General features: G+C 59.0%; 42 protein-coding genes. 31 read left to right on the top strand and 11 right to left on the bottom strand.

Going from position 1 to position 42,723, the window contains the following annotated elements:
- The 3 genes from B3C1_RS17360 to mutH form a co-directional block, all read right to left on the bottom strand.
- A partial coding sequence (locus B3C1_RS17360; protein WP_035482652.1) for an NAD(P)/FAD-dependent oxidoreductase occupies positions 1–647 on the bottom strand: 647 nt, incomplete at its 3' end.
- Between the two features lie 60 nt (positions 648–707).
- Entirely contained in the window at positions 708–908 is a 201-nt protein-coding gene (locus tag B3C1_RS17355; protein ID WP_008486422.1) for a hypothetical protein, read from the bottom strand.
- Positions 909–952: 44 nt separating this feature from the next.
- Positions 953–1,642: a DNA mismatch repair endonuclease MutH gene (gene mutH, locus B3C1_RS17350; RefSeq protein WP_008486421.1), complete on the bottom strand. Its 690-nt coding sequence runs from the start codon at positions 1,640–1,642 to the stop codon at positions 953–955.
- A 639-nt stretch (positions 1,643–2,281) separates the two neighbouring features.
- Here mutH and rppH point away from each other — a divergent pair.
- From rppH to dapE, 9 genes are all read left to right on the top strand, one after another.
- Positions 2,282–2,782, top strand: a complete 501-nt coding sequence (rppH, locus tag B3C1_RS17345) for an RNA pyrophosphohydrolase (RefSeq protein ID WP_008486419.1) — start codon at positions 2,282–2,284, stop codon at positions 2,780–2,782.
- A gap of 129 nt (positions 2,783–2,911) precedes the next feature.
- Entirely contained in the window at positions 2,912–5,161 is a 2,250-nt protein-coding gene (gene ptsP, locus B3C1_RS17340) for a phosphoenolpyruvate--protein phosphotransferase (protein WP_008486418.1), read from the top strand.
- 38 nt (positions 5,162–5,199) lie between these two features.
- On the top strand, positions 5,200–5,997 hold the full coding sequence (locus tag B3C1_RS17335; protein ID WP_035482650.1) for a sulfite exporter TauE/SafE family protein: 798 nt from the start codon (positions 5,200–5,202) through the stop codon (positions 5,995–5,997).
- 8 nt (positions 5,998–6,005) lie between these two features.
- Positions 6,006–6,800 (top strand): prolipoprotein diacylglyceryl transferase, encoded by a 795-nt coding sequence (gene lgt, locus B3C1_RS17330; protein ID WP_008486416.1) that lies wholly within the window; start codon positions 6,006–6,008, stop codon positions 6,798–6,800.
- Entirely contained in the window at positions 6,797–7,591 is a 795-nt protein-coding gene (thyA, locus tag B3C1_RS17325) for a thymidylate synthase (protein ID WP_008486414.1), read from the top strand. The genes lgt and thyA overlap by 4 nt, the downstream gene beginning before the upstream one ends.
- Positions 7,592–7,734: 143 nt before the next feature.
- A complete protein-coding gene (gene nhaA / locus B3C1_RS17320) occupies positions 7,735–8,913 on the top strand; it encodes a Na+/H+ antiporter NhaA (protein ID WP_008486412.1) in 1,179 nt (392 codons plus the stop codon).
- Positions 8,910–9,293 (top strand): hypothetical protein, encoded by a 384-nt coding sequence (locus B3C1_RS17315; RefSeq protein ID WP_008486411.1) that lies wholly within the window; start codon positions 8,910–8,912, stop codon positions 9,291–9,293. Before nhaA ends, B3C1_RS17315 begins: the two co-directional genes overlap by 4 nt.
- Position 9,294: 1 nt before the next feature.
- Positions 9,295–10,194, top strand: coding sequence for a transcriptional activator NhaR (gene nhaR / locus B3C1_RS17310; protein ID WP_008486410.1), 900 nt, complete (start codon positions 9,295–9,297; stop codon positions 10,192–10,194).
- Between the two features lie 54 nt (positions 10,195–10,248).
- Positions 10,249–11,391, top strand: coding sequence for a succinyl-diaminopimelate desuccinylase (gene dapE, locus B3C1_RS17305; protein WP_008486409.1), 1,143 nt, complete (start codon positions 10,249–10,251; stop codon positions 11,389–11,391).
- A 40-nt stretch (positions 11,392–11,431) separates the two neighbouring features.
- Here the strand turns inward: dapE and olsF are convergent, their stop codons facing one another.
- The 3 genes from olsF to B3C1_RS17290 all read right to left on the bottom strand — a co-directional run bounded on the left by olsF (position 11,432) and on the right by B3C1_RS17290 (position 15,524).
- A complete protein-coding gene (olsF, locus tag B3C1_RS17300; RefSeq protein WP_008486408.1) occupies positions 11,432–13,138 on the bottom strand; it encodes a bifunctional ornithine lipid synthase OlsF in 1,707 nt (568 codons plus the stop codon).
- An 88-nt stretch (positions 13,139–13,226) separates the two neighbouring features.
- On the bottom strand, positions 13,227–14,012 hold the full coding sequence (locus B3C1_RS17295; RefSeq protein ID WP_008486407.1) for a UDP-2,3-diacylglucosamine diphosphatase: 786 nt from the start codon (positions 14,010–14,012) through the stop codon (positions 13,227–13,229).
- A gap of 114 nt (positions 14,013–14,126) precedes the next feature.
- Positions 14,127–15,524, bottom strand: a complete 1,398-nt coding sequence (locus tag B3C1_RS17290) for a M20/M25/M40 family metallo-hydrolase (protein WP_008486406.1) — start codon at positions 15,522–15,524, stop codon at positions 14,127–14,129.
- Between the two features lie 132 nt (positions 15,525–15,656).
- Between B3C1_RS17290 and B3C1_RS17285 the strand changes: the two genes are divergently transcribed.
- Positions 15,657–15,956: an ArsR/SmtB family transcription factor gene (locus B3C1_RS17285; protein ID WP_008486405.1), complete on the top strand. Its 300-nt coding sequence runs from the start codon at positions 15,657–15,659 to the stop codon at positions 15,954–15,956.
- Positions 15,957–16,016: 60 nt separating this feature from the next.
- Here B3C1_RS17285 and rpsT read toward each other — a convergent pair whose 3' ends face one another.
- Positions 16,017–16,277 carry a 30S ribosomal protein S20 gene (gene rpsT / locus B3C1_RS17280; RefSeq protein ID WP_008486403.1) on the bottom strand — a complete coding sequence of 87 codons (261 nt, stop codon included), beginning with the start codon at positions 16,275–16,277 and terminating at the stop codon, positions 16,017–16,019.
- A 200-nt stretch (positions 16,278–16,477) separates the two neighbouring features.
- On the opposite strand from rpsT, the gene murJ reads away from it, so the two are divergent.
- The 12 genes from murJ (at position 16,478) to B3C1_RS17220 (ending at position 30,117) form a co-directional block, all read left to right on the top strand.
- Positions 16,478–18,055, top strand: a complete 1,578-nt coding sequence (murJ, locus tag B3C1_RS17275; protein WP_008486401.1) for a murein biosynthesis integral membrane protein MurJ — start codon at positions 16,478–16,480, stop codon at positions 18,053–18,055.
- A 70-nt stretch (positions 18,056–18,125) separates the two neighbouring features.
- Positions 18,126–19,070, top strand: a complete 945-nt coding sequence (gene ribF, locus B3C1_RS17270; RefSeq protein WP_051012951.1) for a bifunctional riboflavin kinase/FAD synthetase — start codon at positions 18,126–18,128, stop codon at positions 19,068–19,070.
- Between the two features lie 8 nt (positions 19,071–19,078).
- Positions 19,079–21,925 (top strand): isoleucine--tRNA ligase, encoded by a 2,847-nt coding sequence (gene ileS / locus B3C1_RS17265; RefSeq protein ID WP_008486399.1) that lies wholly within the window; start codon positions 19,079–19,081, stop codon positions 21,923–21,925.
- Positions 21,922–22,401 carry a signal peptidase II gene (gene lspA, locus B3C1_RS17260; RefSeq protein ID WP_008486398.1) on the top strand — a complete coding sequence of 160 codons (480 nt, stop codon included), beginning with the start codon at positions 21,922–21,924 and terminating at the stop codon, positions 22,399–22,401. The genes ileS and lspA overlap by 4 nt, the downstream gene beginning before the upstream one ends.
- Complete coding sequence (gene fkpB, locus B3C1_RS17255; protein WP_008486397.1) at positions 22,398–22,832, top strand: FKBP-type peptidyl-prolyl cis-trans isomerase; 435 nt, start codon at positions 22,398–22,400, stop codon at positions 22,830–22,832. Before lspA ends, fkpB begins: the two co-directional genes overlap by 4 nt.
- Complete coding sequence (gene ispH, locus B3C1_RS17250; protein WP_008486396.1) at positions 22,832–23,761, top strand: 4-hydroxy-3-methylbut-2-enyl diphosphate reductase; 930 nt, start codon at positions 22,832–22,834, stop codon at positions 23,759–23,761. The genes fkpB and ispH overlap by 1 nt, the downstream gene beginning before the upstream one ends.
- A 129-nt stretch (positions 23,762–23,890) precedes the next feature.
- A complete protein-coding gene (gene pilV, locus B3C1_RS17245) occupies positions 23,891–24,430 on the top strand; it encodes a type IV pilus modification protein PilV (RefSeq protein ID WP_035482633.1) in 540 nt (179 codons plus the stop codon).
- A complete protein-coding gene (locus B3C1_RS17240) occupies positions 24,430–25,425 on the top strand; it encodes a PilW family protein (protein ID WP_008486393.1) in 996 nt (331 codons plus the stop codon). Before pilV ends, B3C1_RS17240 begins: the two co-directional genes overlap by 1 nt.
- 11 nt (positions 25,426–25,436) lie before the next feature.
- Positions 25,437–25,901 (top strand): PilX N-terminal domain-containing pilus assembly protein, encoded by a 465-nt coding sequence (locus B3C1_RS17235; RefSeq protein WP_008486392.1) that lies wholly within the window; start codon positions 25,437–25,439, stop codon positions 25,899–25,901.
- Between the two features lie 4 nt (positions 25,902–25,905).
- A complete protein-coding gene (locus B3C1_RS17230; protein WP_008486391.1) occupies positions 25,906–29,427 on the top strand; it encodes a pilus assembly protein in 3,522 nt (1,173 codons plus the stop codon).
- Positions 29,424–29,837 carry a type IV pilin protein gene (locus B3C1_RS17225; RefSeq protein WP_008486390.1) on the top strand — a complete coding sequence of 138 codons (414 nt, stop codon included), beginning with the start codon at positions 29,424–29,426 and terminating at the stop codon, positions 29,835–29,837. The genes B3C1_RS17230 and B3C1_RS17225 overlap by 4 nt, the downstream gene beginning before the upstream one ends.
- Entirely contained in the window at positions 29,824–30,117 is a 294-nt protein-coding gene (locus B3C1_RS17220) for a TapY2 family type IVa secretion system protein (RefSeq protein WP_156804615.1), read from the top strand. Before B3C1_RS17225 ends, B3C1_RS17220 begins: the two co-directional genes overlap by 14 nt.
- Here the strand turns inward: B3C1_RS17220 and B3C1_RS17215 are convergent.
- Together B3C1_RS17215 and B3C1_RS17210 are read right to left on the bottom strand one after the other, a co-directional pair.
- Entirely contained in the window at positions 30,114–30,647 is a 534-nt protein-coding gene (locus B3C1_RS17215) for a GspH/FimT family pseudopilin (protein ID WP_008486388.1), read from the bottom strand. The two genes, B3C1_RS17220 and B3C1_RS17215, sit on opposite strands and share 4 nt — an antisense overlap.
- A gap of 59 nt (positions 30,648–30,706) precedes the next feature.
- Positions 30,707–31,081: a type IV pilin protein gene (locus B3C1_RS17210; protein ID WP_008486386.1), complete on the bottom strand. Its 375-nt coding sequence runs from the start codon at positions 31,079–31,081 to the stop codon at positions 30,707–30,709.
- 67 nt (positions 31,082–31,148) lie between these two features.
- Between B3C1_RS17210 and B3C1_RS19545 the strand changes: the two genes are divergently transcribed.
- From B3C1_RS19545 to glnB, 5 genes are all read left to right on the top strand, one after another.
- Positions 31,149–31,724 carry a GspH/FimT family pseudopilin gene (locus B3C1_RS19545; protein ID WP_156804614.1) on the top strand — a complete coding sequence of 192 codons (576 nt, stop codon included), beginning with the start codon at positions 31,149–31,151 and terminating at the stop codon, positions 31,722–31,724.
- Complete coding sequence (locus B3C1_RS19540) at positions 31,718–32,356, top strand: PilW family protein (RefSeq protein ID WP_008486384.1); 639 nt, start codon at positions 31,718–31,720, stop codon at positions 32,354–32,356. Before B3C1_RS19545 ends, B3C1_RS19540 begins: the two co-directional genes overlap by 7 nt.
- A complete protein-coding gene (locus B3C1_RS17195; protein ID WP_156804613.1) occupies positions 32,343–33,467 on the top strand; it encodes a pilus assembly PilX family protein in 1,125 nt (374 codons plus the stop codon). The genes B3C1_RS19540 and B3C1_RS17195 overlap by 14 nt, the downstream gene beginning before the upstream one ends.
- Positions 33,467–35,473, top strand: a complete 2,007-nt coding sequence (locus tag B3C1_RS17190) for a type IV pilus modification PilV family protein (protein ID WP_008486382.1) — start codon at positions 33,467–33,469, stop codon at positions 35,471–35,473. The genes B3C1_RS17195 and B3C1_RS17190 overlap by 1 nt, the downstream gene beginning before the upstream one ends.
- Positions 35,474–35,547: 74 nt before the next feature.
- The gene (gene glnB / locus B3C1_RS17185) at positions 35,548–35,886 is read left to right on the top strand and encodes a nitrogen regulatory protein P-II (protein ID WP_008486381.1); all 339 of its coding nucleotides are present in this window, start codon (positions 35,548–35,550) and stop codon (positions 35,884–35,886) included.
- Between the two features lie 41 nt (positions 35,887–35,927).
- On the opposite strand, the gene B3C1_RS17180 is transcribed toward glnB, so the two are convergent.
- Complete coding sequence (locus B3C1_RS17180) at positions 35,928–36,689, bottom strand: outer membrane protein assembly factor BamD (RefSeq protein ID WP_008486380.1); 762 nt, start codon at positions 36,687–36,689, stop codon at positions 35,928–35,930.
- 125 nt (positions 36,690–36,814) lie between these two features.
- On the opposite strand from B3C1_RS17180, the gene rluD reads away from it, so the two are divergent.
- From rluD to clpB, 3 genes are read left to right on the top strand one after another with little or no spacing between them, the layout of a single operon-like run.
- The gene (gene rluD, locus B3C1_RS17175; protein WP_008486379.1) at positions 36,815–37,780 is read left to right on the top strand and encodes a 23S rRNA pseudouridine(1911/1915/1917) synthase RluD; all 966 of its coding nucleotides are present in this window, start codon (positions 36,815–36,817) and stop codon (positions 37,778–37,780) included.
- Positions 37,770–38,486: a peptidoglycan editing factor PgeF gene (gene pgeF, locus B3C1_RS17170; RefSeq protein ID WP_008486377.1), complete on the top strand. Its 717-nt coding sequence runs from the start codon at positions 37,770–37,772 to the stop codon at positions 38,484–38,486. The genes rluD and pgeF overlap by 11 nt, the downstream gene beginning before the upstream one ends.
- Before the next feature lie 59 nt (positions 38,487–38,545).
- The gene (gene clpB / locus B3C1_RS17165; RefSeq protein ID WP_008486376.1) at positions 38,546–41,119 is read left to right on the top strand and encodes an ATP-dependent chaperone ClpB; all 2,574 of its coding nucleotides are present in this window, start codon (positions 38,546–38,548) and stop codon (positions 41,117–41,119) included.
- A gap of 28 nt (positions 41,120–41,147) precedes the next feature.
- Here clpB and B3C1_RS19535 read toward each other — a convergent pair whose 3' ends face one another.
- Positions 41,148–41,588, bottom strand: coding sequence for a DUF4124 domain-containing protein (locus B3C1_RS19535; RefSeq protein WP_008486375.1), 441 nt, complete (start codon positions 41,586–41,588; stop codon positions 41,148–41,150).
- Between the two features lie 94 nt (positions 41,589–41,682).
- On the opposite strand from B3C1_RS19535, the gene pssA reads away from it, so the two are divergent.
- Entirely contained in the window at positions 41,683–42,477 is a 795-nt protein-coding gene (gene pssA / locus B3C1_RS17155; protein WP_008486374.1) for a CDP-diacylglycerol--serine O-phosphatidyltransferase, read from the top strand.
- Positions 42,478–42,723 lie beyond the last annotated feature (246 nt).

The raw sequence follows: 42,723 nt of genomic DNA, 5'->3' as shown, positions 1-42,723 counted from the left end.
GAGCCCGGGGCCAGCCACTGGATGCTGTCGCTTTCCACGAAGGCGGCCTTGATGGGAGTGGCCAGAGGTTGTGAAAACACCAGCCCCACCGCCCAGCAAGGCTCCATACGCACCTTACGGGTCAGCATCGCCAGCCTGGGGCTGGCGCTGACCAGAGGCGCTGCCTGGGGGGCTGGTACTGTCACCAGCAGGCCGTCAAAAGGGCCATGGGCCTTGCCGTCCTGATCTTCAAGCCACCATTGTTCGTCCCTGTGGTGGCAGCTGCAGATGCTCACTTCAAAGCGTACATCCAGGCTGGATGCCAGATAGCGGGTGATGGCGCTCATATGGGGTTGGCCCACATAGCGCTGCACCACGTCCTGGGCATGGATGGGGCCTCTGCTGGAAATATGGTAGGGGGCAACCGGCCATTCAGCCGCTATGCCTTGGGCTGTCCAGTTACCCAGTTCGTCAATGAACCGGGGATGGCGGGCCGTAAAATACTGAGCACCGAGGTCGAAACTCCCCCACTGGCTGCGTCGACTTCCCATTCGACCGCCTGTGCCTTTGCTCTTTTCGAAAATAGTGGGGGCGTGTCCCTGTCCCTGCAAGATCCGGGCAGCGGTGATACCACTTAACCCGGCGCCGATGATGGCGATATGGCTCATATCAACCTCTTGACTGCCTGGGTGCTTGTTAAATCAGCATAACTCCCTTTGCGGGGGCTGTCAGGGCATCAGGCTTAAGAGGGTACTTAAACACAGTACTGGCGCACAGATCCGCAGCGCCAGTACCGGATTGAACAGCAAGCAGATCAGGGCTGACGCCAGGAAGCCATGGGCCAGCCAGCTATCGGAGTGATGGACAGGCCACCAGGCGAGGGCCACTAACGACAACAGGCCCAGGCGCACACCAGTAGGTAAAAGCATGAGAGGACTCCTTGTTAGTGATAATTATTATCACTTGTGGGTTCTCATGCCAAGTTAAAGGCGTCGGCTAATAGTTGCCGGGTAAAGAGGCTTCGAAGGTAAAACCCTTTGGGTTGAACTGAGACCTGGTTGCCGTCCTGGTCCAAGGCCAATACCTTGACGGCGCCGTGGGCGGCCTTGGGTCTTAATTGCAGGAACTGGCCCTTGTAGGCAGTGATCTCATGAAAACGCCCCAAGGCCAGGAGTTCGACCAGCTCTTCCCAGTCCTGGCGCAGGGCCTGTTCCTGTTCGAGGCTGGGACGCCACAAGAAAGGCGTGGCCACCACCCGTTCGGCGGGCGGCAGGCCGCGTTCGGCCAGTATGGGGATCCACAGCACGCAGCTGAGCTTATGGCGTACATGGCTGTTGTGCCATTGCACCCCTTGCCAGCCCTCCAGGGGAGCCACGGCCACAAAGGTGCTTTCCAGAGGCTTGCCGTGGCGGTCTACCGGCAGGGTTTTCAGCTCGACACCCAGGGAAGGGAAATCCGGCTCCGGCTTCGAGCCCGCCTCGGCCCCCAGCAGCATTTCCAGCAACATACCCATCCAGCCTTTTTCCCTTTTCAAGTCCTTGGGCACCCCTATGCCGGCGATGGGACCTAAGTCGGCCAGGCGGTAGCCGGCCAGGCTGTGGGCGCGCTGCATCAGGCTGTCGAGGTCGGCGGGTGGCTGGCTGTGGATCTGCGGTCTGTTCATGGCGGCATCTTACCCTGTTTGCCGTTGTTGGGCTGTACGATCTTTACCCATTGGATGGCGGCGCTGTTATGCACATGGCTCATGATCTCTTACTTAATGATCTATAAGGACTTATTGGTGATTCATTGGTTAAAGTGCCAGCTTGTTCAGGGACAATGGGCCTGCTATCCACATTTTCATGCACAAAAAACTGGGATAAGTCCCCATTCAAGACAGCTGTCACAGGTTGAGTGTGAAAAAAGTGGCCCACTTCTGTGGATTATTTGCCAGTGATTAACTACTGAGCGGTGAGAGTCATCCACAGAGGTGAAGCATCCAGATCGCAGGATCCTTAGTTGTCAATGGTCTGACGTCTTCGGCAGATGAACTTTAAATTAATTAAAAACATGGCCTTACGCTGTTTTGTTCGGTTCTGTTAAAGTTTGCGAAGAACCCTGGGTTGGATAACTTTGCAGAATTCACCAGAGTATTCACAGTGTTGTCCACAGAATTTGTGCATGGAATCCGGTTTGCCGTTGTGGATAATATCTTTGAGGATGCCATATGGGGAAACGGTTGCGTGTCCCCGCCGCTAATTCCTTTGCTGGTCAACCGCATCTGTGGAACAATCCAGGCAATAATGCTTTTTTTGAGGCTGGCATGATCGATAACGACGGTTTTCGTCCAAATGTCGGCATTGTGATTTGCAACCAGCAGGGCCAGGTCCTCTGGGCCCGAAGAAGGGGCCAACACTCCTGGCAATTTCCCCAGGGCGGTATCAACGACGGGGAATCGGCCGAACAGGCCATGTATCGTGAGCTCTGGGAGGAAGTGGGCCTGAAACGCAAGGATGTGAAGATCCTGACCGTTTCACGCCATTGGCTGCGTTATCGCCTGCCCAAGCGCATGGTCCGTAAGGAACAGGCGCCGGTATGTATTGGCCAAAAACAGAAGTGGTTCCTGTTGCAACTCACCGCGCCCGAATCAGCGGTTAACCTGGGGGCCACCGGCCATCCGGAGTTTGATGACTGGCGTTGGGTCAGTTACTGGTATCCGGTGCGCCAAGTGGTGTCCTTTAAGCGGGATGTCTATCGGCGGGTCATGAAGGAGTTCTCCTCCCTGGCCATGCCCTTTGGCCGGCAAGACAGGAAGAGGGCCTGAGCCTATGGGTGCTGAGACCTACACAGTCCCGGTACCTGCTCTTTTTTGCCGCTTGTGGCGGCGACCTTCCCTTGACTTGTGGCGACCGCCAAGGCATTCCTATTGCCAAGCCTTGCGGAGTTCCCGCCTATGCTGACGCAGCTCCAACGTATCGTCCAACAGGTCAACAGCGCCGGGTCACTGGACCAGGCGGTGGCTTGGCTGGTGGGGGCTATTTGCGAGCTGATGAACACCGAAGTGTGTTCCATTTACCTGGCCGACGCCGATGCCGGCCTGTTGCAATTGGTGGCTACCCAGGGCCTGACCCTGCCTCCTGGCACTGTTTGCACGCTCTCTTACCAAGAAGGGCTGGTGGGCTTGGTGGCATCCAAGGAAGAGCCCATCAACCTGGCCGATGCCCAGCATCATCCCGCCTTTAAACTCATAGAAGAACTCAATGAGGAAGTCTTCCAGTCTTTCCTTGGAGTGCCCATTATCTTTCGGCGGCGGGTGCTGGGGGTGTTGACTATCCAGCAGCGCGACGCCCGCATCTTCGACAGCGAGGAAGAGGCCTGTCTGGTGACCTTGGCCAACCAACTGGCACCGGCCCTGGCCAATGTGGAGGAACGCACCCGCCTGCTGCGAGCTCAGACCGGCTGGAAGCGCTCGGCCATGGGCCAAGCCGGGGCGCCGGGTATTGGTATGGGTACCTGCCTGGTCAAGATCCCCAGCCTTACCTTTGAAGATCTGGCAGAGGTGACCGAAGCCGACCAGGCCCTGGAACTCAAGCGCTTTGACGATGCCGTGGGCAGCACCCAGAAAACCTTGCGGGACCTGGCCAAGCGACTGGATCTGCCCAGCCAGACCCAAGGCATTTTCGAACTCTATGTGCAGCTGTTGGCGCCTGCCAGCCTTGGGGACCCGGTCAGGGCCTTGATCCGTAAAGGCTTGAGTGCCGAGTGGGCCCTTAAGGCGGTGATAGACGAAACCGTCGACAAGTTCAGTGCCATGGAAGACAGCTATCTCAGGGAGCGGGCCACTGATCTCAAAGACGTTGGCCTGCGCCTGCTCCAGGCCCTGTCGGCCAGCCAATTGACCAAGGCTCAGCCTGAGGGTGATCTTATTCTGGTGGCCGACGAAGTCAGTGCCACCATGATTGCCGAAGTGCCCAAGGAGCAGCTCAAGGGCATCGTGTCCCGGCGCGGCTCGGGCCACTCCCATGCCGCCATCCTGGCCCGCGCCCTTGGCATACCGGCGGTGCTGGGGGTCAGCTCGTTGCCCCTGTCGGCCTTGCCCGGTAGACGCATCATTATCGACGGCTATACCGGCCGCTGCTTTATCGATCCAGAACCGGCTTTGGAGCGGGAATACCAGCGGCTTATTCAGGAAGAAGCCAGTATTTCCAAAGACATACTGGAAAGCGCCAAGGGTCCGGCCCTGACCCTGGACGGCCAACGGATCAAACTCTATATCAATGCAGGTTTGTCGGCGGACACCGATGTGGCGGCAGGGCAGGGGGCAGATGGGGTTGGCCTGTACCGAACCGAAGTGCCCTTCATGTTGGCCAACCGATTTCCGGGGGAAGAAGAACAGTTCCGGCTTTACTCCCACGTTTTGTCCCGTTACCCAGGCTTGCCGGTGACGCTGCGCACCCTGGACGTGGGGGGCGATAAACCCCTGCCTTACCTGCCTATTAAAGAAGACAATCCTTTCCTGGGTTGGCGGGGGATCCGCATCACGTTGGACCAACCGGATATCTTCCTCATCCAGCTCAAGGCCATGCTCAGGGCCCATCAGCAGCAGGGCAATCTGCAGATCCTGCTGCCGATGATCTCCTCTATTTCGGAGGTGGATGAAGCCATACGGCTGCTGCGCCAGGCCCATTTCGAACTGTGCGACAGCCTGGGGGATTTTCCCTTGCCACAGGTGGGGGTGATGGTGGAAGTGCCGGCCGCTCTCTACCTGTTGCCGGCCCTGGCCGGGCGGGTGCAGTTTGTGTCGGTGGGCAGCAATGACCTGACCCAATATCTGTTGGCAGTAGATCGCAACAACCCCAGGGTAGCGGATCTCTTCTCACCCTTTCATCCTGCCGTGGTGCAGGCCCTGGCCCAGATCCAGCGCCAGTGCGGTGAGCTGGGCCTGCCGGTGTCGGTCTGTGGCGAGCTGGCCGGTGAAGTGATGGGCATTACCTTGCTGCTGGCCCTCGGGTATCGGCAGCTGTCCATGAACGCAAGCCAGGTGGCCCGTGCCAAACACCTGCTTAAGCGCCTGTCTTTGGGGGAATTAGACGACCTCAAGGCGGCCATACTCGACAGCAAGGACGCCGACGAACTTAGCTGGCAACTGCACCAACCCCTGAGCAGTGCCGGCTTTGGTCATTGGTTAAGGGCGGGGCGCTAAGGTACCATGGGCGTTTTGGGAAAAGGCTGGAGTTGCCGGTGCTGTTAGTTGTAGGGGTCTGCCTGGTGCTGGGTGCCTTGGCCGGTGTACTGTCTGGCCTGCTGGGCATAGGCGGCGGCCTCATTATAGTACCTACCCTGGCCTGGTTATTGCCGCAAATGGGGATAGAGCACCAGCTGGTGATGCCCATGGCCCTGGCCACTTCCCTTGCCACTATCTGCGTAACAGGTACATCCTCCGTTATGGCCCATCAGCGCCGCAGCTCAGTGCCCTGGCAACAGGCTCGCTGGCTGGTGATGGGGATGATCATCGGCGGCCTATTGGGTGCCCAGGTAGCGTCCTTGATGAGTGGCCTCTGGCTAAAACGCTTCTTTGCCGTCTTCCTGTTTTTTTCGGCCTGGCGCATGTTGATGCGCAAAGCCCAACCGCTACCAAGCGAACAGCTGCGCCTGTCCAACCCGGCTCTTGGGGGCATTAATGTCGGTGTTGGGGTTATCTCTTCCATGCTGGGCATAGGGGGCGGTACCTTGCTGGTCCCCCTGTTGACCTTTGCCGGCATGGCTCTTACCCAGGCGGTGGCTGCTGCGGCCACCTGCACTCTGGCGGTGGCGGTGGCCGGCTCCCTTTCTTATGCCATCAATGGTTTGCAACAGACGGGATTGCCGGACGGCAGTTTCGGCTACTTGTACCTACCGGCGCTGCTGGCCCTGCTCCCCGGGGCCTTCTTTATGGCGCCACTGGGTGTACGGTTGCTGCACAAGGTGCCGGCCCAGAAGATTAAACTCGGTTTTGCCGCCCTGCTGGTGCTGGTGGGACTGGAAATGTTGTTGAACTAGGACCTGTTATGTCGACACCCCTGCACTTCCCCGCCTTTGACCCTGTGATTTTTCATGTTGGGCCCCTGGCGGTGCGCTGGTACGGCTTGATGTACCTTATCGGCTTTTTTGCCGCCATGTACCTGGCCAACCGTCGCGCCGACAGGCCTAACTCCGGTTGGACCCGCCAGGAGGTCAGCGACCTGCTGTTCTACGGCTTCTTGGGGGTAGTGGTCGGCGGCCGCATCGGTTATGTGCTCTTCTACCATTTCGATCTTTTCCTGGACAATCCCCTCTACCTGTTCAGGGTCGACCAGGGGGGCATGTCCTTTCACGGCGGCCTGCTTGGGGTGATTGCCGCCATGGCTTACTTTGCCCGCAAGACCAAGCGGACTTTCCTGACCATAGGGGATTTTGTGGCTCCGCTGGTGCCCATCGGCCTCGGCATGGGCCGTCTGGGCAACTTTATCAACGGCGAACTTTGGGGCCGCCCCACCGATTTGCCTTGGGCCATGGTATTCCCCAGCGGCGGCCCTGTTGCCCGCCACCCCAGCCAGCTTTACGAAGCCCTCTTGGAAGGCTTGGTGCTGTTTTCTATCCTTTGGTGGTTCTCCGCCAAGCCTCGTGCCAGGGGGAGCATCTCCGGCCTGTTCCTGGTGCTCTATGGCTGCTTCCGTTCCCTGGTGGAGTTCGTTCGCGAGCCGGACCCGCAGTTGGGTGAGCTGGGGGGCTTTATCACCATGGGGCAGCTGCTGTCCCTGCCGATGATCCTCGGCGGCATAGCCCTTATCACCTGGAGCCTGAAGAAAGGAGCCAAGGCATGAAGGCCTACCTTGACCTGATGCAGCACCTGCTGGACAACGGCGCCGAGAAAAGCGACAGGACCGGTACCGGCACCCTGTCCGTCTTCGGGCATCAGATGCGTTTTAACCTGCAAGAAGGCTTCCCTCTGGTCACCACCAAGAAGTGCCACCTGCGCTCCATCATCCACGAGCTGCTGTGGTTCCTCAACGGCGACACCAATATCGGCTACCTCAAGGACAACGGCGTCTCCATTTGGGACGAATGGGCCGATGAGGAGGGGAACCTGGGGCCTGTGTATGGTGCCCAGTGGCGCAGCTGGCCTAGCGCCGACGGTCGCCATATAGACCAACTCAGCCAGGTATTGGAGCAGCTCAAGAGCAACCCAGATTCACGGCGCATCATAGTGTCGGCCTGGAATGTGGGGGAACTGGACAAGATGGCTCTGGCCCCCTGCCATGCCTTGTTTCAGTTCTACGTGGCTAACGGCAAGCTGTCCTGCCAGCTCTACCAGCGCAGCTGCGATGTGTTCCTTGGCCTGCCCTTCAACATTGCCAGTTATGCTCTGCTGACCCATATGGTGGCCCAGCAGGTGGGGCTGGAGGTTGGTGACTTTGTCTGGACAGGGGGGGACACCCACCTCTACAGCAACCACTTGGAGCAGGCCAGGTTGCAGCTCAGCCGCGAGCCCCGACCCTTGCCCACTCTCAAGATAGTGCGCAAGCCAGAGAGTCTCTTCGACTACCGCTTCGAAGACTTCGTGATCGAGGGTTACGACCCCCATCCTCATATCAAGGCCCCTGTGGCCATCTGAATAAAGCCGCCTCGTGCGGCTTTATTTTTCAGGCTATACTTCGGTTTAGGTTTATATTTCTGGCGAAAGAACGGGATTTTATCTAATTAATATCTCCCTTAGTCTGGGAATTCCTGTGCTTCGCCTCGAGGTGTGTCCTGAAAATGAAGGTATTTCTGAAGTCGCTGTTTACCCCCGACACCCGTGGGGGCACCCTGCTGATACTGGCGGCGGCCCTGGCCATGGCCTTGGCCAACTCACCTTGGGCCGGTTATTACCAGCAGTGGTTGGCTACTCCCTTGGTTGTGCAGGCCGGCCCCCTGGTAGTGGACAAACCCTGGCTGGCCTGGGTGAACGACGGCTTGATGGCCATCTTCTTCCTGCTCATTGGCCTTGAGGTCAAACACGAGCTGATCAGTGGTGCCCTGTCGAGCCCGAAAAAGGCGGTGTTGCCGGTTATCGCCGCCATCGGCGGCATGTTGGCCCCAGCCCTGGTGTTCCTGACCCTCAACTTTGACGATCCCATCAACCGCCAAGGCTGGGCCATTCCGGCCGCCACCGACATCGCCTTTGCGGTAGGTGTGTTGGCGCTGCTGGGCAAAAGGGTGCCACCGGCCCTGAAGATCTTCCTGTTGGCACTGGCCATCATCGACGACTTGGGCGTTATCATCATCATTGCCCTGTTCTATACCCATGAGCTCTCCACCCTCAGCTTGGCCATCGCCGGGGCTGCTACTGCGGTGTTGGTGCTGATGAACCTGCTCAATGTGCGCCGCTTGCTGCCTTACCTGCTGGTGGGGGCGGTGCTGTGGGTCAGCGTCCTCAAGTCCGGTGTGCATGCCACCCTGGCCGGTGTCTTGATTGGCTTTTTGATCCCCCAGAAGGTTGGCCACGACAAGCCGGCCCACCGCCTGGAAAACATGCTGTCTGACTACACGGCCATCTTGATATTGCCGCTCTTTGCCCTGGCCAATGCCGGCGTGTCCCTGCAGGGGCTGAGCCTTGACAGCCTGTTGGCGCCCTTACCCCTTGGCATCATGCTGGGCCTGTTCATCGGCAAGCCCTTGGGTGTCTACAGTGCCACCTGGCTGGCGGTGAAAGCCGGGGTTGCCAGCCTGCCGGAGCACACCAATTGGCGGCAGATCCTGGCCTTGTCTGTGTTGTGCGGTATCGGCTTTACCATGTCCATGTTCATTGCGTCACTGGCCTATCAACATGAGCACGTGATCTACGACACCTATTCACGACTGGGGATTTTGGCCGGCTCGACGGTGGCTGCCATTGTCGGTTACTGGTTGATGAAGCGAAGCCTTTCCCCCAACACCGAGGAGCCTGCGTCATGAAAGTCCTGCTGATACCGGCCATGTTGCTGGCCATGCCGGCCCTGGCCGAGCACAATACCCAGCCCTTGTCTCATTTTGACGAATTCTGCCTGGCCGATGGGCCAGAGCAGGAACGCTGCCGCGACTACCTGTTGGGGGTGGTGGATGGGGTCAAGATGCTCAACGACAACAAGGGTGCCGACGGTTCCGGCTACCTGGACAGGGTAAAAGCCCAACGTATTGGTGGTCGCCTTGACTATATGCGTAGCCGCCTTTGCGACAACAAGAACCCTGACAAGGACAAGCTGCTGGTGGAACTGCGCACCGAGATTGACCAGGCCGGCATCCAATCCGAACAGGATCTCCTCCACTACTTGAACAAGGCATTCAGTTGTCAGTGATATGGCCCATTTAAATTACAACCACCTCTATTACTTTTGGATGCTGGTCCGCAAAGGCTCTCTGGCGGCGGCTTCCGAGGCCCTTTGCGTCACCCCCCAAACCATTTCCGGCCAGCTCAAGCTGCTGGAAGGGCGCATGGGCCCCTTGCTGACCAAGCGCGGCCGGCGCCTGGACACCACCGAGCTGGGCCGGCTGGTCTTCCGTTATGCCGACCGCATGTTCAACCTGTCCTATGAGCTTATCGACATCCTGGACTACCAGCGCCACGAGTCGGTGCGCTTTGACGTGGGGGTGGCGGACGCCTTGTCCAAATGGGTGGTGGCCCAGCTGCTGAGGGTGGCCTCACCCCCGGACATGGAGGTGGCCTTGAGCTGCTTCGAATCCCGCCACGAACTGCTGTTGGATGAGCTGAAAAGCCACAAGTTGGACATGATAGTGTCGGACTGCCCCATAGACTCGGCGGCAGAGCCTGGCCTGCATTCCCGATCCATCGCCGATTACTCCCTGGCGTTTTTCTGCCGTGACCAGCTGACCCAGCCTTTCCCCGCCTGCTTGGAGGAAAGGCCGCTGCTGCTGCCCAGTCGCAAGACGGCGGTAGGGCGGGAGCTGAAAAGTTGGCTGGACGAGCAGGGCCTGAACCCTACCATAGGGGGGGAGTTTGACGACTCCGGCCTGATGCAGGCGTTCGGAGCCGTAGGGCGGGAGATCTTTGTGGCGCCAGCGGTCAACAACGAGCAGTTCGAGCAGCAGTTTGGGGTTTATTGCCTGGGCCAGGCCGATGCCATCAAGGAGCGCTACTACGTGATCTTTGCTGAGCGGATGATCCAGCATCCGGCGGTGGCCAGGCTTTGCAACCTGGAAACCGAGGCCCTGCGCTTCCACAGCTTCTTCGATCATTAAACTGTCAAAGGGCTTTGTTTAGATGGTGTCCAGGTTGCTACCTGGACACCATCTATGAGCCTCAGTCCCGCCCTGGCCCTTGCGCCCGAACTCATCCACCTGGACAACCTCCTTTCCCTGGCATCAATCACCCCGGACGATGCCGGTTGCCAGCGTTATCTGGCCGCCCAGCTGTCACGGCTCGGTTTTGCCATCCAGTGGTTGCCCTGCCAAGGGGTAAGCAATCTTATTGCCCGCCGCCCAGGCCAGCCCAGCCTGGCCTTTTCCGGTCACACCGACGTGGTGCCCGCTGGCCAGCATTGGCAGGTCAACCCCTTTGCCCTCACCGAAATGGGTGGCCAGCTTTATGGCCGGGGCATAGCCGATATGAAAGGGGGCATCGCCGCCTTCCTGGTGGCCCTGGAAAGGACCCTGGACGCTGGCGCCGAGCTGCCCGGGGTCATGGTGCTGCTCACTTCGGACGAAGAAGGGGAAGCGGAATTTGGCTCAAGGGTGATTGCCGAGCACCTGGCCGGCCAGGGTCAGCTGCCCCCTTGGATATTGGTGGGGGAGCCCACGGCCCGCCACCACAGCGGCGACACCCTGAGGGTAGGGCGGCGCGGCGCCATCTCCGGCACCCTCACCTTAAGTGGCAAGGCCGGCCATGTGGCCTATCTGCCGTCCGGGGCCAACCTGCTGCACCGGGCCCTGGCTCTGGGGGAGCGTATGGCCGCCCTGGAATGGGACCAAGGCGCCGCCGATTTCCCAGGTACCTCCCTGCACATCACCGGCCTTGAACACGGGGACTGGCTGGATAACGTTACCCCCAGTACCGTCAGCATCAAGTTCAACCTGCGCTATTCCCACCGCACCAACAGTGACGCCATCGACCAGTGCATCCGTGCCCTGGTACCGGCGGACCTCAGCTACCAACTGGGCTGGAGCCGGCCCTGCGAGCCCTACTTCAGCCAGTTTGCCGACCAGCAGCCCAATTTCCTGACCCGGGTGGAAAAGGCCGTCTTTGCCGGCCTTGGCCAGTTCCCGGTACTGTCCACCGCCGGTGGTACCTCGGATGGGCGCTTTTTCCGCGCCCAGGGGGCCGAAGTGATAGAGCTGGGATTGCCCAATGCCAGCATCCACCAGGCCAACGAGCGGGTGGAAAAGAGCGAATTTTTACGTCTTATCGAGATTTACCAAGCGCTGCTGGCCAGCCTCTAAAACAAAAAGGCCCCAGAAGGGGCCTTTTTGTCAGGGGTGCTCAGGCTTGTTGGGGTTGGTGGGCATCGATATAGCGGGCCCGCTTTTGCGGTTTGAGCTGCTCGACATCCACCAGTACCAGGCCGTCGACGCAGTCGCCAAAGTCCGGGTCCACCCCGAAGTCCAGGAAGCGCACCCCGCCCGGTTCACAGACCTCGGCATATTGCTTGTACAGGGTGGGTACGCTGACCCCCATGCTGGCCAGTTTGTCCTTGAGCAGCACGAAGTCGTGCTTGTAGTCGTCCCCCTTGAAGGTGGCGGTCAGGTCCGCCAAGGTGCTGGGGTCCAACTGGTAGGGGCTGCGGTGGCGGGTGCTCAGGCTTTCTTTACCAAAATAGAGACGGTAGAAGTAGACCATCAGATCCCGGGCTGCCGGCGGAAAATTGGCGGACAGGGACACGGGCCCGAACAGGTAACGGTATTGGGGGTTTTGGGCCAGGAAGGCCCCTATGCCCAGCCAAAGGTAGTCCAGGGCCCTTTTGCCCCAATAGGCAGGCTGCACGAAACTGCGGCCCAGCTCCAGGCCCTCGGCCAATATGGGGTCCATGTCCGGGCCGTAGTCGAACAGGGTCTGGCTGTAGAGGCCGCAGCGCCCCAGTTTGGCAGCATCGGCCAGGCGGTAGGCGCCGGCGATCTCCAGGCGCTTGGGGTCCCACAGCACCAGGTGCAGGTAATCCACATCGAAGCGGTCGGTGTCGCGGCGCCGCCCTGTGCCTTCCCCCACGGCCCTAAAGGCAATCTCCCTGAGCCGGCCTATTTCGCGCATCAAGGGGCAGTCGCTGGCGAAGTGATAGAGGAAGATCTGCATGCCGTCCGGGGTTTGTCCCAGACGCTGGCATTGCTCAAGTACCTCCATCAGGGCCTGGCGGTCTTCCCGCTGGGCGATGGCGGTCTCGGTTTTAAAGGGCAGTTTCTTGGGGGTGCCCAGGCGGTAGAGGTGCTTTTTAAACAGTTTGACCTGGGTGCGCATGGGCAGGGCCTGCACCCCTTCGAGCTGGCTCAGGGGGATAAGCTCCCCCACGTGGACCTGCAGCCGCTTGTGCTTTTGCTTGAACATCTCCTGGACCAGCAGAGTGGTGGCCAGGGGTTTGTAGAGCATGGAGGTGGAGTAGAAGATGGCGGAATTACGGGCCTCCAGGCGCAGGGGCAGCAAGGGCGCCTTACAGTGGCGGGCCAGGCGCAAAAAGCCGGCCCGCCAGCGAGTGTCCCTCACCCCTTGGGGGCGCAACCGTGACACTTCCCCTGCCGGGAAGATGATCACGGCACCATCCTGGTCCAGGTGGTCCTGAATAGCCAGGAACTGGCTCTTATGGGTGCTACCAATCATGTTGTTTACGGGGCAGAGCAGGGGGCGCAGGGGCTCGACTTCGCTCAGCAGGGCATTGGCTACCACTTTGACGTCTCGCCTAAATTCTCCCACCAATTTCAGCAGGGCCAGGCCGTCCAGGCTGCCGATGGGGTGGTTGGCGATGATGATCACCCGGCCGGTGGCGGGGATACGCTCCTTTTCCCGGTCGGCAACCCGATAACCGAAGTCGAAGTAGTCCAGTACGCCTTCGATAAAGTCCCAGCCCTTGATGTGGGGGTAGGCCTGGGCGAAGTCCTGGAAGTCTTTTTCATGGAGCAGTTGGCGTAGGACAGGGGTCAGGACTTTCTTGTAGGGCAGTTGCGGGAAGTGACGTTCCAGTACTTTTTCGACTGTGAACATGGCAAGCGTCTCTGTGGCTGATATGGGCATCAGCCTAGGGAGCCAATATGGCGATCCGCTAACAGTACGGTGACGCTTTTATGACCGGTTAAGCGGCTTTGACCAGGATCTTGTCCGGGGTTTGGGCCAGTACTTGGCGCTGTTCCGTCCAATGGATCAACTCCAGCTGACCTTGGGCGGTCTCGACGATAAAAGAGCAGGAGTCCACGAAGTCGCCGGTATTGAGATACAGAAGGCCATCCTGCTGCTCCATGGCCGGTTGGTGGATATGGCCCAGCACTATACCGTCACAGCCCTCGGCCTTGGCGGCGGTCAGGGCTGCCTGGCGGTAGCGGCCAATGGCGGCCTGGGCCTTGCCGATACGGCGCTTGATATAGCCAGCCAGGGACCAGTAAGGCAGGCCGAAGCGCCTGCGCAGTCCCTGGCAGCTGCGGTTCAGCCACATCAACAGGTCATAGCCCAGGTTGCCCACCAGGCTTTCGAACCGGCCCAGGCAAACGGCGGCGTCGAACTCGTCGCCGTGGGTCAGCAATAGGGTGCGGCCGTCTTTGAGATGGTGGCGGCCTCGGCGTTGTACCTCGATATTGGCCAGGCCCCGGCCGCAGAAGCGGCGCAGCGGCGCGTCATGGTTGCCGGGAATATAGAGTATGCGGGTACCTTGCTGGGCTAGGCGCTCCAGCTCCAGCAGCACCTGGGAGTGGCTGGCGGGCCAATGGCTGCGCCGGCTCATGGCCCAGAGGTCGATGACATCCCCCAGCAGGTAGAGGCGTTCGGCGCTCAGGCCTTGGAGCAGGTCCACCAGGTAGTCGGCCTGGCAGTCCTTGCTACCCAGGTGCAGATCGGACAGGAAAACGGCGCGGTGCGGCTGGGTCATGGTCTTCTCTCCGAACGGGTGTTCGGGTATTCAGGCTAGGTGGCCTGGATGACAGAGCCTTGACGTTCTTGTGACCCTTCATTGAAAAAGCCCGCGCGAGGCGGGCTTTTTCGGTTACTCGCCGAAGTTGCCTTCGGGGATGGGCCGCAGGGGCGCGTCGTTCTGGGCAGCCAGGTAGGCCATGGCCACCCAGGCAGCCACATTCTGGGCCAACTCGTCCGGCTTGATCTTGTTGAGAGTGTCGTCCGGGGTGTGGTGGTAATCGAAGTAGTAGGTGCCGTCCTGGCGCAGGCTCACCACGGGTACCCCCTGGGCCGGCAGCATGGACACGTCGGGGCCGCCACCGGCTTGATTGTTACCCAGATCCACCCCTATGGGCATCAGCACCTTGGCCAGGGCCTGGCGCAAGGGCTCTCCTTCGGGGCCGAAACGGGTGTCCAGGCGGTAGATGCGGCCGGCGCCGAAGTCGGACTCGGCGGCCAGCACGTGCTTGGCCAAGCTCTTACCTTGGTGCTGCTCGGCATAAGCGTAACCACCATAGAGGCCGATTTCCTCGGCGGCGTAGAAGATGACGCGGATGGTGCGCTTGGGCCTTTGGGGCAAGTCTTTGATGAGCTTGCCGGCGGCGGCGGCGATGGCTACCCCGGCACCGTCGTCAATGGCGCCTTGGCCTTCGTCCCAGGAGTCCAGGTGGCCGCTGATCACCACCACTTCGTCGGGTTTCTCGCTGCCGGTCACTTCGGCGATGACGTTATGGACAGTGGTATCGGGGCCCGGCTCGGCGCTCAGTTCCAGATGCAATCGAACCGGCTGACCGCGTTTGACCATGGCTTCGATAAGGTCGGCGTCTGGTACAGAAACGGCGGCGGCGGGAATGCGGGCAACCCCTTCTTGATAGCGCATCACGCCGGTGTGGGCGAAGCGGTGCGGGCTGGTGCCGACGGAGCGAATGAGCACTGCCTTGGCCCCCAGCTTGGCCGCTTCCACAGCGCCTTTGCTGCGGCCGGCGACTGTGGTGCCGTATTGGAAACCGTCCTGGGCGCGGACCATACGCTTGTTGATAAAGACGATTTTGCCTTTCACCGCCTTGGCATCGGCGGCCTTGAGATCGTCGATGCTGTCGAAGAAAGCCACCTCGGCGTTGATGCCATTTTCGTCAGTGCCCACAGAGCCGCCCAGGGCGCTGATCACCAGGTGCTGGCGATAGGGGGCTTCAATCTCGGCGTGGATGGTGCCTCGGGTCCAGGTGGGAATGGTGACGGCTTCGGTGTAGACCTTGTCAAAGCCTAAGCTTTTCAATTTGTTGATGGCCCAGGCTTCGGCTTTTTTATTGTTGTCTGAACCGGCCAGGCGTGGGCCTACCTCCACCACCAGGGATTCGACCAGATCATAGGCCTGACTGCTTTGCAGGGCTTGGTCCCTCAGCTTTGCGGCGGTTTGAATGTCTTGCTCTGACAGGGCCGCTGCCGCAGGCAGACTGGCGATCAGCAAGGAGGCAAGCAACTTACGCATCTTTATTCCCTATATAGTTCAGTCAAGCTTCAGCTAAATCGCGGTTAACTTAACACGCAGTCTCACTACCTTGTTGAAAAAACGACAGGTGGTGGACGTTTTGCGTTGGCTATTCAGAAAGGAGACGTTGTGATGACGTATTGCAGTGAGAGCTTAGTGGACCAGGCGACCCCTGCCGTTACCCTACTGAAAGCCATGGCCAACGAAAGGCGCTTGTGCATTCTCAAAAACCTTCAGGAAGGCGAATTGTCCGTGGGTGAGCTGAACGATAGGCTCAACCTCAGTCAATCTGCCCTTTCCCAACACCTCGCATGGTTGCGCAGGGATGGATTGGTTCGGACGCGCAAGGAAGCTCAGACCGTTTTCTACTCGTTGCAAAGTGATGAGGCAGAAAAGGTCATCGAACTGTTGGACAGGCTCTTCAGTCACTAACAAAGTGCCCAAAAATAAAAAACCGGCGAAAGCCGGTTTTTTTGTGCTCTGAAGCTGACCTTACAGGGCGTTGATCTGCGCGTTCAGGCGAGCCTTGTTACGGGCAGCAGCGTTCTTGTGGATCAGGCCTTTAACAGCCATGCGATCGATGATCGGCTGAGCGGTGTTGAAGGCTTCTTGAGCAACAGCTTTGTCGCCAGTAGCGATAGCGGCACGAACTTTCTTAACGAAGGTACGCAGCATGGAACGACGGCTGGCGTTGTGCTGACGACGCTTCTCTGCCTGGATCGCGCGCTTCTTCGCAGACTTGATGTTAGCCAAGGTCTAACTCCTAAAAATCGGTAGGTCCAATATTAAAAGGCCACGGAATATGCCCGTTTCGGGCGCCATTGTCAAACGGATCGCACAAATTTTGTGCCGCCGTCGACCGTTGGCATCCGTGGTCATACAGCGATAAGATGGCCCGCATTCTAGCAGAATTCCAGCCTTCGCCTACAGGCTTTTTCGTCAAAGGACGTCCCTTGAGCCGCAAACTCCTAAAAGCCAGTGCCCTGGTCAGCTTTATGACCTTGATCTCCCGTGTCCTGGGGCTGGTCCGCGATGTGGTCATCGCCAACCTTTTGGGGGCCGGTAATGCGGCCGACGTTTACTTCTTTGCCCAGAAGATCCCCAACTTCCTGCGCCGCCTTTTTGCCGAAGGAGCCTTCTCCCAAGCCTTTGTGCCGGTGCTGGCGGATGTGCAGCAAAACCAGGGCGAGGACGCCATGCGCCAATTGGTGGCCAGGGTATCGGGCACCTTGGGGCTCATTATTACCTTTGTGACTGTGCTGGGCATCATAGGCTCACCGGTAGTGACCATGCTGTTCGGTACCGGCTGGTTTGTGGCCTGGCTCAACGGCGAGGCGGACGGTGCCAAGTTTGAGCTGGCATCTTTGATGCTGAAGATCACCTTTCCTTATCTTTGGTTTATCAGCATCACTGCCCTGGCTGGCGCCGTGCTCAATACCCTGGGCCGTTTTGCGGTGGCCGCCTTTACGCCGGTGTTTTTGAACGTGGCCATCATCGCCTGCGCCATCTGGCTGTCGCCTCAGCTGGACCAGCCGGAGATTGGCCTGGCCTGGGGCGTGTTCCTCGGCGGCGTTATCCAACTGCTGTTCCAAATCCCCTTCATCTATAAGGCCGGTTTTTTGGTGCGGCCGCGCTGGGCCTGGGGTGATGCCGGTGTTGCCCGTATCCGTAAACTGATGATACCGGCCCTGTTCGGGGTGTCGGTCAGCCAGATTAACCTGCTGCTGGATACCTTTATTGCTTCCTGGCTGGTGGGGGGCTCTATTTCCTGGCTCTATTACGCCGACCGGTTACTGGAATTTCCCTTGGGGCTGTTCGGCATCGCCATTGCCACCGTTATATTGCCGACCCTGTCGCGGCGCCATGCCGGTAAGGAATCCGAGGCCTTTGCCCATACCATGGACTGGGGCGTGCGGATGGTACTGCTGCTGGGCATGCCCGCCGCCGCCGGCATGATGGTGCTGTCGGCGCCGCTGCTGATGGTGCTGTTTTTGCACGGCGCTTTCGATGTCAACGCCGCCCTTGGCGCCTCCCTGGCCCTGTGGGCCTACGGCTCTGGCCTGGTGGCCTTTATGATCATCAAGGTGCTGGCCCCGGGCTTTTATGCCAAACAGGACACCAAGACCCCGGTACGTATTGGAATCATCGCCATGGTGGCCAATATGGTGTTCAACATCGTCCTGGCCAGCCTGCTGGGGGAGCAGCTGGGCTATGTGGGCCTGGCGGCAGCCACCTCCATGTCGGCCTTCCTTAACGCCGGCCTGCTGGCTTTAGGGCTCTGGCGCCGCCATATTTACCGGCCGGGGCGTTTGACCTGGCTGACCCTTGGCCGCATTGCCCTGGCCACGGCGGCCATGGTGGCGGTGCTCTGGTACGCCAACCCCAGCGTGGCCGATTGGCAACAGCTGAGCCTGGCTCAGCGCCCGTTGTGGCTGGCCAGCCTTGTTGGTGCCGGTGTTTTGGCCTATGGCCTGTCACTGGTGATACTGGGCTTTAGGCCCCGGCACCTGAAAGCAGGCAGCCAGTTCTGAGCAGGACGGGTGATCCCCCGAGGCCTTCTGGGTATAATCGGGCGATTTCTCAGGCAAGCTGGCTGTATTCATGGAGCTTATTCGCGGACTCTATAATGTCCGACCCCACCACCACGGCTGTGTGCTGACCATCGGCAACTTCGATGGCGTACACCTGGGCCACCAGGCGGTATTGGGAAAACTCATTGAAAAAGCACGTGAATTGTCGCTGCCTGCGACAGTGATGCTGTTTGAGCCCCAGCCCCTGGAACTGTTCAAGGGCGCCGAGGCCCCGGCCCGGTTGTCACGCCTTCGCGACAAGCTCAGGGCCCTGGCGGACCTGGGTATGGACAGGGTCATAGTCGAGCCTTTTACCCCCCATTTTGCCAGCCTGGCGCCCCAGGCCTTTATCCAGCAGCAGCTGGTGGCAAGACTGGGGGTGAAATTCCTGGTGGTGGGTGACGATTTTCGTTTTGGCCACGGCCGCCAAGGGGACTTTGCCATGCTGCAAAGCGCCGGCGCCGAGCATGGCTTTACCGTCACCAATACCGACAGCTTTTGTCTGGTGGACGACAGGGTGTCCAGCACCCGTATCCGTGAAGCCTTAAAAGATGACCGCCTGGCCGATGCCGAAGCCATGCTGGGCCGTCCTTACAGCATCAGCGGTCGCGTCCACCACGGCGCCAAAATGGGCAGGACCCTGGGGTTTCCCACTGTCAACCTGCCCTTGAAACGAAAAGTCAGCCCCGTTAACGGGGTCTTTGCCGTCGACGTGCTGGGGGCCGATGACGCCGCCTGGCCGGGGATCGCCAATATTGGCGTCAAACCCACCGTTAATGGCAAAGTACCCACTTTGGAAGTCCACCTGCTGGATTTCGACGGCGACCTCTATGGTTGCCAACTGCAAGTGGTGTTAAGAAAGAAGCTGCGCGACGAACAGCGCTTTGAATCCCTGGACGCCCTGCGCGCCCAGATCGAGCAGGACGAGCAGGCCGCCCGTGCCTTTTTTGCCCATCGTAAGCAATCTCTTGAGTGAACCCGACCATGCGTGACTACAAAGCCACCCTTAACTTGCCGGAAACGGCCTTCCCCATGCGCGGCAACCTTGCCCAGCGCGAGCCCGAAATGCTGAAAAACTGGGAGGCTGCCGACATTTATGGGGAGATTCGCAAGGCGCGCGCCGGCCGGGACCAGTTTATCCTGCACGACGGCCCTCCCTACGCCAACGGTGACATCCACCTGGGCCACGCCGTCAACAAGATCCTCAAGGACTTTATCGTCAAGTCCAAGACCCTGGCCGGCTTCGACGCCCCCTATGTGCCGGGTTGGGACTGCCACGGCCTGCCCATCGAGCACAAGATTGAAACCCTGCACGGCAAACAGCTGGGCGGTGAGAAAACCCGCGAGCTGTCCCGCGCCTACGCTGCCGAACAGGTCGCCGGCCAGAAGGAAGGCTTCAAGCGCCTGGGGGTCTTCGGTGAGTGGGACAATCCCTACCTGACCATGAACTTTGCCAACGAAGCCGGGGAAATTCGCGCCCTGGCCAAGATGGTCGAGGCCGGTTTCGTGTTCAAGGGCCTCAAGCCGGTCAACTGGTGCTTCGACTGTGGTTCAGCCCTGGCCGAAGCCGAGGTGGAATACCAGGACAAGAAATCCGACGCCATCGACGTCGCCTTCGTCGCCGACGACAACGCCAAGCTGGCCGCCGCCTTTGGCCTGGACAGCCTGCCTAAGCCGGCGGCCGTGGTTATCTGGACCACCACTCCCTGGACCATCCCGGCCAACCAGGCCCTGAATGTACACCCCGAGCACCAATACGCCCTGGTGGACACCGGTGAGCGTATCCTGCTGCTGGCTGCGGAATTGGTGGAAAGCTGCCTCAAGCGCTTTGGCCTGGAAGGCACCGTTATCGCCACTACCGAAGGTGAAAAGCTCGACCATATCGCCTTCCGCCACCCCCTGTATGGCACCGCCGACTTCTTCTGCCGCCTGTCTCCCATCTTCCTGGCCGACTACGTGGAAATGGACGCCGGTACCGGTATCGTCCACTCGGCCCCGGCCTACGGTGAGGACGACTTCCACAGCTGCAAGCGCCAGGGCATGACCAACGACGACATCCTCAGCCCGGTACAGGGCGACGGCGTCTACGTGGACGACCTGCCGTTCTTCGGCGGCCTGAAGATCTGGGACGCCAACCCCAAGATCGTCGAAAAACTCAAGGAAGCCGGCAACCTGCTGGACCACAAGCGCATCCAGCACAGCTACATGCACTGCTGGCGTCACAAGAGCCCCGTTATCTACCGCGCCACCGCCCAGTGGTTTGTGGGCATGGATATCGAAGGCAAGGACGGCAAGACGCTGCGTGACACCGCCCTGGCGGCCATCGAAGACACCCAGTTTGTCCCGGCCTGGGGCAAGCCGCGCCTGCACAACATGATTGCCGGCCGTCCCGACTGGTGTATCTCCCGCCAGCGTAACTGGGGTGTGCCCATTCCCTTCTTCCTGCACAAAGCCACCGGCGAGCTGCACCCCAACACCCTTGAGCTGATGGAAGCCGTCGCCAAGTTGGTGGAAGAGCGGGGCATCGATGCCTGGTTCCAGCTGGACCCGGCCACCCTGCTGGGCAGCGAAGCGGACCAGTACGAGAAGATCTCCGACACCCTGGACGTGTGGTTTGACTCCGGCACCACCCACTGGCACGTGCTGCGCGGCTCCCACCCTCTGGGCCATAAGAGCGGCCCCATTGCCGATCTGTACCTGGAAGGCTCCGACCAGCACCGTGGCTGGTTCCACTCTTCCTTGCTGACCGGCAGCGCCATCGACGGCCATGCCCCATACAGGGCCTTGCTGACCCACGGTTTCACCGTCGATGCCCAAGGACGCAAGATGTCCAAGTCCCTGGGTAACGTGGTTGCGCCCCAGAAGGTGATGAACTCCCTGGGCGCCGACATCCTGCGCCTGTGGGTGGCTTCCACCAACTACACCGCCGAGATGACCGTCTCCGACGAAATTCTCAAGCGCGCCGCCGACGCCTATCGCCGCATCCGCAACACCGGCCGCTTCCTGCTGGCCAACATGAGCGGTTTCAACCCGGACACCGACCTGGTGGCCCTGGACGACATGGTGGCCCTGGACCGCTGGATGGTCAGCCGCGCCGCCAAGCTGCAACAGGAAATCACCCAGGCCTACAGCGACTACCAGTTCCACCTGGTCTACCAGAAGCTGATGCATTTCTGCTCCATCGAACTGGGCAGCTTCTATCTGGATGTCATCAAGGACCGCCAGTACACCGCCAAGAACGATTCCAACGCCCGCCGCAGCTGCCAAAGCGCCCTGTACCTCATCTGTGAGGCCCTGGTGCGCTGGATGGCGCCGGTACTGAGCTTTACCGCCCAGGAGATCTGGGAAGCCATGCCCGGCAAGCGCGGCCAGTTTGTGTTCACCGCCGAGTGGTTTGACGGCCTGGCCCAACTGGATGACGTGGCCGAGTTGGGGGATGAGTTCTGGCTGGAACTGCTGACCGTCCGTGATGAAGTGAACAAGGCCCTGGAACTGGCCCGCAAAGACGGCCTGATCGGTGCCCCCCTGGATGCCAGCGTCACCCTTTATTGCAGTGACGAACTCAAGGCCCGTCTGGCCAGCCTGGGTGACGAGCTGCGCTTTGCGCTGCTGACCTCGGCGGCCAAGCTGGAGGCGGGCAGCAACGATGCGGCCTGGCAGAGCACCGAACTCAAGGGCTTTGCGGTGCTGGTGGAAAAGGCCGAAGGCCACAAGTGTGACCGTTGCTGGCACCATCGCTTGGATGTGGGCCAGAACAGCGAGCACCCCAGCATCTGTATCCGCTGCGTGACCAACGTCGACGGCCAAGGTGAGGAGCGCCTGTTCGTATGATGTCTTCAGGTCTTCGCTGGCTATGGTTGACGGTGGTGGTGATCGCCGTCGACCTGGCCACCAAATATGCGGTACTGGGCGCCTTTCGTCTTTACGACAGCAAGGTGATCACCGGCTTTTTCAACCTGACCTACGTGCGTAACTACGGCGCCGCCTTCTCCTTTCTGAGCGACGCAGGCGGCTGGCAGCGCTGGTTTTTCACCATCCTGGCGGTGGTGGTGTGCGCGGCCCTGCTGGTGTGGATGCGCCGCCTGCCGGCGACCGACAAGCTGCAAGGGGGCGGTAGCGCCCTTATCATCGGCGGCGCCCTTGGCAACCTCTACGACCGTATGATGCACGGTTATGTGGTGGATTTTCTGGACTTCCACCTGGGCCAATGGAGCTGGCCTGCCTTCAACGTGGCGGACTCCGCCATCTGTGTCGGTGCCCTGATGCTGGTGCTGGCCTCTTTTCGCAGTGAAGACAAGGCAAAATGAGCAACCCTATCGGTCAACAAAGTGAAGTGATCATGCACTTCACCATCAAACTCAGCGACGGCAGCGCCGCCGACAGCACCAAGGTCAACGGCAAGCCGGCCAAGTTCCGCATGGGCGACGGCAGCCTGACCGAGAACTTCGAGAAATGCCTGCTGGGCCTGACGCCCGGTGAGCAAAAGAGTTTCGTGCTGGAACCCAAAGACGCCTTCGGCGAACCCAACCCCGACAACATCTACCATGTAGACAGGGCCAAGTTTGCCGACGAGGTGCCGGAAGAAGGTGCCGTGATGCTGTTCGAACAGCCCAACGGCGCAGAGATCCCCGGCATCATCCGCGCCGTGGCCGGTGATTCGGTCACCGTCGATTTCAACCACCCCCTGGCAGGCCAGACCCTGACCTTCGAGGTGGAAGTCCTGGAGGTAAATCCCTGATGCAAGTGCTCCTCGCCAACCCCCGTGGCTTTTGCGCCGGTGTGGACCGGGCCATCAGCATAGTCGAGCGGGCCCTGGAACTGTTCGGTGCCCCCATCTATGTTCGCCATGAAGTGGTGCATAACAAGTATGTGGTGGGGAGCCTGCGGGATCGCGGCGCCGTGTTCGTGGACGAACTCAGTGAAGTGCCGGACGACGCCATCGTCATCTTCAGCGCCCACGGGGTATCCCAGGCGGTGCGCAACGAAGCAAAAGACCGTGGCTTACGGGTGTTCGACGCCACCTGCCCCTTGGTGACCAAGGTACATATGGAAGTGGCCCGTGCCTCCAAGAAGGGCATGGAGACCATCCTTATCGGCCATGCCGGCCACCCGGAAGTGGAAGGCACCATGGGTCAATACCATAGCCCCCAAGGGGGTATCTACCTGGTGGAATCCCCGGCCGATGTAGCCAAGCTGGAGGTCAAGGACGCCGCCAACCTGTGCTTTGTCACCCAAACCACACTGTCGGTGGACGACACCTCCGATGTCATCGACGCCCTGCGCGCCCGTTGGCCGGAAATCGAAGGGCCCCGTAAAGACGACATCTGCTACGCCACCCAGAACCGTCAAGACGCAGTGCGTGCCCTGGCCCACCAGGCCAAGGTGGTGTTGGTGGTGGGTGCCAAGAACTCCTCCAACTCCAACCGTTTGCGGGAACTGGCCGAAAAGGTGGGTGCCTGTGCTTATCTTATCGATACTGCCGATGACATAGAGCAAAGCTGGTTGGAAGGGGCTGAAGCCGTGGGGGTGACAGCGGGCGCTTCGGCACCGGAGATCCTGGTGCAGCAGGTGATCAGCAAGCTCAAAGGCTGGGGGGGCACCGATGTGGTGGAAACCCAAGGCAGGGAAGAGAACATCGTCTTTGCGGTGCCAGCAGAGCTGCGCTGAACTAGGCATTATAACAATTTGATTAAAAAATGTCGCCTAAATGGCGACATTTTTTTGCCTGAGTGTTAAAGCGCTGGTAAATTAGCCACCACTAGAAAACAACAAAACTTGCTTGCCGGGAGAAAGACAGTGTTTGAGGGAACCTGTCGTCGAAACTCCAGGGGCTTTTCGTTATTGGAAGTGCTGGTGGCACTGGTGGTATTGAGCTTCGGCATCTTGGGTGCCGTGGCCATGCAACTGGCGGCCAAACGCGGCAGTTTCGGAGCCCTGGAACGCACCCAGGCCATGAGCCTGGCCAACGACTACATAGAGCGGGCGCGCAGCAACCCGCTTACCATCGCTTCTTATGCCGGCACCATGGGTTATGGCCAAACAGTGGCCGTGGCCAGCAAGTGTGCCCGCGCCGCCGTCTGTGACAGCGCCGCCCTTGCGGCCTGGGACAAATACCAATGGCATCAGGAACTGCAGGGCATACGCACCAAAGAGGGCAATGCCAGCATACCGCTGTTGCAAAACGCCGTTGGCTGCGTGTCCGTGGCCAACAACCTGATGACGGTGACCTTGTCCTGGGAGGGCATTCAGGCCACCTCAGACGGGGCCATAGACGGTAACTGCGGCACGGCGTCAACCCGTCGGCGCCAGTTGCAGGTTAAGAGCGTGGTGTGGTGATGAGCAAAGAGCGCGGCTTTTCTCTTATTGAATTGATGGTAGCCATGACCCTGGGGTTGGTGATGGCAGCGGCCATTTCGGCGGTGTTCGTGGCCTCCAAGCGGGGCGTGCGCTCCACCGAGCAGGTGGGGGAACTGCAGGAGAACGCCAGTTTTGCCCTGCGGCTTATCGGTGAGGACCTGCGCCAGGCCAACCACCTGGGGCCCATGACCGGTACCCCCTTGGTGGTGGGGCTCAACACCGAATTGAGTGGGGTTGTGGTGGGCTCAGACTGCCTGGGGGGTGGTGTTAACAACGGCACCCTGCCCAGAGACACGGCGCCGGCTGGAAGTTTCCAAATGCTTTGGGGCGGCATAGCCGCTGACGGTGTCATGGGCTGCCTTTCCGGCGCCGTGGCCGGTACCGACATCCTGCAAATCAAGCGCCTGGCTGGCCCCATGGCCACCGCAGCTACCTGGCGCAGCGATCGTCTCTATATGCTGGCCAACCCCAACAGGGCCCGCTTTTGGCCCGGCACCACAGCCGGCCAGTTCCCCCCGCCGATCAACAATGGTGAATATTGGCCCTACCTGCACCACGTCTACTACATCGCCAACGAGACCAGGGGCAGTCTCACCGTACCTGTGCTCAAGCGCAGATTTTTGACAATTGATGCCACGGGCCCGCACATGGCGGACGAGGCGCTGGTTGAGGGGATAGAGCGTTTTCATGTCATGTATGGGATCGATACCGATCAAGATGCCATGGCGAATTTTTACGCAAGTGCCGACGCTATAGCCGATGCGGACTGGATAGGGACGGCCGGGCAGAAAGTGGTGTCGGCGCGCCTCTACATACTGGCGCGCACCCTGACAGCGGATCGGGATTTTGACGGCAATTTCAGCTATCAGCTGGGCGATCAGGCGGCCTATGCCCCCAACGATCATTTCCGTCGCCTCCTGCTGCAGACCACCATCACCCTGCCCAATCCCCAATATCAACAGATCAGTCTTTAGAGGTTCTGACGATGAAGCGTAACCAAGGCGGCCTGGTGCTCTTTGTGGCCCTGATCTTTTTGCTGATCATCACCATTCTCGGTGTGGCCCTGCTGACCAACAGCTCCATGGACGTAAAGATGGCGGGGGCGGCCAGCGATAGGACCGAAGCCCTACAAACGGCCAATGGCGTGTTGGACGATGTGATCATGAATGCCGGTACCTCCGAGGCCTTCCTCAAGAGCACCGGCGATTACAACAATGGCTTGGCCGTCAACACTGGCCTGACCGACGAAGGGGGTAATGCCCGTCAGGCGGTGGTGCATTTTGACGTGGAGGCCAGCTGCCCACGCAGCGAGAACGGCACCGGCACCGACACCTTCGTATGCCGCCATTTTCACGATGTATCAGAAGTGACCTTCGGGCGGCGCAACCTGGGCCGGCTGGAGGTGACCAACGGCGTTTCCCAACCGCTGATCGCGCCGACAGGAAGCTAAGACAATGAAAAAAATTACCTTGCTTGCCGCTATGCTGTTGCCGCTGTTGGCTATTCCGCCGGCACCGGCGGAAGATATCGACCTCTACGTGCTGCGTAACGGTGGCAATACCAGTTACCGTCCGCAATTGCTGATCATCTTCGATAACTCTGGGTCCATGAACACCCAGCTGGAAAGCGCCTTCGACCGTTACGACCCTTCTACCACCTACGCACCGGTGGATGCGGCGCACCAGTACCAGGACGACATCATCTATTACGTCCCCAATAGCGAGCTGCCGGACGGCATGACGGCGCCGCCCCTGACCGATTTCGAAGACAAGAAGCGCCGCTTCAACAAGGTGGAAAACGGCTGCGCCGCCAGTTGGACTCCTTTGGACAACGAAGGGCGCTATACCGGTGTGGTCAAGTACGTGAAGTACCAAGGCTGGTCGGGGCAATGGTTGGCCTTGCCCAACAACTCGGGGCTGGGCAACAAGCCCATCATCGACTGTCTTGACGACTTCATGAACCAGGATAATCGCAACGCCCCCGACTATAGCGACGGCTGGCCGGCGAAAAACCCGTCCAAGTCCGCCGACCCCTACACCACCAACTTTTATTTCTATGGCCGCAATGTCTACGGCAACAGTGATTTCTGGAACTTCTACGACAACAGGAACGGCTTTACCCTTTTTACCGCCAACTACCTGCGCTATCTGGCACAGATTGACGCCGGTTGGCTGTCCGGGCCCAAGTCACGACTGGAAGTGGCCAAGGAAGCGGTGACTGATCTTATCAACACCGCTCCCGGCGTGGATTACGGCCTGGCCGTGTTCAACTACAACACCAGATCAGACAGCACCACCGACAGTGACTCAGGTGGCCGTATCATCGAGAAGTTGGAGCGCCGTGACGATCTGAGCACTTTTGTCAGCACCATCAACAACCTCAATGGTGAGACCAATACCCCCCTTTGTGAAACCATGTATGAGGCCAAGCGTTACCTGTCTGGTGATGCGGTGCGGTTTGGCTATGAAAACGATCAGGGGCTCAATCCTGGGCGGGATCGCTCGGCCGATCAGAACGGTTACTACCTGTCTCCCTTCAGCAAGTGCCAGGACAAGCTCTATGTGGTGATGATCACCGACGGTCAGCCGACCATGGACCACAGGGCCGATGCCAGCATCAACTTGCTGCCCGGTATCGGCAGTTCCTTCCGTTATAACGTCAATGACCGTAATACTGACACCACCATGCTGCCGGCTCTGGCCGAGTGGATGCACAATAACGATCTAAACAGCAGCCTGGCCGGTAAACAGACCATCGATTTTTACACCATCGGCTTCGCCCTGGACGAAGATGACGATGCCGAACCTATCCTGGAAAAGGCTGCCGAGCTGGGCGGTGGGGAGTATTTCTCGGCCAAGAAGGCTTCTGATCTGGTTGGCGCCCTTAACAAGGTACTGGCCAAGGTTTCCAGCAAAACATCCGCTTTTACCTCACCGTCCATCGCTGCCAACAACTTCGACCGGACCCGTTCCCTCGACTCCATCTACTACGCCATGTTCCTGCCGTCGGCAGGGCCCAGGTGGCTGGGTAATATCAAGAAGCTGAAGGTGACCGAGTACGACGATATCGTCGATGTGAACGACTTGTCCGCCATCACCGAGTCGGGTGACATTGACGAGAGTGCCCGAACCTTCTGGAGTTCAGTCAAAGACGGTAACGACACCCGTGCCGGTGGGGTTAATCAGCATCTGGTGGCCCTTGCCAACAGCAATAGCGGCCGCAAGCTGCTGACCAACACCCCAGGGGGCTTGGAAAGCCTGACCAAGAGTGCCTTGTTGAAGAACGCAGCCAGTGAGGACGATCTGGCCAGCATACTGGATACCCCCAAGGACGAGATCGTCAACACCATAGACTGGCTCTACGGCAAGGATGTGGATAATGACGATGGCAAGGACGACACCCTGATAAGGGCCGAACTGATGGGTGATCCGCTGCACTCCAAGCCCCTTGCCATCAACTATGGCACCGGTGGTGCGGCAGACGTGCGCCTGTTGGTGGGTACCAACCAGGGGGCCCTGCACATGTTCCAGGACCAAGGCGACAGCGTCAGTGAAAACTGGGCCTTCTTCCCTTTCCAGGAGCTGCCCAAGGCTTACAAGATCCGCCAAAACCTGGAGTCGACCGGCAAGATCTACTCCATGGACGCCTCCCCCGTGGCCTACATCTACGACAAGGATGACGATGGCGTGGTGGAGCCTGCCGACGGTGACAAGGTCTGGACTTTCATTGGCCAACGCCGTGGCGGCCGGGCCTACTATGGCCTAGATGTCAGCAACCCCGGCATACCACGCCTGATGTGGCGTATCGACAACAACGTCGCCGGCCTGGGTGAGCTGGGCCAAACCTGGTCTACTCCCGTCATTGGCAAGGTGCCGGGTCATAATGGGCCGGTGTTGATCTTCGGGGCTGGCTACGATGACGCTACCGACGACGCTGCTGCCAGTTCGGCGACCATGGGCAGGGGCATATTCATCGTCGACGCCGCTACCGGTGCCCTGGTTTGGAGTGCGACCCCGGCTGAAACCACAGGCACCAACCTGCAGGTCGGATTCAGCTCCTCCTTCCCCAATAAAATAGGGACCATGGATAGCGACAGGGACGGTGTCATCGACCGCCTTTACGCCAGTGATACCGCCGGTAACGTCTGGCGTGTTGACCTGCCTTCCGACGCACCTTTTGGTACGGCTCCCTGGACTGTCAGCCAGTTTGCCAGCCTGGGTGGCGCCGATACCAATGACAGACGCTTTTTCTCGGCCCCCACCCTGGTCCAAACCCAGTACACCCAGACGGTGACAGTGACGGTCACCCTGCCTGACGGTTCGACCGAGCAGCAGATAACAACCCAGCAGTTGCCTTTCGATGCCGTGTTGATTGGTTCTGGGGAGCGCCCCAACCCGCTGGATACGGACGTGGCCGATAAGTTGTTTATGCTCCGTGACACCCAGATAGTGACCCGCTCGGCAACCGACGAGAACACCGAAGCGGCCATTACCCTGGCCAACCTTTACAACATGAGCGGCCAGCCTTTCACCGACAGCCTGAGTGACAGTGAGCGACAAGCCCAGGAGCTGGCCCTGGGCTCAGCCAGGGGCTGGTTCTTTAACCTGACCCATAACGGCGAGAAGGCCCTGGCAGCGCCCCTGGTCATAGACGGCGTAGCCTATTTCACCACCTTTACGCCCCCCGGCGAGCCGCCGGCCAACTCTGACAGCTGCCTGATCCCGGGTATGGGCCGGCTTTATGCCCTCAACCTGCACAGAGGGTTTAATGCCTATAGCTGGGGTGTCGTGGAGATACCCGGCAAACTGCCGGATACCCCAGTGGTCCACGCCGGTGTCGATGAAGACGGCAATAGTGTCATCCGCATCATAGGTATTGGCCGGGTGGACAGCGGTGGCGGTGAAACCAAGCCGACCTTGCCCATAGATGTGTCCATGCAGGCTGACAGGATCTATTACTACGTGAGTGAAAAATGAGGCAGCAAACCGGTTTTACCCTGATCGAACTGATGATAACGGTGGCGGTGGTGGCCATTATTGGGGCCATTGCCTACCCCTCCTATACGGCCTATATCGCCAAATCCAACAGGGCGGAGGCCCAGGCGGAACTGATGCGGCTGGCCAACCTGCAGGAGCAGTACCGGATCGATCACCGGACCTACACTGCCAACCTGGGTTTGGTGGGGGGCAGTGCTGCCAGTTACAGCATCGCCAAGGGGAGTTTTACCATTGCCGCATCGGCGGCCAGGGACACCCTGACCCTCACCGCTACTGCGTCGTCAGGGCAGGTGGGTAAAGATCCGGACTGTGCTGTGTTGACCCTCAACCAAAGCGGCCAGAAGTCGGCCACCAATGCGAGTAACGGGAGTTCCAATGTCTGCTGGTAAATGGAGCTTGGCCTTGCTGCCTTTGCTGATCAGTACCGCCACCCTGGCGGCGCAGAAAGTGGAGTACAAATGCCATCTGACCCTGGAGAAAGGGAAGGACTACATCGGGCATTTCGTGGTGAGCCCCGACAAAGCCAAGGCGCTGGTTTATTCCCTGCCTTATACCAAGTTGCGGATGGCCGGTTCACCCACCATAAACCAGGTGCATGAGTGCGTACCGGCCAATGCCGACTTCAAGAGCCGCAAGGCTCAGAAGCTGGAGCGCGAGCAACCCCGTTAGTTGCAGTTGATGGCGTTGCCGTTCCTGTCGTCGCGCACGCCATTGCCGTCCAAATCTTCCGCCACCCTGCTGCGCCCCGAAGGGTCCACTACCACTCCGTGGTAAAGGCTGGCGTCGCTCCCTTCACAGATCTCTATGGTGCCAGCGGTGGAAGCCAGTATGCCGTCGGCCGCGAAGCTTATTCGCAATTGCCCGAAGATGCGGCTGTTGCTGGTGGCTTCAACCCTTTGCAGTACTTCTTCGCCATTATCCAACTCGCCGCTGCCGTTGCTGTCCACGAAGCTGCTGATCTCCCCGGCCCAGTTATTGGCGCACTTACCACCCACCAGGGGGCAGACCACCACCGGCATCTGGTAGTTAAGGGCATGGTGGCGGGAGGTGACCAACAGCGACTGCAGCTCACTGGCCTCAGCTCCCAATTGGTTGTCCCTAAAAAACCGGCTCAGCGACGGGTAGCTGATTGTCACCAATATGCCGGCGACCATCAATGTCACCAGCAGCTCTACAAGCGTGAATCCTCTTTCCCTCATGGGTGCCTCTGTTTATTGGAATGTGGCAACGCCATGTTAACAAAAGCGGCGGCTTTTCCTCAGTTTTTCCAGCAGCTTGCCGGGGTTTTATTGTCGTTGTGATCCAGGGTGAGGGTGGTGCAACCCGTGTCGTTGCTTTGGCTGCCCTTGGCGACGGCCTGCAGGGTGTAGCTGCTGGCGGTGATGTTGGAGATGGAATAGGTGTAATGATCGCTGGTCAGTCCGCCCAGTTGGGCCAGGGTGGCAAAGCTGTTGTTTTTTACCCTGTAGGTCTCCTGGGCCAACTGCAGTTTTGCCAGCTCGCCCTGGGCATTCGTCCTGTTGGCTTCCAGCACGTAGCGCTGGTAACTGGGGTAGGCAATGCCCGCCAAAATGGCCAGGATCGCGATGACGATCATCAGTTCCAGCAGGGTCACGCCTAGCATCCGTTTCATCAGTTGCACCTTATAGGCTCGACTATACTCAGTGAAAAAACTATAGGTCACAACCGGGAGATAAGCGGTGACAAGCGCTTCAAAACAACCGGGATTTACCTTGCTTGAGTTGATGATCACCCTGGCCTTGGTCAGCATACTGGCGGGAATTGCCGTACCGTCGTACCGCACCGTGATGAAGGAGCGGCAGCTGCGCCATGCCGCCGAGGCCATCCGCACCCAGGTTTTATTGGGAAAGAGCGAGGCGGTCCGTTTAAATCAAGACGTCAATTTCTTCATCTCTGCCACCAATGGCTGGTGCGCCGGTATGACCACCAGGGCCATCACCGACGGCAGCGACTGTGATTGCGCCTCCCTTGATAGCGGTGCCAGTGCCGGCCAATGCACTTTTACCGCCAGTAACCTCACCCGCGTGACCAGCAAAAATGACTACGACTGGGTCAATGTCACCTCCACCTTCGATGACGATGTACTGGTGCTCAAAGCTCGGAATAAGGGAGTGTCCAATTTGTCAGGAGGGGCAAATAACGGGCGCTTCGACATCAAGCTGGCGGGGGAGAGCTCAGGCCTTTGCGTTGTGGTGTCGGTGTTGGGGCGGGTGCGCACCTGCAATCTCAGTGGGGTGGGGAGCTGCTCATGTTAAAACGCAACCAACAGGGGATGACCCTGGTCGAGCTGATGATTGCCATGGGTATGGGGCTGGTGGTGATCTTGGCGGCAACAACGCTGTTTTCGGCCACTGTGGGGGCCAGTTCCATCTCCACCCGCATGACAGTGTTGCGCAGCGATCTCAATGCCATAGCCAATTTGATTGCTTCCGATGTGCGCCGCACCGGTTATTCGGCCAATGCCAGCAACAACTTCGGCAAACCGGCCTGTACCAGCGATTATGAAACCAATTGCCCCTTTGTTTTCAAACCCGATCGGGATCTCAGTGCCAGCAACAACTGCATCATAGCGCGCATGGATGCAAACGATGATGGGGTGCTGGACATCAACACCAACGAGGTAAGGGGCTATGTGTTCGACAACGGCATCATCTACCAGATGACCAGCTTTACCGGCACCCCAGCGTGTGACGGCACCTATACCCGTGAATCCCTGTCCTGGCAGACCGACTTAACCATCAGCAACCTTACCTTCACTTATCTGTCTGGGGCGGCCAGCTCTGGGATCCGCTCCATCAACATCTCGGTCAGCGGTTATAGCGGGGCTACCCCTGAACTCACCATGACCTTGAACCAGGAAGTGAGGCTGCGCAATGACGATATCTAAGACGCGCGGCTTCGTGACCTTGACCATCACCTTGATCATCATGGTGATGGCCATAGGAGTGGCCGTTTTCACCGCCCGCAACAAAGTGACCGAGAGCCGCATCCAGCTCAACGAAGTGCGCCATGAACAGGCCTTTGAGGCAGCAGAGAGCGGCCTTGAGTATGCAGTAGCCCAGATCCGTAAAAACCCTGCCGTGGGCAGCATGAGCTTTAACCTGGCCAGCGCCCAGGTGGCAGGGGCTCAGACCAGCTTCACTGTCACCTCTACCGAAGATGCCGTTACCTTCAGCAATTCGTCCGGGGAAACGGTCATCTATCCGGTAGCCAAGCTCAGTGCAACCGGCACTTCTGAAGACGGCTCCACCACAGAGGTGCATCGCCAGACCCTGGTGGTAACGCCTGTCGTCAACGCCGGGCCCGCCTCACCTTTGACGGTGGGGGGCAATATGACAGTGGGGGGGGCTTTCAGTGTTGGCGCCAACCCCAATGGTGGCGGCCGGGGAGTGCCGGTGTCCATTTGGATGAGTGAACCGGTCAACCTGTCCGGTAACGTCAAGACCTGCGGCCAGCAGGAGTTCGTGGGAGGGGACTGCACCAGCGCCGTTTACTCCTCTAAGGACAATCCCGGCATCGATGTTGTCGATGGCGACCCGGCCTTTCCCAGCGATCTTTTTGCCTACACCTTCGGTATCAGCAGTACCAATTGGCAGGACATTAAGAGCGACGCGTCCTATCTGTTGAGCAACTGTAATGCCCTGACCGGTGCCGAAACCGGCCTGATAGTGGTGGAAGGGGACTGTGATCTTAAGGTCAATATGGGGTCCCAGACCAATCCGGCCCTTATCCTGGTGGTGGACGGGGACCTGACCCTCAATGCCAACAAGAGCTATTACGGGGTCATCTTCAGTTTTCATACCTCGGACACGGTAGTGACCGACTTCAAGGCCAACGGCGCGGCGTCCATGAACGGCGCCATCATCGCCAACCATGACGTGGCGATTTCCAACGGTACCTTCGGGGTGCGATTTGACGAACTTGCTCTAGGGAATGTCACCACCAGCAGCTCATTTCAGCGTGTATGGCGGCTTCCCGGCAGTTGGAGGGATTGGTGATGAGAATAAAACACCTGGGCTTCGGGCTTATCGAAGTCATGGTTGCCGTTGCTGTTATTGGTGTAGGGGTCACCGGCCTGGTGGTGCTGCAAAAGTCCTTTCTTCGCTCCAGCAACGAAAGCGTCTATCGCAGCGTCGCCATGGAGCTGGCCAAAGCCAAAATGGAGGAGTTTCGCGATTTTGACGACGTCACTGGAGGCACCAACAACTTTCTCGATATTGCCACCGGTAACGACAGTGTCACCGTAAATGGCCAGGCCTATAGCCGGCTGTGGAATGTCTCCAACCTCTACTACAACCAGGCCACCAGCAGTTGGTCGGGAACGGCACCAACAGGGGTATTGGGGCCGGATCAAAAACAAGTCGCCATCACCGTAAGCTGGACCAGCCCCCAGGGTACAGACACCGTCACCCTTAACGGTTCTATGTCTGCAAGTACTTCGGCTGACAAGAAGAACTCTCTGGACCCGGTGTTCAACACCGATGGGCCCAAGGTGGCCTATACCCCCGGCCAGGCACCGGACGTCATTGCTCTTGAACTCAATACCAACGGTACAGGTAAGAAGCGTGAGAGCAGCAAGCCCATACCCGAGGTGCTCAAACAAGGGGGGAGCACCCTGGTCAAGTTCGACACCGTAACCTACAAGCCGGACAGTACCACCCTTATCCGCGAGGACTACGCCACCATCAACTGTGAGTGCAGCCTCAGCAATCCCAAAACCCAGGGCTACACCCCCTTTGTGTCGAGGCCCGATGCCACAGATATAGATGATTACCAAGTCATAGTCGAAGATGGCACCCTGGTGGCCAAGAGCACGGGAGCGCCCACCAACAATAACCCTTCGGCTTATTGCACCATCTGCTGCCAGGACCACTTTGACAGTAACGACAGCAGTAAGCCGGTATTTGATCCGGCCCGACTTATCACACCCCATGGCCACTACATGTATACGGGGTCGGCCTATAACACCTTCAATGCCTCCTTGGTAACCAGCGGCAGCTTTACCTCCATCCTGGCCGGCAACTATCTGGAAGCCTGTCGCATGCAGAGGATTGATGGCTACTACAGGGTGACCCAGGACTGGCGTTTGGTGGACGTGGTGTTGATGCGAAAAGACTGGCTGGAAAGCAGTAGTAACCAGGCCGCCTACCGCAACTATGTGCTGGCCAAGATCAAAGATCAGATCTTGGGTACCACGGCGGCCGACAAGACAGCGCTGAGGGATGTCAGTCCTTCCGGGTTGCAGGTCGCCAATGCCGGGGCTACCCAGCTGATGGCCAGAGGGATTTACCTCGACTATCTCAATGCCGCCGACCTTTCCCTGCTGCAAAGCCTGGTGGACACGGACGAAAACTGGCCGGCCCTGGTACCGTTTTACGACTTGAACCTGACTCTGCTGGCGGACTGGAAGGTGACTTCTGGCACCGGTATGACCGTTACCAACCAAGCGATCAAGACTCTGGATCCCGACCCATCAGCCAATTATTACGGCACCTACAGCCGTGGTCTGTTGACCGTGTCGAGCGGTGGCAACGGTACTGTGGCGGTCAGGGCCAGACTCGGCAATACCGGTGTGACAGGATCTTCGCCAACCGACCTGAGCGACGGTAACCAATACCTGGAAGACAGCCTCAGCGTTACCATTGCCGGGGCTGGGCTTGCCGTATCCGGCACCCTAAATTGCCTGCAAAAGAATGGTACCAATACCAAGGCCTGTAACGGCAGTATTCCCGGGGGAGTTACCGTCATTGCCAAGGTCAACGGTGTGGCCGATAACAGTATCACCTGTGGCGTTACCACCCCCAACGGCAACGGCACCCCGGCCTACAGTTGCTCTGGGTTCAGCGCTACCTGGGCAGGCAGCATCAGTTTCAGTTATAGCGCTGGTGGTTTTACCTTCTCGCCGGTCAGCTTTGCCGTGGATTTTGCAGCCGGGACCGCCACCGGGCAATGTGTGCTGATGTACGAGTCCAGTATCAGCCCGGCTCCGGCCAGTTGTACCTAGGTCCCTTGTTGCCAGAGGACAGGAAACGTTATGCTTAGCAGCAATCCCATTGGAGCTACTTACGGTCGACACACATGAAGAAAATCGAGGCCATCATCAAACCCTTCAAGCTGGATGACGTACGGGAGGCCTTGGCCGAAGTGGGTGTCAACGGCATGACCGTCAGTGAAGTTAAAGGCTTTGGCCGCCAAAAAGGGCACACCGAACTGTACCGGGGAGCCGAGTACATGGTGGATTTTCTGCCCAAGGTGAAGTTGGAGCTGATCGTTCAGGACGATGATCTGGAGCGCTGCATCGACGCTATCATGCAGACGGCCCAGACCGGCAAGATCGGCGATGGCAAGATCTTCGTGACTGATGTGCAGCGGGTTATCCGCATCCGAACCGGTGAAGAAAACGAAGAAGCAATCTAATTGTTAGCCAATAAAAAAGCGGCCCTTGGGCCGCTTTTTTGTTACCGCACCAGGCGGTTATTGGGGTAGTTCTCCTTGAGCACGGCCAGGGCATTGGCCTTAAGCTCATGGATGCCCAACTCGTTATAGCAATCGACCAGCAGTTCCAGGGCCTTTTCTTGAGCCTCTGTGCCTTTGTAATCGTCAACGACGGTCTGGGCGCGGTTGGCGGCGGCTATCCAGGCCTGACGTTTCACGTAGTAGCGTGCTACGGCCAGCTCGTAGTTGGCCAGACGATTTTTCAAGTACAGCATGCGCTTGCTGGCATCGCTGGCGTATTTGGACGCAGGGAAGCGCTTGACCAGGGTGGCAAAGTCTTCAAATGCCTGCTTGGAGCTGCTGGGGTCCTTATCTGTCCTGTCCACCCACAACAGTTCCTGGAAGAAATTGTTGTCCATGGCCATGTGGTTCAGGCCACGCATGTAGTAGGCGTAATCCAGGTCCGCATGTTGGGGGTTGAGCTTGGTGAACCTGTCGATCACGGCGATGGCCGAGGCGTAGTCCCCTTGCTTGTAGTAGGCATACATCATGTCCAGTTGGACTTGGTGAGAGTAGGGGCCAAAAGGATAGCGGGAGTCCAGTCCTTCAAGCAGTTCCACTGCCCTGTTGAAGTTACCGGTGGCCAGGGCCGTCTGCGCCATCTCAAAGCTCTTTTGCGGCGTGCTTTGTATTTCCTGCTCTTCTTTCTTGTTGCTGGCACAACCTCCCAGGGTTACACCCAGGGCCAGGAGCAGGGTGAGGCAGCGTCCTTTTGTCGTCATCATTCTTGGTTCTTTCCCGTACCTTGTTTCGAAGTCACTGTGTTCAGTGCCAAAGGGGAGTAAACTATATCTTTTGGCGCATTCTAACCCAGTACCCTGACATGTCACAGGGGCGACACGAGTCATCTATGCGTGAAGTAATAGAGTTACAGGCTTCGGCCAATGTTGAACACCTTGGCCACCGCTTGGATCAGGTTTTGGCCGATTTGTTCCCTGATCATTCCCGTTCAAGGCTAAAAGAATGGATCCTGGCTGGCAATGTCCGTGTTGACGGCCAGGTGATCGACAAGCCAAGGCACAAGTTGCTTGGCATTGAAGCTATTGATGTTAAAGCAGAAGTTGAAGCGGATGAGCGCTTCAAAGCGGAAGCTATCGACCTGGATATCGTTTATGAGGATGACCATATTCTGGTTATCAATAAAGGTGCCGGCCTGGTGGTTCACCCCGGCGCCGGCAATGCCGACGGTACCCTGCTCAATGCCCTCCTGCACCATTGCCCCGAGATTGGCGTAGTCCCCAGGGCCGGTATTGTGCACCGCCTAGACAAGGACACCACTGGCCTGATGGTGGTCGCCAAGACCCTGGCGGCCCAGACCCATCTGGTGGAAAAACTGCAGGCTCGGGATATCACCCGTGAGTATGAGGCCCTGGCCATTGGCCTGATGACAGCCGGTGGCAGCGTCGATGCCCCCATAGGTCGTCACCCCACCAAGCGTACCCATATGGCCGTGGTCAAAGACGGTAAACCCGCCGTTACCCACTACCGGGTGGCGGAGAAATTCCGTCTTCATACCCGCCTTCGCCTGCGCCTGGAGTCCGGCCGTACCCACCAGATCCGGGTGCACATGGCCCACCTGGGGCACCCTCTGGTGGGCGATCCCTTGTACGGTGGCCGCAGCCGCCTGCTCAAAGGGGCCGACCCTGATACCCAGGAGATACTGCGCCAGTTTCCCCGCCAGGCCTTGCATGCGGCCAAGTTGATCCTCGAACACCCCATCACAGGAGAAGAAATGTGTTGGGAAGCCCCCATCCCTGACGACATGCTGGGGCTTTACGACCTGCTGCGCGGCGATATGGAACGCCATGGCGGTTAAGGCCATCGACGGCGTGTTCCCCGCTGGGGTGCGCGCCTTCTATACCGACCGACTTGGCGGTGTCAGTCAGGGCCCTTTCCAAGGCTATAACCTGGGCACCCATGTAGGGGATGTTCCCTCCCGGGTGGCCTACAACAGGGCCTTGCTGAAAGGCGCAATAGGTCTGGCAGAAGAACCCCGCTGGCTAAACCAGGTGCACAGTACCGCCGTGTCCTGCGATAGCCAGTTGCAAGCCACGGCCGACGCTGCCACCACCGCCCTGCCGGGCCAAGCCCTAGCCATCATGACCGCCGACTGCTTGCCGGTGCTCTTTGCCACTGAGGACGGTCGCCAGGTGGCGGCAGCCCATGCCGGTTGGCGAGGACTGGCCGCCGGGGTATTGGAAGCTACCCTGGCCAAGATGGCGACGACCTCGGTGGTCGCCTGGCTGGGGCCCTGCATTGGTCCCACCGCCTTTGAGGTGGGAGCCGAGGTTAAAGACGCCTTTGTCGACCAACACCCCGAAGACAGCCAGGCCTTTGCGGCCAGGGGCGACAAGTACCTGGCCGACCTTCAGCAGTTGGCTGCCAACCGACTGGCCCGGCTGGGTGTCCGGCATCTATATCGGGAACCGGCCTGCACCCTGTCAGAGCCAACACGTTTCTTCTCCTATCGCCGGGACGGCCAAACCGGACGCATGGCTTTTCTGATCCTGCGCAAGGATTGACTTGAAAGTTCGGGGTTAAGGTCCCACATAAAAGGCATCTGATTCACTAGGAGGCCCAGATGCATCCCGAACGCTTCACCAGTAAATTCCAGCTGGCTCTGTCTGATGCGCAGTCATTGGCGCTGGGCCGTGACCATCAGTTTATCGAGCCGGCCCACCTGATGATGGCGCTGCTAAACCAAGACAGCAGCGTGGTCAAACCCCTGTTCAGTCAGAACAAGGTGGACTTCAACCGCTTTCGCTCCGACCTGGGGCAGGCGCTGGATAAGTTTCCCCAGGTAGAGGGTACCGGCGGGGATGTCCAGGTTTCCCGTGCTTTGGCCAATCTCCTCAACCTGTGTGACAAACTGGCCCAAAAGCGCAAAGACAAATTCATTTCCTCCGAGCTTTTCATCTTGGCGGCCCTGGACGATCAAGGAGAGCTGGGGGAGCTGCTGCGCAAGCACAATCTGACCAAGCCTAAGGTGGAGCAATCCATCGAGCTGCTCCGTGGTGGCCAGAAGGTTGAAGACGCCAACGCCGAGGACACCCGCCAGGCCCTGGAGCGTTACACCATTGACCTGACCGAACGGGCAGAGCAAGGCAAGTTGGACCCTGTTATCGGCCGCGACGAAGAAATTCGCCGCACTATCCAGGTGCTGCAGCGCCGCACCAAAAACAACCCGGTGCTGATCGGCGAGCCTGGTGTGGGTAAGACCGCCATCGTCGAAGGCCTGGCCCAGCGCATCATTAATGGCGAGGTGCCTGAAGGCCTTAAGAACAAGCGGGTGTTGTCGCTTGATCTGGGCGCCCTGTTGGCCGGCGCCAAATACCGGGGGGAATTCGAAGAGCGCCTCAAGGCCCTGCTCAACGAATTGGCCAAGGAAGAAGGGCAGGTCATTCTCTTCATCGATGAATTGCACACCATGGTCGGTGCCGGTAAGGCCGACGGGGCCATGGACGCCGGCAACATGCTCAAGCCGGCCCTGGCCCGTGGCGAGCTGCACTGCGTGGGCGCCACCACCCTGGACGAATACCGCCAATATATAGAGAAGGACGCAGCCCTGGAGCGGCGTTTCCAAAAAGTGTTGGTGGAAGAACCCAGTGTCGAGGACACCATCGCCATTTTGCGTGGCCTCAAGGAACGCTACGAAATTCACCACAGTGTCGAAATCACAGACCCGGCCATAGTGGCGGCGGCCACCCTGTCGCATCGTTACATTGCCGACCGTCAGTTACCCGACAAGGCCATCGACCTGATCGACGAAGCCGCCTCCAGCATCCGCATGCAAATCGACTCCAAGCCGGAAGAACTGGACCGTCTGGAACGTCGCATGATCCAGCTGAAACTGGAGCGCCAGGCTCTGACCAAGGAAACCGACGACGCGTCCAAGAAGCGCCTGAACCTACTGGAAGAGGAGCTGGCGGATCTGGACGGCCGTTATGAGGAATTGGACGAAATATGGAACACCGAAAAGGCAGCCCTGTCCGGTACCCAGCAGATAAAAGCCCAATTGGAAGAAGCTCGCCAGGAGCTGGAGATCGCTCGCCGGGCCGCCAACTACGAGCGCATGTCCGAGCTCCAATACGGCCGCATCCCTGAGTTGGAAAAACAACTGGACCTGGCCAGCGCCGCCGAGATGCAGGAAATGACCCTGCTTAAACACAAGGTCAGCGACGGCGAAATCGCCGAAGTGGTATCCCGTTGGACCGGCATCCCCGTCGCCAAGATGCTCGAAGGGGAGCGGGACAAGCTACTGCAGATGGAAGACAACCTGCACAAGCGGGTGGTAGGCCAGGAAGAGGCGGTCACCGCCGTGGCCAATGCCATTCGCCGCAGCAGGGCAGGGCTGTCCGACCCGCGCCGGCCCATCGGCTCCTTCCTGTTCCTGGGGCCCACTGGTGTCGGTAAAACCGAGCTTTGCAAAGCCCTGGCCGAGTTCCTGTTCGACACCGACGACGCCATGGTCCGCCTGGACATGTCCGAGTTTATGGAAAAACACGCAGTATCCCGCCTGGTAGGCGCCCCTCCGGGCTATGTGGGCTACGAGGAGGGTGGCTATCTCACCGAAGCAGTGCGGCGCCGTCCTTACTCAGTGATCCTGCTGGACGAGGTGGAAAAGGCGCACCCGGACGTGTTCAACCTGCTGTTGCAAGTGCTGGACGACGGCCGCCTTACCGACAGCCAGGGGCGTACTGTAGATTTTCGCAATACGGTGGTGATCATGACCTCCAACCTGGGCTCGGCGCGTATTCAGGAACACGCCGGCAAGGAAGACTACGAGGTGATGAAAGCCATGGTGATGGACGAAGTGGGCCACCACTTCCGCCCGGAATTTATCAACCGTATCGACGAGACGGTGGTGTTCCATCCTTTGAGTGATCAAGTGATCCGCCAAATCGCCACTATCCAGTTGGCGGGCCTCAAAAAACGCCTGGCCGAGCGGGATTACCAGCTTGAGCTGAGCGATGGCGCCCTGGATCTGTTGGCCGAAGCGGGCTTTGATCCCCTCTTTGGTGCCAGGCCTCTCAAAAGGGCTATCCAAAACCGCTTGGAGAACGGTCTGGCCAACCGCATCCTTAAAGGAGAACTGGTTCCTGGTAAAGCCATCAAGGTGGATGCCCAAGATGGCGAACTGGCCATCAGCCAATAAAAAGCCGCCCTTCGGGGCGGCTTTTTTGTCAGCTCTTGCAGGCTTCCTTTATCTGTTCTTTATATAGGGTGATCTGCTCGGCCTTTTCTTCTTCGCTCAACACTCGGTATTCACCGCTTTCTTCCTGGAGCCTTACCCTGTCGAAGCTGGTGAGGGTGGCCAGATTCTCCTTGGCCCTGCTGCAGGCTTCCTTTAGCTGGCTACGCATTTTCACCAGATCCTGCGTGGGCGATTCAGCTTTTTCGTCGTTTTGGCCGACTGATACAGGGGTAGGCGGGGTGGAGCTGGGCTGAGGGGCATCTACCTTGACCGCATCCACGGCCTTGCCCGGAGGCGGTGTCTGGGAGAAGTGAACATTGCCTTTACTGTCTACCCAGCGATAGACGGTGTTGTCGTCCTTTCCCTGGGGCATGGCTGCCCAGCTACCCAGGCTAAAACTTAAGAGCAGCAACAAACTGTACTTGAACATATTTTGCGTCTCCTGCCGTCTTGGGGCATGCCAAGTGGCTGTGATATCTTAAACAGTCTAACCCGTTCAGGCTTTGCCAAGCGAGAATTCCACAATGAGCGAGAACCAGCGCAGCAAAGGGATTTACCTGCTGCCCAACCTCTTTACTACCGGCGGCCTTTTTTCTGGCTTCTACGCCGTCATCGCCTCCATGCAGGGTCATTTCACGGCAGCCGCTGTGGCGGTCTTCGTTGCCATGGTCTTCGACAGTCTCGACGGGCGCATTGCCCGTATGACCAATACCCAGAGTGCCTTCGGTGCCGAGTACGACTCCATGGCAGATATGGTGTCCTTCGGTATAGCTCCTGCCTTGGTCTCCTATAACTGGGCCCTGTCTGGCCTGGGTAAGGTGGGCTGGCTGGCCGCTTTCATCTATGCCGTTGGTGCCGCCCTGCGCTTGGCCCGTTTCAACACCCAGGTCGGTATTGCCGACAAGCGCTACTTCCAGGGGCTGGCCAGCCCGGCAGCCGCCGCTATCGTAGTGGGTCTGGTATGGGTCGGTAGTGACTTTGACATCGCCGGTCCCACCATTTCCTGGTTGGTTGCCATCGTAACCCTGCTCAGCGGTCTGCTGATGGTCTCCAACTTCCGCTATCCGTCCTTTAAGGATGTGGACTGGCGTGAGAGTTCCTTCCTGGCCATCCTCATCGTTATCGGTGTCGTGGTCATCGTGGCCCTGCAACCGGCCTTGGTACTCTTCACCGTATTTGCCCTTTATGCCCTGTCCGGCCCCATCATCACCATCCGCTCTGTCAAAGAGTTGAAGATGGAACATGTAGTGGGTGACAACGACGATGCGGACTTTGAGTGCAATAAAGAAGAGAAAAAGGGTGATGAACCCAAGGCGTAAGCCTGAAAAAGCAGCAATAAAGGGCCTTTTTGGCCCTTTTTGTTCATTTGCTAGGCAGTCAGTGAAAATCTCTGTTTTAGGTGGTTGACTCTTGGCGGGGCTTCTATAGAATGCGCCTCACTTCGACGGGGGAAGCGAAACGCGGAACTGCTCGGAGGTCCTTGAAAAGCAAAGGGCTTGACAAGGAATGAGGTTGCGGTAGAATGCGCCTCCTCGCTTGAGATAGCGACGCTCTTTAACAATTGA

The organism is Gallaecimonas xiamenensis 3-C-1, assembly GCF_000299915.1.
GTDB lineage: Bacteria > Pseudomonadota > Gammaproteobacteria > Enterobacterales > Gallaecimonadaceae > Gallaecimonas > Gallaecimonas xiamenensis.
The sequence above is the reverse complement of the archived record's forward strand: the minus strand, read 5'-3'. Positions and strand labels throughout refer to the sequence as shown.

Bases quoted from the DNA above. Each gene is read 5' to 3' on its own strand.
- pgeF (WP_008486377.1), top strand. From the start codon at position 37,770: ATGGCGGTTAAGGCCATCGACGGCGTGTTCCCCGCTGGGGTGCGCGCC.
- B3C1_RS17290 (WP_008486406.1), bottom strand. From the start codon at position 15,524: ATGCGTAAGTTGCTTGCCTCCTTGCTGATCGCCAGTCTGCCTGCGGCA.
- B3C1_RS17295 (WP_008486407.1), bottom strand. From the start codon at position 14,012: ATGACCCAGCCGCACCGCGCCGTTTTCCTGTCCGATCTGCACCTGGGT.
- ptsP (WP_008486418.1), top strand. From the start codon at position 2,912: ATGCTGACGCAGCTCCAACGTATCGTCCAACAGGTCAACAGCGCCGGG.
- fkpB (WP_008486397.1), top strand. From the start codon at position 22,398: ATGAGCAACCCTATCGGTCAACAAAGTGAAGTGATCATGCACTTCACC.
- rluD (WP_008486379.1), top strand. From the start codon at position 36,815: ATGCGTGAAGTAATAGAGTTACAGGCTTCGGCCAATGTTGAACACCTT.
- B3C1_RS17285 (WP_008486405.1), top strand. From the start codon at position 15,657: ATGACGTATTGCAGTGAGAGCTTAGTGGACCAGGCGACCCCTGCCGTT.
- B3C1_RS17230 (WP_008486391.1), top strand. From the start codon at position 25,906: ATGAAAAAAATTACCTTGCTTGCCGCTATGCTGTTGCCGCTGTTGGCT.
- thyA (WP_008486414.1), top strand. From the start codon at position 6,797: ATGAAGGCCTACCTTGACCTGATGCAGCACCTGCTGGACAACGGCGCC.
- clpB (WP_008486376.1), top strand. From the start codon at position 38,546: ATGCATCCCGAACGCTTCACCAGTAAATTCCAGCTGGCTCTGTCTGAT.
- ribF (WP_051012951.1), top strand. From the start codon at position 18,126: ATGGAGCTTATTCGCGGACTCTATAATGTCCGACCCCACCACCACGGC.
- B3C1_RS17180 (WP_008486380.1), bottom strand. From the start codon at position 36,689: ATGATGACGACAAAAGGACGCTGCCTCACCCTGCTCCTGGCCCTGGGT.
- B3C1_RS17225 (WP_008486390.1), top strand. From the start codon at position 29,424: ATGAGGCAGCAAACCGGTTTTACCCTGATCGAACTGATGATAACGGTG.
- lgt (WP_008486416.1), top strand. From the start codon at position 6,006: ATGTCGACACCCCTGCACTTCCCCGCCTTTGACCCTGTGATTTTTCAT.
- ileS (WP_008486399.1), top strand. From the start codon at position 19,079: ATGCGTGACTACAAAGCCACCCTTAACTTGCCGGAAACGGCCTTCCCC.
- B3C1_RS17210 (WP_008486386.1), bottom strand. From the start codon at position 31,081: ATGAAACGGATGCTAGGCGTGACCCTGCTGGAACTGATGATCGTCATC.
- B3C1_RS17235 (WP_008486392.1), top strand. From the start codon at position 25,437: ATGAAGCGTAACCAAGGCGGCCTGGTGCTCTTTGTGGCCCTGATCTTT.
- B3C1_RS17315 (WP_008486411.1), top strand. From the start codon at position 8,910: ATGAAAGTCCTGCTGATACCGGCCATGTTGCTGGCCATGCCGGCCCTG.
- dapE (WP_008486409.1), top strand. From the start codon at position 10,249: ATGAGCCTCAGTCCCGCCCTGGCCCTTGCGCCCGAACTCATCCACCTG.
- nhaA (WP_008486412.1), top strand. From the start codon at position 7,735: ATGAAGGTATTTCTGAAGTCGCTGTTTACCCCCGACACCCGTGGGGGC.
- nhaR (WP_008486410.1), top strand. From the start codon at position 9,295: ATGGCCCATTTAAATTACAACCACCTCTATTACTTTTGGATGCTGGTC.
- glnB (WP_008486381.1), top strand. From the start codon at position 35,548: ATGAAGAAAATCGAGGCCATCATCAAACCCTTCAAGCTGGATGACGTA.
- lspA (WP_008486398.1), top strand. From the start codon at position 21,922: ATGATGTCTTCAGGTCTTCGCTGGCTATGGTTGACGGTGGTGGTGATC.
- B3C1_RS19535 (WP_008486375.1), bottom strand. From the start codon at position 41,588: ATGTTCAAGTACAGTTTGTTGCTGCTCTTAAGTTTTAGCCTGGGTAGC.
- B3C1_RS17355 (WP_008486422.1), bottom strand. From the start codon at position 908: ATGCTTTTACCTACTGGTGTGCGCCTGGGCCTGTTGTCGTTAGTGGCC.
- ispH (WP_008486396.1), top strand. From the start codon at position 22,832: ATGCAAGTGCTCCTCGCCAACCCCCGTGGCTTTTGCGCCGGTGTGGAC.
- olsF (WP_008486408.1), bottom strand. From the start codon at position 13,138: ATGTTCACAGTCGAAAAAGTACTGGAACGTCACTTCCCGCAACTGCCC.
- B3C1_RS17240 (WP_008486393.1), top strand. From the start codon at position 24,430: ATGAGCAAAGAGCGCGGCTTTTCTCTTATTGAATTGATGGTAGCCATG.
- pssA (WP_008486374.1), top strand. From the start codon at position 41,683: ATGAGCGAGAACCAGCGCAGCAAAGGGATTTACCTGCTGCCCAACCTC.
- B3C1_RS17220 (WP_156804615.1), top strand. From the start codon at position 29,824: ATGTCTGCTGGTAAATGGAGCTTGGCCTTGCTGCCTTTGCTGATCAGT.
- rppH (WP_008486419.1), top strand. From the start codon at position 2,282: ATGATCGATAACGACGGTTTTCGTCCAAATGTCGGCATTGTGATTTGC.
- B3C1_RS19540 (WP_008486384.1), top strand. From the start codon at position 31,718: ATGTTAAAACGCAACCAACAGGGGATGACCCTGGTCGAGCTGATGATT.
- B3C1_RS17190 (WP_008486382.1), top strand. From the start codon at position 33,467: ATGAGAATAAAACACCTGGGCTTCGGGCTTATCGAAGTCATGGTTGCC.
- mutH (WP_008486421.1), bottom strand. From the start codon at position 1,642: ATGAACAGACCGCAGATCCACAGCCAGCCACCCGCCGACCTCGACAGC.
- B3C1_RS17195 (WP_156804613.1), top strand. From the start codon at position 32,343: ATGACGATATCTAAGACGCGCGGCTTCGTGACCTTGACCATCACCTTG.
- B3C1_RS17215 (WP_008486388.1), bottom strand. From the start codon at position 30,647: ATGAGGGAAAGAGGATTCACGCTTGTAGAGCTGCTGGTGACATTGATG.